General features: G+C 41.0%; 71 protein-coding genes and 5 tRNA genes. 56 read left to right on the top strand and 20 right to left on the bottom strand.

The genetic code is table 11. From position 1 onward, the window contains the following. Window positions 1–18: 18 nt before the first annotated feature. From H5162_RS03880 to H5162_RS03870, 3 genes are all read right to left on the bottom strand, one after another. Window positions 19–423: a hypothetical protein gene (locus H5162_RS03880; RefSeq protein WP_182759363.1), complete on the bottom strand. Its 405-nt coding sequence runs from the start codon at window positions 421–423 to the stop codon at window positions 19–21. Between the two features lies 1 nt (window position 424). Further along, window positions 425–1,339, bottom strand: coding sequence for a zinc dependent phospholipase C family protein (locus H5162_RS03875; protein WP_182777758.1), 915 nt, complete (start codon window positions 1,337–1,339; stop codon window positions 425–427). 108 nt (window positions 1,340–1,447) lie between these two features. After that, window positions 1,448–2,359 (bottom strand): LysR family transcriptional regulator, encoded by a 912-nt coding sequence (locus H5162_RS03870; protein WP_182759361.1) that lies wholly within the window; start codon window positions 2,357–2,359, stop codon window positions 1,448–1,450. Between the two features lie 104 nt (window positions 2,360–2,463). Here H5162_RS03870 and H5162_RS03865 point away from each other — a divergent pair, with 104 nt between their 5' ends. From H5162_RS03865 to H5162_RS03855, 3 genes are all read left to right on the top strand, one after another. Next, window positions 2,464–3,570, top strand: a complete 1,107-nt coding sequence (locus tag H5162_RS03865; protein ID WP_182777756.1) for an NADH:flavin oxidoreductase — start codon at window positions 2,464–2,466, stop codon at window positions 3,568–3,570. Next, window positions 3,567–4,187: a LysE family translocator gene (locus H5162_RS03860; protein WP_257326125.1), complete on the top strand. Its 621-nt coding sequence runs from the start codon at window positions 3,567–3,569 to the stop codon at window positions 4,185–4,187. The genes H5162_RS03865 and H5162_RS03860 overlap by 4 nt, the downstream gene beginning before the upstream one ends. Window positions 4,188–4,796: 609 nt before the next feature. After that, window positions 4,797–5,207 carry a LexA family transcriptional regulator gene (locus tag H5162_RS03855; protein ID WP_182777754.1) on the top strand — a complete coding sequence of 137 codons (411 nt, stop codon included), beginning with the start codon at window positions 4,797–4,799 and terminating at the stop codon, window positions 5,205–5,207. 53 nt (window positions 5,208–5,260) lie between these two features. On the opposite strand, the gene H5162_RS03850 is transcribed toward H5162_RS03855, so the two are convergent. Next, the gene (locus H5162_RS03850; RefSeq protein WP_182777752.1) at window positions 5,261–6,682 is read right to left on the bottom strand and encodes a PIN-like domain-containing protein; all 1,422 of its coding nucleotides are present in this window, start codon (window positions 6,680–6,682) and stop codon (window positions 5,261–5,263) included. A 356-nt stretch (window positions 6,683–7,038) separates the two neighbouring features. Here H5162_RS03850 and H5162_RS03845 point away from each other — a divergent pair, with 356 nt between their 5' ends. The 4 genes from H5162_RS03845 to H5162_RS03830 all read left to right on the top strand — a co-directional run bounded on the left by H5162_RS03845 (window position 7,039) and on the right by H5162_RS03830 (window position 9,394). Further along, window positions 7,039–7,935 (top strand): hypothetical protein, encoded by an 897-nt coding sequence (locus tag H5162_RS03845; protein WP_182777750.1) that lies wholly within the window; start codon window positions 7,039–7,041, stop codon window positions 7,933–7,935. Continuing rightward, window positions 7,928–8,173 (top strand): hypothetical protein, encoded by a 246-nt coding sequence (locus H5162_RS03840; protein WP_016899763.1) that lies wholly within the window; start codon window positions 7,928–7,930, stop codon window positions 8,171–8,173. The genes H5162_RS03845 and H5162_RS03840 overlap by 8 nt, the downstream gene beginning before the upstream one ends. A gap of 157 nt (window positions 8,174–8,330) precedes the next feature. After that, complete coding sequence (locus tag H5162_RS03835; protein WP_182777748.1) at window positions 8,331–8,516, top strand: hypothetical protein; 186 nt, start codon at window positions 8,331–8,333, stop codon at window positions 8,514–8,516. A 68-nt stretch (window positions 8,517–8,584) separates the two neighbouring features. Further along, window positions 8,585–9,394, top strand: coding sequence for a DUF4238 domain-containing protein (locus H5162_RS03830; RefSeq protein ID WP_182777746.1), 810 nt, complete (start codon window positions 8,585–8,587; stop codon window positions 9,392–9,394). Between the two features lie 47 nt (window positions 9,395–9,441). On the opposite strand, the gene H5162_RS03825 is transcribed toward H5162_RS03830, so the two are convergent. The 11 genes from H5162_RS03825 to H5162_RS03775 all read right to left on the bottom strand — a co-directional run bounded on the left by H5162_RS03825 (window position 9,442) and on the right by H5162_RS03775 (window position 13,956). Further along, window positions 9,442–9,969, bottom strand: coding sequence for a KilA-N domain-containing protein (locus H5162_RS03825; protein ID WP_182777744.1), 528 nt, complete (start codon window positions 9,967–9,969; stop codon window positions 9,442–9,444). 315 nt (window positions 9,970–10,284) lie between these two features. Further along, window positions 10,285–11,460 carry a recombinase gene (locus H5162_RS03820; protein WP_182777742.1) on the bottom strand — a complete coding sequence of 392 codons (1,176 nt, stop codon included), beginning with the start codon at window positions 11,458–11,460 and terminating at the stop codon, window positions 10,285–10,287. Window position 11,461: 1 nt separating this feature from the next. Then, entirely contained in the window at window positions 11,462–11,683 is a 222-nt protein-coding gene (locus tag H5162_RS03815) for a hypothetical protein (RefSeq protein ID WP_182777740.1), read from the bottom strand. After that, the gene (locus H5162_RS03810) at window positions 11,680–11,835 is read right to left on the bottom strand and encodes a hypothetical protein (RefSeq protein WP_182777738.1); all 156 of its coding nucleotides are present in this window, start codon (window positions 11,833–11,835) and stop codon (window positions 11,680–11,682) included. The genes H5162_RS03815 and H5162_RS03810 overlap by 4 nt, the downstream gene beginning before the upstream one ends. Before the next feature lie 9 nt (window positions 11,836–11,844). Next, complete coding sequence (locus H5162_RS03805) at window positions 11,845–12,117, bottom strand: hypothetical protein (RefSeq protein WP_220493500.1); 273 nt, start codon at window positions 12,115–12,117, stop codon at window positions 11,845–11,847. Further along, window positions 12,118–12,357, bottom strand: coding sequence for a hypothetical protein (locus H5162_RS03800; protein WP_182777736.1), 240 nt, complete (start codon window positions 12,355–12,357; stop codon window positions 12,118–12,120). Beyond that, window positions 12,344–12,631, bottom strand: coding sequence for a hypothetical protein (locus tag H5162_RS03795; RefSeq protein ID WP_182777734.1), 288 nt, complete (start codon window positions 12,629–12,631; stop codon window positions 12,344–12,346). The genes H5162_RS03800 and H5162_RS03795 overlap by 14 nt, the downstream gene beginning before the upstream one ends. Window positions 12,632–12,828: 197 nt before the next feature. Beyond that, window positions 12,829–12,999, bottom strand: coding sequence for a hypothetical protein (locus tag H5162_RS03790; protein ID WP_182777732.1), 171 nt, complete (start codon window positions 12,997–12,999; stop codon window positions 12,829–12,831). Continuing rightward, on the bottom strand, window positions 12,999–13,262 hold the full coding sequence (locus tag H5162_RS03785) for a hypothetical protein (RefSeq protein ID WP_182777730.1): 264 nt from the start codon (window positions 13,260–13,262) through the stop codon (window positions 12,999–13,001). The genes H5162_RS03790 and H5162_RS03785 overlap by 1 nt, the downstream gene beginning before the upstream one ends. A 105-nt stretch (window positions 13,263–13,367) precedes the next feature. Continuing rightward, the gene (locus H5162_RS03780; RefSeq protein WP_157586741.1) at window positions 13,368–13,532 is read right to left on the bottom strand and encodes a hypothetical protein; all 165 of its coding nucleotides are present in this window, start codon (window positions 13,530–13,532) and stop codon (window positions 13,368–13,370) included. Window positions 13,533–13,551: 19 nt separating this feature from the next. Beyond that, a complete protein-coding gene (locus tag H5162_RS03775; protein WP_182777728.1) occupies window positions 13,552–13,956 on the bottom strand; it encodes a LuxR C-terminal-related transcriptional regulator in 405 nt (134 codons plus the stop codon). 188 nt (window positions 13,957–14,144) lie between these two features. Between H5162_RS03775 and H5162_RS03770 the strand changes: the two genes are divergently transcribed. Continuing rightward, on the top strand, window positions 14,145–15,020 hold the full coding sequence (locus H5162_RS03770; protein WP_182777726.1) for an exonuclease domain-containing protein: 876 nt from the start codon (window positions 14,145–14,147) through the stop codon (window positions 15,018–15,020). Here the strand turns inward: H5162_RS03770 and H5162_RS03765 are convergent. Then, window positions 15,006–15,740 (bottom strand): S24 family peptidase, encoded by a 735-nt coding sequence (locus H5162_RS03765; protein ID WP_182777724.1) that lies wholly within the window; start codon window positions 15,738–15,740, stop codon window positions 15,006–15,008. The two genes, H5162_RS03770 and H5162_RS03765, sit on opposite strands and share 15 nt — an antisense overlap. A gap of 91 nt (window positions 15,741–15,831) precedes the next feature. Between H5162_RS03765 and H5162_RS03760 the strand changes: the two genes are divergently transcribed. The 4 genes from H5162_RS03760 to H5162_RS03745 all read left to right on the top strand — a co-directional run bounded on the left by H5162_RS03760 (window position 15,832) and on the right by H5162_RS03745 (window position 17,346). After that, window positions 15,832–16,080, top strand: a complete 249-nt coding sequence (locus tag H5162_RS03760; RefSeq protein ID WP_182777722.1) for a YdaS family helix-turn-helix protein — start codon at window positions 15,832–15,834, stop codon at window positions 16,078–16,080. Window positions 16,081–16,190: 110 nt separating this feature from the next. Then, window positions 16,191–16,523: a hypothetical protein gene (locus H5162_RS03755; protein ID WP_182777720.1), complete on the top strand. Its 333-nt coding sequence runs from the start codon at window positions 16,191–16,193 to the stop codon at window positions 16,521–16,523. Further along, window positions 16,520–16,918 carry a hypothetical protein gene (locus tag H5162_RS03750; RefSeq protein WP_182777718.1) on the top strand — a complete coding sequence of 133 codons (399 nt, stop codon included), beginning with the start codon at window positions 16,520–16,522 and terminating at the stop codon, window positions 16,916–16,918. The genes H5162_RS03755 and H5162_RS03750 overlap by 4 nt, the downstream gene beginning before the upstream one ends. A 185-nt stretch (window positions 16,919–17,103) precedes the next feature. After that, window positions 17,104–17,346, top strand: a complete 243-nt coding sequence (locus H5162_RS03745) for a hypothetical protein (protein ID WP_182777716.1) — start codon at window positions 17,104–17,106, stop codon at window positions 17,344–17,346. On the opposite strand, the gene H5162_RS03740 is transcribed toward H5162_RS03745, so the two are convergent. Continuing rightward, window positions 17,306–17,746 (bottom strand): hypothetical protein, encoded by a 441-nt coding sequence (locus H5162_RS03740; protein WP_182777714.1) that lies wholly within the window; start codon window positions 17,744–17,746, stop codon window positions 17,306–17,308. The genes H5162_RS03745 and H5162_RS03740 overlap by 41 nt on opposite strands. Window positions 17,747–17,917: 171 nt before the next feature. Here H5162_RS03740 and H5162_RS03735 point away from each other — a divergent pair, with 171 nt between their 5' ends. The 29 genes from H5162_RS03735 to H5162_RS03595 all read left to right on the top strand — a co-directional run bounded on the left by H5162_RS03735 (window position 17,918) and on the right by H5162_RS03595 (window position 40,451). Then, complete coding sequence (locus H5162_RS03735; protein WP_182777712.1) at window positions 17,918–18,982, top strand: PriCT-2 domain-containing protein; 1,065 nt, start codon at window positions 17,918–17,920, stop codon at window positions 18,980–18,982. Further along, window positions 18,982–20,349: a virulence-associated E family protein gene (locus H5162_RS03730; protein WP_182777710.1), complete on the top strand. Its 1,368-nt coding sequence runs from the start codon at window positions 18,982–18,984 to the stop codon at window positions 20,347–20,349. Before H5162_RS03735 ends, H5162_RS03730 begins: the two co-directional genes overlap by 1 nt. Then, complete coding sequence (locus tag H5162_RS03725; RefSeq protein ID WP_182777708.1) at window positions 20,339–20,659, top strand: hypothetical protein; 321 nt, start codon at window positions 20,339–20,341, stop codon at window positions 20,657–20,659. The genes H5162_RS03730 and H5162_RS03725 overlap by 11 nt, the downstream gene beginning before the upstream one ends. After that, window positions 20,656–21,003 (top strand): antiterminator Q family protein, encoded by a 348-nt coding sequence (locus H5162_RS03720; RefSeq protein WP_182777706.1) that lies wholly within the window; start codon window positions 20,656–20,658, stop codon window positions 21,001–21,003. The genes H5162_RS03725 and H5162_RS03720 overlap by 4 nt, the downstream gene beginning before the upstream one ends. Before the next feature lie 179 nt (window positions 21,004–21,182). Continuing rightward, on the top strand, window positions 21,183–21,656 hold the full coding sequence (locus H5162_RS03715; protein ID WP_182777704.1) for a lysozyme: 474 nt from the start codon (window positions 21,183–21,185) through the stop codon (window positions 21,654–21,656). Further along, complete coding sequence (locus H5162_RS03710; protein ID WP_182777702.1) at window positions 21,649–22,077, top strand: hypothetical protein; 429 nt, start codon at window positions 21,649–21,651, stop codon at window positions 22,075–22,077. The genes H5162_RS03715 and H5162_RS03710 overlap by 8 nt, the downstream gene beginning before the upstream one ends. Beyond that, window positions 22,067–22,252 (top strand): hypothetical protein, encoded by a 186-nt coding sequence (locus H5162_RS03705; protein ID WP_182777700.1) that lies wholly within the window; start codon window positions 22,067–22,069, stop codon window positions 22,250–22,252. The genes H5162_RS03710 and H5162_RS03705 overlap by 11 nt, the downstream gene beginning before the upstream one ends. Beyond that, window positions 22,236–22,532 (top strand): phage holin family protein, encoded by a 297-nt coding sequence (locus tag H5162_RS03700; RefSeq protein ID WP_182777699.1) that lies wholly within the window; start codon window positions 22,236–22,238, stop codon window positions 22,530–22,532. Before H5162_RS03705 ends, H5162_RS03700 begins: the two co-directional genes overlap by 17 nt. Next, window positions 22,522–22,899, top strand: coding sequence for an HNH endonuclease (locus H5162_RS03695; RefSeq protein WP_182777698.1), 378 nt, complete (start codon window positions 22,522–22,524; stop codon window positions 22,897–22,899). Before H5162_RS03700 ends, H5162_RS03695 begins: the two co-directional genes overlap by 11 nt. Window positions 22,900–22,991: 92 nt before the next feature. After that, window positions 22,992–23,453 carry a P27 family phage terminase small subunit gene (locus H5162_RS03690; protein WP_182777697.1) on the top strand — a complete coding sequence of 154 codons (462 nt, stop codon included), beginning with the start codon at window positions 22,992–22,994 and terminating at the stop codon, window positions 23,451–23,453. Between the two features lie 10 nt (window positions 23,454–23,463). Beyond that, window positions 23,464–25,179, top strand: a complete 1,716-nt coding sequence (locus H5162_RS03685) for a terminase large subunit (RefSeq protein ID WP_182777696.1) — start codon at window positions 23,464–23,466, stop codon at window positions 25,177–25,179. Then, window positions 25,179–26,417 (top strand): phage portal protein, encoded by a 1,239-nt coding sequence (locus H5162_RS03680; protein WP_182777695.1) that lies wholly within the window; start codon window positions 25,179–25,181, stop codon window positions 26,415–26,417. Before H5162_RS03685 ends, H5162_RS03680 begins: the two co-directional genes overlap by 1 nt. Continuing rightward, window positions 26,414–27,157, top strand: coding sequence for a head maturation protease, ClpP-related (locus tag H5162_RS03675; RefSeq protein ID WP_182777694.1), 744 nt, complete (start codon window positions 26,414–26,416; stop codon window positions 27,155–27,157). Before H5162_RS03680 ends, H5162_RS03675 begins: the two co-directional genes overlap by 4 nt. A 69-nt stretch (window positions 27,158–27,226) precedes the next feature. Beyond that, window positions 27,227–28,471: a phage major capsid protein gene (locus H5162_RS03670; protein ID WP_182777692.1), complete on the top strand. Its 1,245-nt coding sequence runs from the start codon at window positions 27,227–27,229 to the stop codon at window positions 28,469–28,471. A 54-nt stretch (window positions 28,472–28,525) separates the two neighbouring features. After that, the gene (locus H5162_RS03665; protein WP_182777691.1) at window positions 28,526–28,780 is read left to right on the top strand and encodes a hypothetical protein; all 255 of its coding nucleotides are present in this window, start codon (window positions 28,526–28,528) and stop codon (window positions 28,778–28,780) included. A 5-nt stretch (window positions 28,781–28,785) separates the two neighbouring features. Continuing rightward, entirely contained in the window at window positions 28,786–29,394 is a 609-nt protein-coding gene (locus H5162_RS03660; RefSeq protein WP_182777690.1) for a hypothetical protein, read from the top strand. Further along, complete coding sequence (locus H5162_RS03655) at window positions 29,391–29,720, top strand: phage head closure protein (RefSeq protein WP_182777689.1); 330 nt, start codon at window positions 29,391–29,393, stop codon at window positions 29,718–29,720. The genes H5162_RS03660 and H5162_RS03655 overlap by 4 nt, the downstream gene beginning before the upstream one ends. Then, window positions 29,713–30,219 carry an HK97-gp10 family putative phage morphogenesis protein gene (locus tag H5162_RS03650; RefSeq protein WP_182777688.1) on the top strand — a complete coding sequence of 169 codons (507 nt, stop codon included), beginning with the start codon at window positions 29,713–29,715 and terminating at the stop codon, window positions 30,217–30,219. Before H5162_RS03655 ends, H5162_RS03650 begins: the two co-directional genes overlap by 8 nt. Then, on the top strand, window positions 30,216–30,614 hold the full coding sequence (locus H5162_RS03645) for a hypothetical protein (protein WP_182777687.1): 399 nt from the start codon (window positions 30,216–30,218) through the stop codon (window positions 30,612–30,614). The genes H5162_RS03650 and H5162_RS03645 overlap by 4 nt, the downstream gene beginning before the upstream one ends. A 1-nt stretch (window position 30,615) precedes the next feature. Continuing rightward, complete coding sequence (locus tag H5162_RS03640) at window positions 30,616–31,074, top strand: hypothetical protein (RefSeq protein ID WP_135475258.1); 459 nt, start codon at window positions 30,616–30,618, stop codon at window positions 31,072–31,074. Window positions 31,075–31,082: 8 nt separating this feature from the next. Then, window positions 31,083–31,418: a hypothetical protein gene (locus tag H5162_RS03635; RefSeq protein WP_182777686.1), complete on the top strand. Its 336-nt coding sequence runs from the start codon at window positions 31,083–31,085 to the stop codon at window positions 31,416–31,418. A 44-nt stretch (window positions 31,419–31,462) separates the two neighbouring features. Continuing rightward, the gene (locus tag H5162_RS03630; protein ID WP_016899812.1) at window positions 31,463–31,657 is read left to right on the top strand and encodes a hypothetical protein; all 195 of its coding nucleotides are present in this window, start codon (window positions 31,463–31,465) and stop codon (window positions 31,655–31,657) included. A gap of 1 nt (window position 31,658) precedes the next feature. Further along, entirely contained in the window at window positions 31,659–33,782 is a 2,124-nt protein-coding gene (locus tag H5162_RS03625) for a hypothetical protein (protein ID WP_182777684.1), read from the top strand. Between the two features lie 2 nt (window positions 33,783–33,784). Next, a complete protein-coding gene (locus H5162_RS03620; RefSeq protein WP_182777682.1) occupies window positions 33,785–34,261 on the top strand; it encodes a hypothetical protein in 477 nt (158 codons plus the stop codon). Further along, on the top strand, window positions 34,254–36,332 hold the full coding sequence (locus H5162_RS03615; RefSeq protein WP_182777680.1) for a sialate O-acetylesterase: 2,079 nt from the start codon (window positions 34,254–34,256) through the stop codon (window positions 36,330–36,332). The genes H5162_RS03620 and H5162_RS03615 overlap by 8 nt, the downstream gene beginning before the upstream one ends. Before the next feature lies 1 nt (window position 36,333). Next, on the top strand, window positions 36,334–37,086 hold the full coding sequence (locus tag H5162_RS03610; RefSeq protein WP_182777678.1) for a hypothetical protein: 753 nt from the start codon (window positions 36,334–36,336) through the stop codon (window positions 37,084–37,086). Beyond that, a complete protein-coding gene (locus tag H5162_RS03605; protein ID WP_182777676.1) occupies window positions 37,086–37,577 on the top strand; it encodes a DUF1833 family protein in 492 nt (163 codons plus the stop codon). Before H5162_RS03610 ends, H5162_RS03605 begins: the two co-directional genes overlap by 1 nt. Window positions 37,578–37,636: 59 nt before the next feature. Beyond that, a complete protein-coding gene (locus tag H5162_RS03600) occupies window positions 37,637–37,978 on the top strand; it encodes a hypothetical protein (protein WP_182777675.1) in 342 nt (113 codons plus the stop codon). Further along, on the top strand, window positions 37,962–40,451 hold the full coding sequence (locus tag H5162_RS03595; protein WP_182777673.1) for a host specificity factor TipJ family phage tail protein: 2,490 nt from the start codon (window positions 37,962–37,964) through the stop codon (window positions 40,449–40,451). Before H5162_RS03600 ends, H5162_RS03595 begins: the two co-directional genes overlap by 17 nt. Here the strand turns inward: H5162_RS03595 and H5162_RS03590 are convergent. The 3 genes from H5162_RS03590 to H5162_RS03580 form a co-directional block, all read right to left on the bottom strand. Continuing rightward, window positions 40,448–40,858 (bottom strand): hypothetical protein, encoded by a 411-nt coding sequence (locus tag H5162_RS03590; RefSeq protein WP_182777671.1) that lies wholly within the window; start codon window positions 40,856–40,858, stop codon window positions 40,448–40,450. The two genes, H5162_RS03595 and H5162_RS03590, sit on opposite strands and share 4 nt — an antisense overlap. A 165-nt stretch (window positions 40,859–41,023) precedes the next feature. Then, a tRNA-Pro gene (locus H5162_RS03585) sits at window positions 41,024–41,100 on the bottom strand. Window positions 41,101–41,206: 106 nt separating this feature from the next. Then, the gene (locus H5162_RS03580; protein ID WP_182734296.1) at window positions 41,207–41,827 is read right to left on the bottom strand and encodes an arylesterase; all 621 of its coding nucleotides are present in this window, start codon (window positions 41,825–41,827) and stop codon (window positions 41,207–41,209) included. Here H5162_RS03580 and H5162_RS03575 point away from each other — a divergent pair, their 5' ends adjacent. From H5162_RS03575 to H5162_RS03505, 15 genes are all read left to right on the top strand, one after another. Beyond that, a complete protein-coding gene (locus tag H5162_RS03575) occupies window positions 41,828–42,541 on the top strand; it encodes an ABC transporter ATP-binding protein (protein ID WP_145233088.1) in 714 nt (237 codons plus the stop codon). Beyond that, window positions 42,531–45,032: an ABC transporter permease gene (locus H5162_RS03570; protein ID WP_182777669.1), complete on the top strand. Its 2,502-nt coding sequence runs from the start codon at window positions 42,531–42,533 to the stop codon at window positions 45,030–45,032. Before H5162_RS03575 ends, H5162_RS03570 begins: the two co-directional genes overlap by 11 nt. Before the next feature lie 121 nt (window positions 45,033–45,153). Then, entirely contained in the window at window positions 45,154–45,678 is a 525-nt protein-coding gene (gene ruvC / locus H5162_RS03565) for a crossover junction endodeoxyribonuclease RuvC (protein ID WP_145233090.1), read from the top strand. 1 nt (window position 45,679) lies between these two features. Beyond that, complete coding sequence (gene ruvA, locus H5162_RS03560; protein ID WP_145233091.1) at window positions 45,680–46,297, top strand: Holliday junction branch migration protein RuvA; 618 nt, start codon at window positions 45,680–45,682, stop codon at window positions 46,295–46,297. Between the two features lie 7 nt (window positions 46,298–46,304). Further along, on the top strand, window positions 46,305–47,312 hold the full coding sequence (gene ruvB, locus H5162_RS03555) for a Holliday junction branch migration DNA helicase RuvB (protein ID WP_145233092.1): 1,008 nt from the start codon (window positions 46,305–46,307) through the stop codon (window positions 47,310–47,312). 947 nt (window positions 47,313–48,259) lie between these two features. After that, complete coding sequence (gene tolQ, locus H5162_RS03550; protein ID WP_145233093.1) at window positions 48,260–48,964, top strand: protein TolQ; 705 nt, start codon at window positions 48,260–48,262, stop codon at window positions 48,962–48,964. Then, window positions 48,951–49,385, top strand: coding sequence for a protein TolR (gene tolR, locus H5162_RS03545; protein ID WP_145233094.1), 435 nt, complete (start codon window positions 48,951–48,953; stop codon window positions 49,383–49,385). The genes tolQ and tolR overlap by 14 nt, the downstream gene beginning before the upstream one ends. Before the next feature lies 1 nt (window position 49,386). Then, on the top strand, window positions 49,387–50,313 hold the full coding sequence (gene tolA / locus H5162_RS03540; RefSeq protein WP_145233095.1) for a cell envelope integrity protein TolA: 927 nt from the start codon (window positions 49,387–49,389) through the stop codon (window positions 50,311–50,313). Window positions 50,314–50,322: 9 nt separating this feature from the next. Then, window positions 50,323–51,681 (top strand): Tol-Pal system beta propeller repeat protein TolB, encoded by a 1,359-nt coding sequence (gene tolB / locus H5162_RS03535; RefSeq protein ID WP_145233096.1) that lies wholly within the window; start codon window positions 50,323–50,325, stop codon window positions 51,679–51,681. Window positions 51,682–51,716: 35 nt separating this feature from the next. Further along, window positions 51,717–52,259: a peptidoglycan-associated lipoprotein Pal gene (gene pal / locus H5162_RS03530; RefSeq protein ID WP_182759357.1), complete on the top strand. Its 543-nt coding sequence runs from the start codon at window positions 51,717–51,719 to the stop codon at window positions 52,257–52,259. A 12-nt stretch (window positions 52,260–52,271) separates the two neighbouring features. Beyond that, window positions 52,272–53,015 (top strand): tol-pal system protein YbgF, encoded by a 744-nt coding sequence (gene ybgF / locus H5162_RS03525; protein WP_182730648.1) that lies wholly within the window; start codon window positions 52,272–52,274, stop codon window positions 53,013–53,015. A gap of 168 nt (window positions 53,016–53,183) precedes the next feature. Next, window positions 53,184–53,259 (top strand) — tRNA-Lys (locus H5162_RS03520). Window positions 53,260–53,341: 82 nt separating this feature from the next. Continuing rightward, window positions 53,342–53,417 (top strand) — tRNA-Lys (locus tag H5162_RS03515). 71 nt (window positions 53,418–53,488) lie between these two features. Further along, window positions 53,489–53,564 (top strand) — tRNA-Lys (locus tag H5162_RS03510). Window positions 53,565–53,635: 71 nt separating this feature from the next. Next, a tRNA-Lys gene (locus tag H5162_RS03505) sits at window positions 53,636–53,711 on the top strand. Window positions 53,712–53,723: the final 12 nt, after the last annotated feature.

The following is a 53,723-nucleotide window of genomic DNA, read 5'->3' as shown; positions in this document are numbered from 1 at the left end:
AGAATAAATCGCAATTTTTTAACGCTTACAAATTTTGCTGGCGTTGATAGTAACTTTACAGGCTTGAGTGTCAATTGATTGCCAATGCTGGATATCGGATGGCGCAGTACAACCGGCATCTTCAATAAGTAAAATGTCATCCTCACAAAGTAATAAAACGGCATTTTTATCTTGAATGAAAACTTTTAACTGATAGCCCTCAAAAGGGATGAGGTTGTTTTTATTGCTGTTGATAGCAGCCATTAGTAATGCTTGCGGATCAGTATAGGTTTTGGTGCTGAACTTTAATGTGCCATCAACCGCGGCTGAAATATCTTTTAGTTGTGATGCAAGATCAGCCATCTTTTCTGGATCATGTGCATTAGCTAGGCTAGAGCAGCCCACAGATAAAACAATTACTAAGATTAGAGTTAAGTATTTCATTTTAAATATTCCAAGCGGTTAAGTTGCCATTTTCGTCTTTACCGTTGTCTAAATTCCAATTACAAATTTGCCAGCACTCTTCATCATTAAAAATAGCATTAGCAATAATCGATATAAAATACTGTATATTTTTAACCGCTAAATTAAAAATGTCGTCGTAGTGCATTGGGCCATTTGGAGTATTAAGCTGCTCAATGTAAGTGTAATTAATCTCATCTTGGCGAGGGTAGAGTAGCCCATTGTTTGCCGCAACATGCCTTGCCCATGGAAAAAGCCGATATCCTTCTTCAGCATGATCAACAACCAGTTGAAAGCCTGAATGCCACGCATCAAAGTCAGGAGCTGCTGATTGTGCGTAATCTGGGTGGATATGCGATAAAACATGCTGCCATAGTTGTTTAATATTTTCATCAAGGCAATTATTCTGGTTGGTACACGAGCCGATATTCAGCTCAACGCGTTCAGCAAGGCCAATTTCACCCAAGTTTAACTTTGGCCAAATGTAAGCGTCTTGATTCATTTCACAAGTGCGGTGATCAGTTTGGTTTTGCTCATACGGGCCCACTTTAAGCTCGACCACCGGATGAATGGTGATATCAGCTGCAACATGCGACATATAACCACACAGCCAAGCAAAGCATTTTTCTTGCGCTGATCCCTCTAGATTTTTGCAATACTTTACTGCTTCTTTAATTACATCACCTGTATTGTGATAATGCATTAAATCAGCCCATTTATTTTGCTCTGAATTACCCACAGCTAAATAAGGGTAGTCAGGCGATACACAGCCTAACTCAAGGTATTTTTGATTTTGACTTAATATCAGCTTTGCTTTGGTAGGAATATTCATTCCAATCAGGGCGTTATTCTCAGTAGCTAAGTTAGCCGCAGTGATGTGTGCAAAGGCACCAGGCATGAGTAAATCCTTCTACTTAGTAGTTTTTGTTAATATATTTGCTTTTCATACATAAAAAGTCAGCATAACTTAAAATAGAAAAATATTATGTAAGATACAACTCTACGGCTAATTTAGTTTTTCACCTAGTGATTGAGTAACATACTCTACAAAATGAGTCACTAAGGCTGACTCAGCGCGTCGCTGGGTATAAAGGGCGTAAAAACGTGCGCCCTTTGGGCGAAAGGCTGGTAATACTTCACGAACTGTTCCTTGTTCTAATTTGCTGGCGACTAGATAGCGAGGTAGCTGTGCTATTCCAACTCCCTGTAACATCGCAGCGTGGATTGCTTTTTTGTCACTAAAAGCCAATTCGCCGGCAACATTCACTATCAACTCTTTGCCATCATTTAATAAGATCCATTGCTCATAGCGTGAATATCCGTTACATCGAGTGATTAGACTATGCGCTTGTAAGTCCTCTGGATGACTGAGTGGTGGATTCTGTAACAGGTATGCGTCAGTTGCACACAATACCATTTCATCTTTTGCAATGAAGCGAGCGAGATAGGGTTCGTTGTTTAGCTCAGTGCTGCGAAATACCACATGGATATTGTCTCTATGTAGGTCAGATTTATGGTTGCTGAAGTCAGTTATTAAACGTACCTGAGGGTGTTCGGCGCGAAATTTAAGCAGTATAGGCGTGAGCATTATTTCACCCCACAAGGTAGGGGCTGAGATGCGAAGCTCGCCACTGAGTGCGTTGCGTCGATTGTGTAAACCATCAATTAACTGCTCATGCAATGTGATCATTTGTTCTGCTTGGCTAAAGGTCAGCTCACCTGCATCTGTGAGGTGAAGTTTTCGAGTGGTGCGGTTGAGTAATACGGTTCCTAAAGTGTGTTCTAAATATTTAATGTCTTTAGAGGCTTTACTTGGCGTTATGCCAAGATGCTCGGCCGCCAAGACGAACGAGTCGAATCGAACTATAGCGACCAACAGGCGCATAAGATAAAGAGTATCTGTTTTGTGATTATTCATTGTTATGTCCTGTTGGGCATTAATGTATTTCCTGGTGCTCTGATTATATCCTGTTTGGCATTGGTTACAATGTACTAAATATCATTTCATAACAGGTTAAAGACATGCAAAAAGATATAAATAATGCGTTTGAATTTCTTCAAGCAGGAGTGCAGCTTAAAAATCGTGCAGTACTTGCGCCTCTTACTCATAACATGAGTGCTGACAATGGCGATCCAAGTCAAGCTGAACTTGATTGGCTTGCAAATTGTATTCGTGGCGGGTTTGGTTTAATTATTGCCGCGGCAACTCAAGTGTTGCCTGGTGGTCGTTGCTGGTCAGGACAACCCGCACTTATGACGCTTTCGCAGCAGAATGCCTTTTCGCGTTTAGCTAAAATAGCGGATGAAAATGAAGCGCAGGTATTGGTACAGCTTCATCATGGTGGAGTAAGGGCTTTACCTGATTTGAATGAAGGTGCTCCTTCAGGGCCTAGCGCTGAGCAACCAGGCGACCGTTATGCTCTGGGGGTAACGGAACTGAAAGATAATGATATTCATGAGCTCATCGAGGCATTTGTTCGATCATCGCAACGAGCTTATGACGCAGGCTTACATGGTGTTGAATTGCACGCAGCACATAATTTTTTACTATGTAACTTCCTCAATCCCCAAGTTAATCGACGCACTGATCAGTGGGGAGGCAGTATACAAAATAGAGCTCGGTTTTTGATCGAAATAGTGCGAGGGATTCGTGCACGTATGCCACGTAAGTTCCTGATAGGCGTACGTCTATCGCCAGAAAGTTATGCCAATGTGGTTGGGATCGAACTAGAAAATCAGTTAGCTGTCACCCGTTTACTGGCAGCTGAGGAAATTGATTATGTGCATTATTCAATGGGCAATACTTTTAAATCAGTTAACGGCAAGGTTGGCACTGACTTGTTGACTGAGTTAAGTAAAGCTAATCCAGCCAATATTCCTATGATGGTAGCAGGAAAAATTCAAGATGAAAAAGACGCTAAGTTGGCATTGGCTGGTGGCGCAGATTTAGTGGCTATTGGTACTGCCGCATTAGGTAATCCAGACTGGGTAAAGCGAGTCAATGAGGGCGCTTCACTAATTTATCCGCCATTTAGCGAGTCATGGATAGCCGAGCAGGGGTTCAGTTTTGAGGCACTGAAGTACCTAAGGTCTATGACCGGTGTGCTTGAGCGAGTAAAAGAAGCATGATGTCTGATTGGGCGTTGTTGTTGATATTTATTCCGACCTTTTTCCTGATTTCAGTGTCACCAGGTTTGTCTATGATGCTTGCCCTGAGTTACGGTGCCAGCTTGGGCGTAAAAAGGGCAGTTTGGGTCATTTTTGGTGAGGTTTTTGGGGTATCACTTATTGCTCTAACAGCCCTACTGGGTTATACCAAAGTGCTGGTTGAATTTCCCGCAGCTATGCAATTGTTCAAATATGTTGGTGCTTTTTATCTTATATGGATGGGTATTAATGTTTGGCTGGATGCAAAAGTTAATGCAGCTACAGTGCAAGTTGACAGTGATAACATTGATTTAATGTTGCGCGGCTTCTTAGTTTCGATTTCAAACCCTAAGTCCTGGTTATTTCTAATGACATTGCTGCCACCTTTTATGAACTCAGCTTTGCCATCGGGTCTACAAACGTTACTTTTTACAGGCTTGATCGCACTAATTGAATGCTTAAATTTACTCATCTATGCTTATGGAGGCCAAAAAATTAACAGATTGCTACTAGCTCGAGGGCAAGGTCAATTATTAGGCAGGATTTCGGCGTTGATGATGATTAGTATTGCAATCTTTTGGCTTATTAGTAGTTATTGATAATTTTAAACTATGAGATTTAATCATCGTAAATGAGCAACTCATTTAATCCTACACCTAGAGCCTTGTGTTATCAATTGACGTTTTAAGTTTTACGATTAAGAGTTATGCTACACATTAGTGTGTTAGGGAAAAGATAGGGATGTTGTTACATATTAAAGTGATTTATCTAATAACTACACATATGAGCGAGCTGAATTAGCTGTAAGCAGTGAAGCTACTTATAATTTATTTAAATTATAAGTGTTTAATACTTAAATAAATTAAATGGTCGGTATGGAGAGATTCGAACTCTCGACCCCTGCCACCCCATGATGTGACGCTATAATGAGTTAAGTTATTGTAATTTATTAATTATAAATACAATTAACTGATTTTATATACAGTTTATTTTGCAATTTTTATCATTTTTACAATTCAATAAAATCAAGCGGTTAGGGCGCTTGTTACAAATCGAGTATTTAAGTTATCAGTAAAACTCAATATAAACAACTCATTAGAAAATCTTAATCAAAAGCTTCACTTTCCTTAGCAAGATACTTTACCTTTCCAAACTCGCTCACTAGGCTTATACTGTACAAATAAACAGTGTTTTATTTTGGTGTGTGTATGTTTGTTATTCCTATTTATATTGATGCGGGTATTACTGGTTTTGAATCGCCGGCAGCGCAATATAAAGAGCTGGGCTTAACTTTGGATGGATTACTTATCAAGCACCCAGATGCTACTTTTATAGGTGTAGCATCGGGGCAATCTATGCAGGGGGTAGGGATATTCGATGGCGACCTGTTAATTGTCGATCGCGCAGTTGATGTAAATACAGGTGATATTGTGGTTGCCACTTACAATGGCTGCTTTGTTTGTAAAATAATCCATAAAGAAAAGCGTTTGTTGATGTCGGCATCAGATGACTATGCACCAGTTTATATATCACCTGAAGATGGCTTTTGCTTAGAAGGAGTGGTTACAAGAAGTATTCGCTTGCACAAGCCTTGTGTGGAGTTTCTCAGTGCCAAATAAAAGACATCATACTAAATTTATATGTGCTTTTGAGAGTCAATGACCTTGTTTTATCAAAAATCCAATGGAAATCTTAAAGTTAGCGTAAAATAATTATCTTCGAAAGTCGAATCGGTCATCACGGCAAGACTTTCTAACTGGTCTACAATTGCTCTTAGCCCATGGCCTCGAGAAGGGTCTTTTTGACTATTTTCTTTTGTCAATGTTCCTGCTTTATCCTCCTCACTAGGAAAAATTTTAACCTTGTTTCGGAAAAAAATGTTTATGTGACTGCCAGATTTTAAAGATGCTGTTATTTGCAACACTTTATCACTGCTATGCTGACTAGCATTCCCAAAAATTTCACTTATTACTGAATATGAAACAAATTCAGGGATGGGTATAGGAGGCATCAATTCAACACTTGGATGAATATATACTTTTAGATCATTAAATTTATTACTTAAAAACTTAACTATCTCAATAAAGTCTACTAATCTATCTTGTTTACCATATAGATTAGTTTTTTTATTATCTATATGTATCAAGTTATTAGCTTGCTCTATCGTTTCTTCACTAATATCTAAATTTAGCTGTGACTTTGCACTTTTCAAAAAACTTGATGTGTCGTATAAATAAAAAGATTTTAGGTTCGGTAAACTAGAGTAGATCTCATTTAGTAGTTCTAGTCTGGCGTTTAAGTTTTTACCTCGTTTTTTGAGCCACCAATCTTCCTTCACATCCCCAGTAACTAAGACCAGATGTTCAATACCATCAGATTCAGCTTTTTTTATTATTTCTCTCCATAGCAACAAGTCACCATACTTTCTAATGAATTCTAGTTCACCAACAAAGTAAGAACCATCTTTTTTAAAATCTAGGTATCCAGGTGGGATTTTTTTTTGGTAGCGGTCATCGGCTGTTTTATAAATATCATTAAGCTCATCTTTAGTAAAAGCTTCACCTATTTTTCCTTCAAAAATATTGAGAACAACATCTTTGAATTTATCTTTTTGATGTACATCGGGATGTTTTTTTTCTAAATCGTTAAGTTCATTTATGAACTCTTCTAAAAAAACTTTACTTTTAGAAATCCTTTCATCAGTTATGAATTTATCAGGCTCTATGACTGAGTGCCTCTCGTTCAATTTAAGTTTGTCTAATGAGTTTTTTAAATCATTTATAGCAACATCGAATTTTGAGACTGCCTCATCAACTAACTTTTTAACTTCATTAAACCTTCCTTTTTGATCACCTATTGTAGAGTGTCTATTATTAAGAAACTCCAATATCACTTGAAAGCCAATCCAAACTCGTGGATTAAAATCTTTTGAGTTAAGTACCTTTATTAAGTCTGCACTTGCCGATTCAGGCAGTCTGTACAAATCTAGAAGTACATTTGAGTCGAATACAAATGTGCCCTCTTTCCAGATTACATCAAAATCTATTTCTTCTGAGTCTTGGTGTGTTTTTAGTAAATTATTAAAGGTGTTCATTTCTATCCATGAGAGTTTTTATGTAACTATTAATCATAGTAAAAATTTTTTAGTTGAAATACTAGTCAAATAAGCAAAGTACATCGTATTATTGGTTTGATGTGTATAAAGCTTAATGACGTTAAGGTTAATATTTCCTAGGTTGTTTGAAAAAGGTATTGCTTAGAATGTGTGATTACCAGAAGTATTAAGCTGCATAAACCTTGTGCTGAATTTGCACATAACGCATAGAGTGATCGCTTGTATTGCAGCATTAATAATTATATATTGTTCAAAAGTTATTACATACGGACGTGTAGTATTTAGTTATTTTTACTCTATAATGCCGCGTCTGTTTATCACCTTGAGGCGCAATTTTGGATAAGAATAATAATAAAACTAAGTATGTGTTTGAAATATCTTATGATACGTCAGAAACTAAAGACCACACCATTGACGCTGAAAAACTTGGCGCCGCAATTATCAGTACATCAAAAGCGCTTAAAAATGCCGACAAATCATTGAACGGTGAAGAGTCAGACTTAGAGCTGGATGTAAAAGCTCATTCTGAAGGGTCGTTTGTTGTTGAATTTGTAACGTATCTTAATGCAGCTGGCATAAACCCATTAACTCTTTTAGGTTTTGCAGGTGGTGCAACAATTAGTTCAATGACAGTACTAGGTGCAATTGCCCAGATTAAATCACGTACAATTAAGCTGACAGAAAAGACCGAATCAGGGAAAACAAAACTACATTTTAGTGATGATGAATCATTGGAATTAGACGATGATGTGGCTAAATTAGTATTAAATAGAGAGCTTCGCAAAGACTTAGATACAGTTATTAAAGCACCTTTGGAAGGCACCACAGACGCTAAATTTAAGATTACTGATCAAGATGGTAATGAATTGATTTATGAAAGTGATGACGTTCAAAATTTCAAAACGCCGGCTAAAACTGTAGTAGATGAGGTTACTGAAACAGAAGAAACTAAAGATATTCGATTTGTAAAAATTAACTTTGAAGGTTCGAGTGGTTGGCAAGTACGATTGCCTGACGGTGATGTCGTTACAGCTAAAATGTCAGATGAGGGATTTTTAGCTAGAATTAAAGGTAATGAACAGAATTTTGTAAAAGATGACTTATTCAGCGCCATTATTAAGACGACTAAAAAGCACAGAACAGGTAATAGCCCAATTTATAGCAAAGAAATAAAACGTATTTTACGTCACAGAACTAGACCAGAAGCGAAGATCATAAAAGATAATGAGTGAAACTGAAGCATATATACAATTAATCGCGATGGTGGGCATTTTACTATGTCTACCTTACTGCGGGTATGTGTTTTACAACATAGGTAGATGGTTAACAGCTAAACTTTTTCCTCCTAAGTATTTAACCATCGAAATAACAGATGAAAATGGCACTGTTCGATTTGAGCGGATAGATTTGAAAGATGATGAAGAGTTAGTAGAAAAGCTTTTATTAGCAAGGGGGGCTTCTGAAAGATAATACAAAAAAAATAGGAGCCTTTATTGCTGGCGCTAATACCGTTGCGTTAGCAATTTTTCAATATTGCTACTCAGAGTCAGATTTTTTAAATGTTTTAACAGTTTGTACTCCTTTAGTTATAACTGTAATTGTGTATATAGGCGACTGGGGGCTAGCGATGTTGAATATCCAAAGCCCTGCATTGATGCATGCGAACAATAAGTTAGACAAGCGAATTGGATATTTAACTAAAAGGCGTAAAGAGGCCGAAGACATGGGTATTTGCACTAAAAAAATTGATGCTGAATTCCAAAAAGCTGTTATCGCTCAATCTAATTTAATGGATGCTAAAGAAATTAAATAGTCTAGTCCCATTACATTCTCATATCTATATTATTCAAAATTAAATTCAAAAGAAGATTTAAGTAAGTTATGAGTAAACAAATTTCAAAAAAGCACCATTTTATTCCACAGTTTTATATAAAAGGATTCTCTGATCAGAATAGTGACGTATTTTTATTCAACAAAGAATATAAGACTATAGGAAAATCCCCTAAAAAACCTTCACAAATTTTTTATGAGCATGATCTTTATACGTTGAATCAATCTGGTGAAACTTCATTACTTATAGAAGACAGTTATGGACAATTAGAAAACATGTTTGCAAAAGTAGTTCTCAAGCTCGAAGAGTGCTCCAATGAATCGCTTTCTGAACTTTTGAATATGAAAGAGTTTTCTAATTTTTTAATTATGATGATGTCAGTTCAATATTGGCGAAACCCAAATCAGACTATTAAAGCTAATATATTAGCGGCAGATCTTGTCAATATTTATGAACAATCACTAGAAAAAAATAGGGAGGTTATTCCATTTACGCGTAAGGATATAAAGTTCTATAAAAAGAAGTGTAAGAATAAAGCCATGCAAAAATTTATACAGTTTTTCGTTCTTCCGGTTATAACTTTTAAATTCCATCCAGAGCAATTGAAAGGTTTTAGTTTCTTGGTATCAGAGCCTGGGAATGACTTTTTGTGTTCTGACAATCCAGTAATTATTGACTCAATTGATGCAGAGTTTAATTTTGAGGGCGGGGCTTTCTTTCCGATTAGTAAAACCTATGCATTATCAAATAAAAAGTTTCAAGGGATGGGTGAAGTTGATGAACTGTTATTACTTAACGCTAAAAAGAAAGTAATTGGCTCTTCAAAAGAGCGGCTTCAATCACTATTAAAACTTCTGTAGGACCTATTAATAAATAAAACCCGCTGATTAGCGGGTTTTTTTATGGGCTAGCGTTTGTGGATCATTCGGCTTAAGCGTTCGTTGGCCGCTTTAGCTATTTGGGCGAGTTGGTAGGGTTGTATTTTCATACTCTCGCGTAGGATGCCGGGGATTTTATCGAATGAGGTGACCATATCTTCAAGCGCGAGTGCTTGGGTATGGGTGGTTTGGCCATTCTCGATAGTGAGCATGATTCGCTGGTAATCCAGTGGAGCGGGTGCTTTGGTGATGGCCTGTTGTTGCTGGGCGTCAAATGCGCGGATCACTTGTAGATGAAACTTAGGGCTTATCCACATGGCGTAGGCGTAAACCAGTTCTTTGCATACCCAAGTTCCTATACCACGCTTAGTTTCAACGGGGTTGTCCATATCTGGACAAGTTGAGATTTCGTTTATTAAATCTTTAGTTTGTTCAAGTCTCAGAAATTTCACTGGTCGGTTTTTATCTAGGCCACCACTTACTTGGTGTAAATCATTGATTGAATAAAGCCCGTCATGCAAACGGATCTGTTTTGATAAGATAGATAGAGTAGTCATGTTAAAACCTTTTTGTTGATGTTTTAAAAACATCACCTAAGGCTGCGAATCCTAGTGGTGATGCTCTGAGCAAGGTTCGCAGTATCGGCCAAAAAGGAATCCGACCAGCCCGAAGGCTGCCTCACCCAGAGCACCATAATGATGGCGCGACTAGGCACCGCTCACAAAAAACACGCATAAGTGTATTGGCGTGTTGTGAGCGCCTTTTTGAACTTTCGAGCTGCGACCCTCGACACCAGATTTTGCTGGTGTGGGATAAGTATGGGCTGACTGTTATTTTTTGTCAATATCATGCTTTATTTTGCCGTTGGTGGTTTAGCTTAGGTTTACGGTTAAGTTGGGCACTTGCACCCATTCTATTTGCTTGCCGAATTCGGTGTAGACTTTGGTTGATTTGCTATCTGAATGGCCCATGCGTGTTTGTGGGTCCCAGCCCTGGGCTTTTATTAGTCGTGCTGAAAGGCCGCGTATTTCATGGTAGGTTGGGCGTTCTTCTGGTTTTAGGTTGCTGTATAGGCCTAGTTGGTCGCGTACGTTTGAAAATTCGCGGCTGATGTTTTTGCTGACTATTTGGGTGATGTGGTTTACCAATGCACTGGTTGGGTTTGAGTTCTTTTTAGGGAGCTTGTGCACGACGTATGGCGATACGGTGTTGTCGCGGCTGTTGTCGATAATGGCTTTTATTGTGTCGTTGATAGGTATGATCACATGCGACGCTTCACTTTTATAGGTTTTTTGGCGGTGTATTGCCAGTTCACCATAAATTTTACCGTATTGGTCTGTGAGTGGTTCTTTATACCAAATGCAACCACAGCGCCCTGGTTCTGCTTTTTTTAGTTTGTATTCTATGCGCGATACTTCGAGTACTGCGTGGGTGGTTTGCATGGTTAAGTCCATGGCTGTTTTTAGCCAGAGTGGGGCGGCGGCGCGTATTTTTTCAAATGCGTTTACGTCCAGGGCTTTGCGCTTTTTGGCTTCTTTTGGCTTTTTAATTTTAAGCGCTGCTGGGTTGGTGGTCATGTGGCCTGTGTCTTTGGCGTAGTCGAATACCAGTTCAAGGAAGCTTAATTTGCGATTGTATACATTGTTGCTGGCGCTTTGATGAAAGTGGTTCATGTAGTCGGTAACATCACTTAGGGTGATTTCTTCGCCTGGCATGGTGAAGTATGACTTAACGCGTTCGGCGTCGTTTAACCACGTAGATACAACACTGGTGCCGGGCTTTTTATCGGCGGTCATGCGCTCAATTATTTTATCTACTAAGCTGCTAAAACTGGTTTTTGACGCGGTATCGTTTATTAGGTCGTCTAGTAATGAGCCGCCGCGTTTTATGCGGTTGTACTCGTTGGCAATGATGATTGCTTCGGTACGGTTTTGGCTGATTATTTTACGCTTGCCGTTTACCAGTTTGAGTTGATAGCCGGCGTTTTTATCAAAGTATAAAAACGGCGGCAGGTCTCGGTTTTTATTAAGTCGTTTTCTTGGTGCCATTTTAGCTGTTCGCTGCTAGTTGCAATGCAATTTCTTTTGCTTTTGCATGCGTTCCTGGTTGTTGATCTTCGTAAATATACACTTGTTGCCCTGGGCCTACCAATTCACCTTGTACATAGCCGGTTGCTACCCAGTCACGAAGTGATTGATAGCTTGGGAGTGAGTCGTTGTGAAAGTGTTTTTTTGCCCAGCAGCGGGCTTTCATTAATTTAGGCTTTTTCATAAGTCACCTGTTTGCAGTTCGTCTAAGTTAGGTAGCGCATCAAGCGCTTGGTTTAGGTTTTCAAATTCATAGTTTGTTCGATCACCTGGCGTACGAATGTCAATAATTACGCCGTCGTCATCTTCTATTATGCTGATCACTTTTTTAGCCATGTTGGTTCCTTAAAATGCTAAGCGTTCTTGCCTTGGCTGTTTTGCTGTTGGCCTGTTATCAGCATCAACCACTTCTATAAATGGTTCTTGCTGATATTGGTTGCACAGCTCTGTTATGAATACTTGGGTGCCGTGGGTTTGGCAGTGGCCATAACGGGTTTTTGTTTTAGCTTGGCCGCGCCAGTCTTTATGCGGGCAGTGCGGATCGTCGGTTTTGCCAATGTGTTTATAGGCCTGACAGCTAATGCAGGCCTTTGGCATGGTTATTTTATTGATAAGCATTTAATTAAAATCACTTTGGTTTTCATGGATCACTTTTGTTATACACGCTAAAGCACAGCTCATAATTCCCATTTTTACTACGTAATTAAATGGAAAGTCGTCTACTTCGTTGATTTCAATTAGGGCATCACGCTCTATTTTTAAAACTTGTATTTGTTGTTTTTCACTGAGCTTCAAAAGTAGTTCGTCTGTTACGATAGGAGTTGTATCGTTGATATTTATTACGTTACCTGTTGCCATTGCTGCTCTCCTGAATAAGTATATTTGGGCGCTTAAATAACAATGCGGTGTTCTGTAATTGGTTGATGGTTACTGTACGGCCATCGATGGCGATTACTTTTACTTTTTTAACCGGGTGTTGTTCTTCAATTATGGTGTAGCGCTTATTCTTTCGTATGCTTCTTAAACATGCTTCACCATGTTTGAACGATTGGCCAAACTCGCGGGCTATTAGTAGCTCTGTGTAAAATAGCCCTGTTTCGAGCATTCTCTCAGCTGCTTGATGCGTATTCATTGGCGGCTCCTATGCGGCTTTTTTGGTTTGTGTTGGCTGTGCGCTTTGCACAGCGTGTTTACGTTGGTAAAACTGGCGAATGCGTGCTCGTTGATGGGCTACGCAGTTGCGTTTAAATTTGTGCATTGTTTTATCCTTCAGTTGGTAAAATTTTGTTTTATTAGCTACGGTCATCAATATTGCTAGTTTAGTAATGACTATTGCCAGGGCTTTAAACCGAGCTTTAAGCGCTGTTCGTTCCACTTTTTTACCAGTTCGCAGGCTTCTTTTTTGAGCTTTTTATTAGTTAGTAACTGTTTGATCTCGGCTTGGTCTTTGGCTTTAAAGCTGACCAAGGTTTCGAGCGTTGCTTGCTCAAAATCGGTCATTACGCTGCTAGTAATGCTTGCTGTGAACGGGTGTTTTCAATAAGACTTAAAAACGCTTTGGTGACACACAGGTCGCGCTTGGCGCTGGCGTTTAGTGCCCATGTGCCAAGTACGGTTTGTGTATTTAGATCGACAAATACGATGATGCAGTATTTGGTACCTGATTCGTAAATGCGTAGTTCTTCACCTTGCATACGCTGGTTCATAAAGTGAATGCGCTGCTTTAGTTGGTTGATGATGAGTGCTGTAAATATGTTTAGCATGATTGTTCGTCCTTTTTCCTGTTGTGTTGTTGGTTGCTTACGGCAACCACTCGGCTGGGCTAGTTGGGCAAGTGCGCGCCAGCAGGTTGTGACACTTTCCCTGAGTTACGCTGCGTGTGGTGGTGGCTCAGGGTATGGGCTATTAGCTGCTTTTTGCTCGGGTATGATCAATTGAAATGGGCATACCTTTTGCGCTTGTTTTAGCTTGTGAAGTAACGGGCCTGTTGCGGCGTTATTTCGGGCTGTTGGGAATAAAAATACTTTGGTCATTGCTATTCTCCTTGTGCCGTTAGGCTGCTAGTAAGTCGTTTTGTAGTTCACGCAAGCGGCGTAAACGGGTGGTGCGAACTGTTCGGGCTACCCGAATAGTTCTAAAGCTGCGTTCTAGGTCGTTATTTGCTGCGCTAATTAGGCAAAGCAGTATGCATACTGTGTAGCGCAATACGCCTTGCTTGATTGCTTGGTGTACTGTTTGACGCATGGAATGGGTGTTAAATTTAAAGCTGAGCTCGTTACATGCTTGGCGAACCGTGCACAGTTTTACGCCTAACTCATCGGCTATGCTTTTTTGCGGTAGGCCTTTAGCGACCAATAACAAGGTGCGCGCCTGCTGGGTTGGTAGGCGTGAATAGGGCTTGGCGTTAACGTGCATGCCGTCAAGCTGGTATCCAGTTTCTGTGCGTTGAGTGTTCATTTTTTGGCTCATTTATAACTAATGTTATAAATAATACCTTTTAAACTTATTTTGTAAATAACAAAAGTTATTAAAATTTACTGATTAAAGTTATATTTTTGATAATTATGAATTTTTATTTGTATTTATTTTGAACATTTAAAGAGATGGCGCTAATATTGTGAGGTTTTAGAATAAAAGGAATTCAAATGAAAGGACTTAATTTTATTGCTTTAGATGTTGAAACGGCTAATGAAGATCATAGTTCTATTTGCCAAATCGGGTTGGCACGGTTTAGGGATGGTGTTGTTGTTGAGTCCATTTCACAGCTGATAAACCCAAATCAGCCTTTTAGTTATGAAAACATTGAGGTTCATGGCATTACTGCCAGTGATGTTAAAAGTGCCCCAACAATGAATGATTTTATTGATGCGTTTTGGCACTTTGTGGGTGATGATCATATTGTTACTCATACGGCCTACGATAGAACGGCTTTGAATAAAGCGTCTATTCGATATAATTTACCGTTTAATGATAAACCTAAATGGCTTGATTCTGCGCGTGTTACTCGTCGTGCTTGGACTCAATTTTCAGAGCGTGGCTATGGGCTGGGTAATATTTGCCATCACTTGGGGATTGAATTTAAACACCATGATGCGCTTGAGGATGCGGTAGCGTGTGGCAAGGTGTTAATTGCAGCTTGTGAGGTTAGGGCTTGTACTTTAGATGATTGGTTTGATGAACTAAATAAAAAGCAGTTGTCTCGGTTTGAAAAGTTGCATATAGATGAACTCAAGGGCAACCCAGAAGGAAGTTTAGCCGGTAATATTATTGTGTTTACTGGTAATTTAACTTTATCACGAGCTGATGCTGCGGAACTTGCCGCTAAAGCTGGGTGTGATGTGGCGAAGGGTGTTACTAAAAAAACGACTATGCTTGTTGTGGGTGATCAAGACATGTCGGTACTTGCTGGGCACGATAAGAGCAGCAAGCACCGTAAAGCAGAGGATTTAATTGCTAAGGGCCAAGAAATACAAATTATGGCTGAATCTGATTTTATGGCTCAAGTATCATCTTATAACTGAGTACCAGAATACTCGGCCGATTACTCTAACCTGTTGTGCTTCTTCAAGTGTTAGGTTTTCGTCTGGGTATTCATCCATATTAAAACTGCGTATGCGCAGGCCACCACCTGGTCTACGTGTGAGAGTTTTAACAAACAACGCGCCCGCCCAATCTATGGCGAACATATCGCCATCTTTTATTGTTGTATTTGCTGTATCAATACCAACGGTTGCACCATCAGGTATAACAGGTTCCATTGAATTGCCAGACACTTTTACACAAGCGGCAGCATTATAATCAATACCATGTTTGCGCAACGACGACTTAGAAAATCGTAGTTTTGGGCCTGATGTTTCAAGTTGTATTGTTGAACCAATACCTGCTGATAATTCTACTTCTATATAAAACGGTACTTCTACTTCATCATCATTGAGTGGGGTTTTATTATCCCATGGGTCTAATTGTATCAAATGACTTACATTTGAGTTTGTTTTTCCTGAACCAAAACTAAAAGGCACTTCTTTTATATGGTTTTTATGTGCGTCACTGTCACCATGCAGTAACCAATCTACAGGAACACCAAGTACCCTAGCAAAATCGTTTATTTTGCGGGGGTCTTTAGTTTTGCCATTTTCAATTTTGACAATGCTAACTTGAGATACACCAACTAACTCACCAAGTTCGTCTTGGGTAAGTTTGGCCGCCTCTCTAGCTTGTTTGAATCTATCTTTTAATTTCATAATTCTATTATGCATAACAAATGTTATATATTGCAAATAACAAAAGTTATGATAACCTTGATAACTAATGTTATAAATTGAGGTGTAGATCATGAGTTGTATAGGTTTACAAAAAGCTATTGATCAATGCGGTGGACAATCGTCTTTAGCTTCTAAAATTGGAAAAAAACAAGCTCATGTATCCACTTGGCTTAACAGGGATAAAAAAGTCCCAGCCGAAATGGTTATTAAAATAGAGCTAGTCTCAGGGGTTCCACGCCACCAGTTGAGACCTGATATTTACCCGCCTGATGAATATGAAATGATTTGTGAGGCTATGCAAAATAAACACGCTGCTTAGGTTAGTAGTTTTCATGGGGTTATTCCTGTGTTGTTGTGCGGTTAATTTTAGTGCAATAACGCAATGTGGGGTAAACCTGCGCAATATATGTTTTTTTATACAGGTGATTTATGGCGGTTAAAGATTTGACGCTTAGTTTTACTGTTGATAGTTCGGCAGTAATGCCACTTTTTGATCGTTTGCGTTCTGCGCTTGAAAAGCTAGAAGTGCATGTGGCTAATTTGGTGCGCACTAATATTGAAGAGCTGATGGAAAAAGGTGATTTGGTTGTGGTGGTAACTCATTTTAATAAAGACGATATGAGTAGTGTTGTGTGTCTTTATCCAAGTGAGGGCTTATTACGTATTGCTAAAGCTGTGTTTGCTAAGCGTTATGAGGATTTATTGCCACCACAGCTGGGTAACCTTGCAGCGGTGTATGAAAAGCATAGGGGCTCAAAATGAGTGAGGCAGAGTTATTAGAAAAGTTACGCAATATCGATTCTGTTGCTTTGGCTAATTTGTTAAACCCTAATCCTGGCAAGGTACACGAACTTAGCATTTTTGTACCAAAACCTACTATGGAACAAAAGGTAAGGGCTGCTGCTTGGATTAGCGGTATGGGAATTCATCAGGCTGGTGTGGATACACAAGCCCGATTGATGTGGCCGCTAACGAAATTTAGTGAGTTAGACGTTTCAAGAGAGGCTGCTAGAACTTTAGGGAGTGTTCTAGTTGCTCTCGTAGGAGCTCTGCCTCCTCAGCAGATTGAGCAGATTTGGATAGATCAAGGCGAGCGCCTGTCTTTTGTTGATGAATTTGCGTCACTTGATGATAAAAGCCGTCATCGGGCTGAATAACATCGCCAACGTTTACAGGGGTGGTTGATGTGTATGTTTTTGAGTTCATATCTCCCTCTTGGCAAAGGTAGTAAAGGCGATATTTATACATGGTTTTGCTTCCTTATTTTGGTTTGTTGGTTTGGTTACTAAGCATACTAATTTAAGGGGGCGCTTTAATACAACACAGTAATAGGATGAAAAACATGACTGAGCACAATGAAGATTTATGTATTGGTGTTGCTACGTTTCAAATTGATGGTGAGACAAAGCAATTTGGCTTAACGAAAGATGATCTTGATTTTTTGAAGGAAAGAGAAGTAAAGCTTCAAGAGCGTATTGACCAAGCATCAAAGCACCTGAAGCATTTCAGTGAAGAGAGAGTAAAGCTAGAAAGACAGCTAGCCGTTATTCGTCAGCCTGAAGCCAGTTTTCAGGCAAAAGATTAATGGCAGGGCCGGTGCATTTGAGTTTAGTTCTTCCTAACTCTAGTTCGTTGTGTTCAAAGAAATATTCGCCATCTTTTTTTGTGGCTAGGTATTGCTTAAACCAAACTGGAGCTTGTTTAACTTTAAACTGTGCAGCGGCTAAGCCTTTTTCTGTAATTGAATATGAATCGTCATTATCAGTTGAACGACGAATGTACCTCTCATTATTTAGCCATTTAATTGTTGGAGTAAATACTTCATCCAGATTCTCTATGAGTCGGTTTATTCCATGCCCATATAAAAAAGACTTCATTTTTTCGTCTGTTAAAGAGACCTCAAATGGAAAGGCCTCGGCTGTGTGGTGCAAGACGAGCGAACTAATTAAAACAAATTTATTTTGTGGATCTAGTGGTATAGACATTTTTTGCTTCCTTATTTTGGTTTGTTGGCTTGGTCACTAAACATACTAATTTAAGGGGGCAACTTTTAACAGGAATTAAAGGGCTGAGCTGACCAAGGTTAAGACTTTGAAGGTTTAAAAAATAATATGTAAGTATCTAAAAACAAAGTAACGACAGGTTTGGATTAGTAGATGAAAACAATAGGAGCGGCTATGCAGCAAACGACTTTGCAGGATTTACATGATGCGTTGCAGTATCTTGACCCTAATTGCTCGCGTGATGAGTGGGTTAAGGTGGGTATGGGTATTAAAAATGAGTTTGGTGATGCGGGCTTTGATGCGTTTGATAGTTGGAGCGCAGGCAGTGAGCGCTATAAACCGAGCGATGTAAAAAGTGCCTGGCGTAGCATTAAGGCAGGCGGCGGTACTACGATTAAAACTGTTTTTAAAATGGCTATTGATAATGGGCTGACTTTTGAACGTGAGCCGATATCGCCAGAAGAGCAAGCTAGGCTTAATGCTGAATTTGCTCAACGTGCTAAGGAGCGCGAAGCGCAAGAGGCCGAAGATGAAGCCGCGCGCCAGCGTTGGCATGGGGTTGTTGCTGATTTTTCCAGAATACTTGTCGATCAATTTACTAAACCTGTTAACTCTAATAAATATTTGGCTACCAAGAAGGTGGCCAGTTTTGGTTTAAGTAGCTTTAAAAGTGCTGTGATAGTTATTTTTAGGCCTAATTTTACGGCTGAGACTGTGACAGGTGGTAAAGAGATTAAACAATTTTTTGCTGATTTACCCGATAAGGAGAGCCGCGATTTTAGCTTTTTGCATTTTAAGCGCGGTGATTTGGTAATGCCGTTAATTGATATTAATAAGGCGCTTTGGAATATTCAGGTTATTAATGAGCAGGGGACCAAACTGTTTTTAAAGCATGGCCGTAAGGCTGGGTTGTTCCACTTTATTGGTAAGGCGAGCAGTTGTAATATTTTGGCGGTTTGTGAGGGTTATGCCACTGGGGCGAGCATACACATGGCAACTAAGTGGCCGTGCGCTGTGGCGCTTGATGCGGGAAATTTGATGGCGGTGGCTACTGAGCTTAAACAAAAGCTTGTTGATAAATCATTTATATTTTGTGCTGATGACGATGCTAATACGAAGGGGAATCCGGGCGTAAGCATGGCTAATGATGCTGCAGCTGCGGTAGGTGGTTTTGTAGCGATACCTGACTTTTCTGCTGTTGTAGATAAGGCGGCATAATGGCTAAGAGTAGTTTAAACGATTGGAATGATTTACACGTTAATGCTGGCCTTGATGCGGTTAAAGCACAATTACTGAGTGTGGTTGATAAGCCTAGTGCTAATGATGGTAATAATGAAAATAACCCGCCGCCGCAAAACGCTGACGCGCGACAGCGTTCTCTGGGGGATGAGCAGTGGCAGCGCAATTTCCAAAGAACTAATTCGGGTAATCCTCAGGCGAGTATTAGCAATACAAAGTTGGTGCTTGAAAATGACCCTGCTTTTGATGGGGTGTTGGGTTATTGCGACTTTAGTTATCGCATTATTAAACGTAAGAAGCCGCCTTTTTTAAAGGGTAAGGTGGGTGAGTGGACTGACACTGACACTGAGCGCTTACGTATTTACCTTTCTGAAACTTATGGTTTTACGCCTAGGGCCAATGATGTGCTTGGGGCTATTTTGGTTCATTCAGAAGAGCATGCCTTTCACCCTGTTAAAGACTATTTAACCTCGGTTAAGTGGGATGGTACACCACGCGTGGCTGTGTGGTTGCATAGTTATTTAGGCGCTGAAGATACCGAATATGCGGCTATGGTTGGGACGTTCTTTTTGGTTTCGGCTGTGGCGCGGGTGATGTGCCCGCCTGTTAAGGTGGATTCGGTTTTGATTCTTGAGGGTTCGCAGGGCTTAGGTAAGTCGAGTATGTGTAACAATTTGTTTGGTGATTGGTTTACTGATACGCCTATGGCCCTTGGTGAAAAAGATACGTTTCAGCAAATGCAGGGGATGTGGGGTATTGAGCTTGCTGAGCTTGATTCGTTTAATAAGGCTGAAAATACGAAGGCTAAACAGTTCTTTGGTTCTAAGGTTGATAGGTACCGCCCGAGTTATGGCCGTATGGTGCAGGAGTTCCCTAGGCAATGTGTGTTTGTTGGTACTACAAACCAAGATAGGTATTTAAAGGATTCTACGGGTAACCGGCGTTACTGGCCTGTGATGTGTACGAAGATATGTCAGGATGCGATTGCTCGTGATAGAGACCAGCTTTGGGCGGAGGCTTTGCATTTGTTTAATGAGGGGATGCCTTGGTGGCCTACTGATGAGTATAAGCATTTGTTTGAAGAGCAGCAGGAAGATAGATTTGATTCTGATGTGTGGGAGGGCATGATTTATGAGTGGCTGCTTAAGAATATGCGCGGGGATTATTCGTTGGCAGATATTATGACGGAGGTGCTTGGTATGGATCCGCATGCTATGCGACCGCCTGAACAAAAGCGTGTTGGTCAGATAATGCACAGGCTTGGGTTTACTAAGAAGAAGAAGCGAGTTGACGGGAAGCGCCCTGCGTTTTACGTGGCGCCTGAGGGGTTTTGGAATGTTAAGTAGGTTGTTTACTGTGACCATGACCAGCAGTGGTGACCGCTGTAAGGTGCATGGTTGTTGGTGTGGTCATGGTGGTCACGGTGGTCACGGTGTTTTCGCGCACACATACGCGCGCGGGTGCGAGCGGACACGCGTATTTTGTACTTTCTATTTATATGTTTGTTCTTGTGTATGTAAAAACACTATGACCACCATGACCAGTATGACCAATAGAGTATTTGCAAGGGTTGTAGCGGTCACGGTAGATGGTCACGGTAAAAACAAGTGTGACCAAGGCGGTTTTAATTTGTTATTAGGCTTTGATGGGGAATGATGATGCAGTTAGTTACGACTATTGATGATTTGCTTAATGAATGGGGTGTGTGGTCTCAGGCTGGTTTAGGGCTCACGTTGAGCTCTGCATCGAATGATGTGATCACGTCTATTGATGATGATATGGGTTTGTTGATTGACCAAGCAGTGGCGATGCTAGGCCAGTACGCACCAAAAACTAAGATGGTGGTTATGATGAGCTATCGTTCTAAATTGAGCACTAGGCAAATAGCTAAGAATTTAGATATAGGTGAAACGAAAGCTAGGCAGTTGTTGTTAAGTGGTTCGGCTTGGCTTGAGGGCCATTTAATGGCGAAAGGGGTTTTAATTAAAACTGCTGCATAAATAGTTTGCAATTGCGCGCGCAATAACTATACTAATTCAGGTAAGCTTAGCAAAGCTGCATCATAAAGCCCGAGGTTAACACCTTGGGCTTTTTTGTGTCTGCTGATTAATCCTTACATCCTGTTGTTGTAACCCGCTTAGGTTTTGCCTTAGCGGGTTTTTTACGTTTGAGGCCTTAAATGAAAGTTAACAAACTATTAGCCGCTGGTGTTACGGGCGTTCTTGCTTTGGCTGGTGTGATGGTTGCTGAATTTGAGGGTGAAGTAAGAACAGGTTATGTGGATCCTGTTGGTGTGGTTACGGCCTGCTTTGGCCATACTCAAACAGCTGAACTTGGTAAGACTTACACTGAAAAAGAATGTTTAAACCTGTTTGCTATGGACTTAGGTGATCATAATGAGCAGTTATTGAGAACGGTGAATAGTTCGCTTACTACCAGTGAGCATGCGGCTTACTTGTCGTTTCACTATAACGTGGGCTCTGGGAACTTCCGTAGTAGTACGTTGCTTAAATACTTAAATAACGATGAGCGTGTTAAGGCATGTAATGAATTACCACGCTGGGTTTATGCTGATGGCCGTAAGCTTGCTGGCTTAGTTAAGCGCCGAGAGCTAGAACGAAAACTATGTTTGAGTGAGCTAACTGATGCTTAGTTTAAATAAGATTGTTTTTGCAGGCTTAGCAACGATGCTGGGCATTACCGTTATTAAGTATATGACCGTTGAGTCTGACTTAACGCAAGCGCTTGACGATAACAAACAGCTTAAAGCGTCTGTACTAAGTTATAGGAACCATGCCGAGTACTTAACTAATTCGTTGGCGGTTGCTGATCAGCAAAATAAGCAGCTGCTTAAAGAGCGTGACTTACTTGCTAAGTTAAGAGCTGATCATCAACAGCAGCTTACTTCTATTAAAACTCAACTCCATCACTCTACCTCGCAGCTTGATGCGTTAAGGCTTTCAACTAATGAGACAACTAAAACTTGGGCTAATGATTGCGTGCCTAGCGCTGTTATCGGCGTGTTCAAGTACGCCATCAGTGGAGCCTGCAGTAAAGACGATAGTGCAAACTAAGTATGAGTTTGTGCAGATGCCTAAAGAGTTTATACAACACTGTGATATTGATGATCATGTTGTTGGTGATAATGCATCACATAGCCAGTATACGGCTTATTTAGAGTCGGTTATTGATATGTGTAATGAGCAATTGTTAAAAGCAAGAAGTTGGAACAATGCGAATAGAGACTAGTGATATAGCTATGCAAAAAGCGGTAAGTGCAACGACTTACAGTGCAAGCTTAGGCGCAGCAGCTGGAGGGATTTTAAGCTTGAACGAATGGGCGATATTACTGGGCATAGTGTTTGCTGCGTTAACCTTCTTTGTTAACTGGCGGTTTCAACACAAACGCAATGAACGTGAAGCGCGTAAGCATGAAGATGATAGAGAGTTTCATCGTGCTCGTATGGAAGCATTACAAATGAGCGACCAAGCACAACTGCTTTGCCAGGATAAGTTAAATGGCAACTAAGCCTGGTACTTGGTGCACTAAGTGCAAAGCTGTTCACAGAGGTGAACCATGCCCTAAACGTGTACCGTTTGGCCGTAAGCGTAACGGAAACAAACAATCAGGTAGAGGTGGCCGTGTGTGGCAGCGAACAAGAGAGTTTATATTTCATCGTGATAACTTCTTGTGTCAGATATGCAAAGCTAAAGGTGTTCTAACATCTGTTGAGTTGCATGGTGCTTACCATGGCATATGTGATCACATAGTGCCTATCAGCCAAGGTGGTGACGATAAGATAGATAATCTTCAGACTATTTGTCAGTCTTGTGATAAAGAGAAAACAGCACTTGAGTCACGTCAAAGTCTTAACCCGGGGGTAGGCAAAGTTTAGCGCTACTCCACGTACACCGCCCCCTCAATTAGATTTTTATGCGGGGAAGAATTGAAATTGAAAAACCCACTTAAAGAGATTATTTGGTAATTATGGCAGGTAGATACCCAGCAGTAGCAGAGGACTCAACTAACAAGGTTGTTCAGTTCCCTAATTCTGCTGAAAACAAGGAAATTAGTGATAAGGACGCGAAAAAGATCGCGACCCAATCGCGTCCGCGTGGTATGTCAAAACCAGAACAGCAGGTATGGAATAGTGATATACCTGAGTATGTAAAGATTAACAGGTTTAAGCCTCACTATATTCGATTTTTTAAAGAGTACTGCATTGTAATTGCTCGCATGGAAGCGGCTCTTACATACTTAGATGAGAGCGGTTGGAAATATACAACCGAAGGTCGTAACGGTATTCAGCATAAAACAAGGCCAGAGGCTAGCCAGTACAATGACGACTGGCGCAAACTCAACAGCTTAATAAATCAGATAGGTGGTAGTCCTGCGACAGACCAACGATTTAATAATCTGCAACCTGGTTTATTTGATGATTTGTACTGAGTTCACCTAAATGCAAAACCGTAGTAATTACCCAACGTTTCAACGTGATCACTTAGCTGATATTGAAAAGTATGCATCTGATGTATTAAGCGGTAAGCGGCCATCTAACAAATATGAGATGTTAGCTGTAGAACGTGAAAGTCATGACCTAGCAAGAGCAGGCAGTGAGGACTTCCCTTATTATTTTGATCCTGAAGCAGCACTTAAAGTCATTTGGTTTTTAGAAACCTTCAGCCATGTAAAAGGCAAATGGGCCAGAGCAAAAGGGCATGAAGGCTTACTTAATTTAAGCGGCTGGCAAAAGTGGATAACAGCACAAGTTTACGGCTGGAAACATATAGAAACTTATCGTCGGCGTTTTCGTACAGCATTCACTTTAGTACCGCGCAAGAATGGTAAATCTACTTGGGTTGCTCCCATTGGTTTGTACATGCTAGCGAATGATGATGAACCAGGCGCTGAAGTTTACTGCGGTGCGACTACACAAAAGCAAGCTAACGAAGTGTTTAACCCAGCTAAAAAGATGGCTTTAAAACAGCCTATATTTAGACGCCGCTTTAATATTGAATTGTTTGCTCAGCAAATAGAAAAAACAACGGACGGCGGCAAGTTTGAACGCTTAATTGGTAATCCTGGCGATGGTGGTTCACCAAGTTGTTATTTATGTGATGAGTACCACGAACATGATGATGACGACCAACGCGATACGATGATCACCGGCATGGGTGCCCGAGAGCAGCCACTTGAATGGATCATATCAACAGCTGGTTCTAATTGGTTTGGGCCATGTGGCCAATTCCAAAAAGAGTGCCAAGAGATTCTTGAAGGAACCCGCACCGACGAAACTGTTTTCGCAATGATTTACACAATAGATAAAGATGATGATTGGCAAAGCGAAGAAGCACTGCGCAAGGCTAATCCTAACTTTGGTATATCTGTAGAAGTTGAGTTTCTTTTAAACCAGCTTTCAAAAGCAAGGCAATCGGCGCGTAAGCAAAACGCATTCAAAACTAAGCATCTTAATTTATGGGTAGGTGCTCGTGAGTCCTGGCTTAACCTTGAAGATTGGTTATCAGCTGCTGATAGCACCCTTACAATGGAGCAATTTACTGGCGAAGAATGCACCAAGGGCGTCGACCTTTCAGAGTCAGACGACTTAACAGCCGATGTAACGTGCTTTACTCGCGAGATAAACGGCAAATTACATTACTACTTCTTTGCTAAAACCTATGTAACAGAGGCAAAAGCAAACGAAATAGACATTTATCGCGACTGGGTAGACCAAGGCCACTTAATTGAGTGCGAAGGTACCAGCATAGATTACGACGAAGTAGAGCGCGCTATCGAAACTGATAACGAAAACTACCAAGTAACAGGCTTATTTTACGACCCTGCAGGTGCCGCGCCTATCGCACAGCGTGTACAAAACAGCACAGGCATAGAGCCAATTAAGGTGTCACAAAATTACACTAACTTTTCGCCGGCAATGCGTGAGTTTGAAAACTTACTCAGGCAAGGCCGTATACACCATAACGGTGATCCAGTTCTTACTTGGTGCCTTGGCAACGTAATCGCCAAAGAAACCATGGACGGCAAATATATCCGCCCAGTGAAAGAGCATAAAGATAACAAAATTGATACCGCAGTCGCTAAGTTACTGGCCTTCATCGGTTCATGGCAACCGGAAGAAGATGATGGTTCTAACCAAGAGTTTTTGGAATTCTAATGTTTAAAATCCCGTTTTTAAGTCGCAACACTACAAAAACAGTGAACAATACTGCTGATCAAAAAGATATTACAGTGCAGGATATAAATAGTTTATCTGATCTGTTTGGCGTTATGCCATCACTTGCAGGTCCTGCTGTAACGCCTAAAACATCAATGAAAGTATCAATAGTGTTTGCCTGTGTGCGCTTAATTTCTGGCGCAATAGCACAGATGCCCGTACATATATTTGAACGTGGTGATAACGGTGATAAAACACGCCTTGCAAACCACACATTAGCTAATCTTTTTAACCTACAACCAACCGCGGTTTGGAGTGCAGCAACGTTTTGGGAGTTCATAGTAGCAAGCGTTCTATTACACGGTGATGGTTACGCGGTGTTATTACGTGATCGCAATGGTGATATTGAAGAGATTTTACCAATCAGCCCTGTAGGTATGAACGTTGTTAACAACAATGGCCGGCTAAATTACTTTTTTACACTAGATGGCACCGCCCGCGGTTTAGACCAAGACGACATATTGCACTTTCCTGGCTTCGGTTTTAACGGCCTTAAATCAATGTCGGTTATTCAGTGGGGCGCATTTAATAGTATTGGGCTTGAGCTTGCCATGGAACAACACAGTGGTGAGTTCTTTAAATCGGGCTCAACGCAACGTGTAGCTGTTGTTAAAAAGGGTAAGTGGGACGAAGAACAAAAAGAAAAGTTCCGTACCGCATGGGTTAAGGCTTATGGCGGTGTAGAAAACTCAAAATTTCCACTTGTGCTTGATGAAAGCACGGATATTAAAGCATTGAGCTTATCAGCTAAAGACTCACAGCTGCTTGAGTCACGCGAATTTCAAATTACCGACATAGCGCGTGCGTTTGGTTTACCGAGCTTTATGGTAAACCAAGAGCAAAAATCAACATCGTGGGGCTCAGGTATAGGTGAAATTGGCCTTTCGTTCTTACGTTTTACACTTGGGCCACACTTAAACCGCTTCGAACAAGAGATAAACCGCAAACTGTTTTTAAACAAACCCATGTTTGCCGAGTTTATAGCCGCTAATTTAATGCGCTTAACGCTTAAAGACAGAAACGAAGCATACCGCCAAGCCATTGGTGGTTCACAAGGACCTGGCTGGATGAGCATAGACGAAGTTCGCAAGCTCGAAAACCTCCCCGAATTTGGCGGTAAATACGCTTTACCATACGACCCAATTGCAAATAATCAACCAATGGAAAACGAATCATGAATAACAGCCGCAAACTAATGCAGTTAGTTAAAAATAACTGCCAAAACCGTGACCAAGTTGGTTATCAAGTAAAGCAACAATCACCACTGGCCAACGCAGGCGAAAGCCGCCCAGCATTTTTAATTTACGATGTAATTGATCCATGGTGGGGTGTATCAGCCGAAATGATAAAGCGCGACCTGCTTAGTATCACTGATGCAACCGACATCGATGTTTATATTAACAGCCCAGGCGGTGACGTATTTGAAGCAACAGCCATTTACTCTAGTTTAAAAGCGCACTCTGCAAAAATTCATGTACATATAGACGGTATAGCAGCCAGTGCAGCAACACGTATTGCATTAGCAGGTGACACTATTGAAATAGCTGATTCAGGTTTTTACATGATCCACTACGCCTGGACACTTGCACTTGGTAACGCCGATGAAATACGCGACACAGCCGATATGCTTGATAAGGTCGACAACACCATAGTAAACGACTACGAAAAGCGTACTGAAGCAGGCGAAGAACAAGTACGCACCTGGATGAAAAACGAAACATGGTTTACCGCACAAGAAGCATTAGAACATGGCTTTGTAGACAGCATCATGCAAGATGGTACAAACGATAAAACCACCAATAAAGCGTGGGATTTAACGTCATATCAAAATGCACCTAAACCCCAGCAACCACAAGATAAATTTGTGCAGCGTGATCGGCTAGAGCGATTTGCCAACATGCTGTTAAAAACTGGCTAGCTCCGCTGGCACCACTACTAAAGCACCTAAGGGTGCTTTTTTTGTACTTAAAATTGAGGAAATTGAATTATGTCTATCCAACAAAAGCGTGAGCAGCGAAAAGAATTAGCTGTAACCCTAAACCAATTGGTAACGGATCACCCTAAAGATGAAGCGTGGGGTGATGACAAGCAAAAGAAATATGATGATCTCGTAAATAAAATTGATGCACTAGATGGTGATTTAGACCGCCAACAAAAAGTGCTCGACTTACAAGCTAAGTCAAAGCAAACCATTCAAGACCGCGCTGATAATAATGGTATTTCTACTGATGAGGCAGAGCACCAGTTACATCAAGAAAAAGCAGCGTATGCATCATGGTTGCGCGGGGGTATGTCGGCGCTTAATGAAGATCAACGAGCAGCTGTACAGGCACGTATCGACAGCCCAAAAAACACCATGAGCACAGGCACAGGCTCAGAAGGCGGTTATTTAACGGCTGACGAAATTGCCCCAGGCATTTCACAAGCGCTTAAAGCCTATGGCGGTATGCGTGAGCTGGCAACCGTAGTACCTACAGCAACCGGTTCTACAATTCCATGGCCTACCGCTAACGCAACCGCTGAGCAAGGTGAATGGTTAGCTGAAAATGGCACAGCAGATGATGAAGATACTTCATTCGGTGTTCGTAACATCGAAACTCACATGATCAGCTCTAAAGTGATTGCGGTGCCGTTCCAATTATTGCAAGACACTCAGTTTGACCTTGAGGGTTACATTAATGCGCAAATTGGTATGCGCATTGGCCGCACCTCGGAAGATAGCTTTATTAATGGTGATGGCACAGGCAAACCACACGGTATTTTAGCTGATACCACGGCGGGTAAAGTAGGCGCTTCAGGCCAAATTGCTACCGTTACGTATGATGACTTGGTTGATTTACAACACAGCGTAGACCCTGCGTATCGCCGTAGCATGCAATGCGGTTACATGATGAATGACGGCACAATCAAAGTAGTTAAAAAACTTAAAGACCTGCAAGGCCGCCCACTTTGGTTACCTGGTATGGAAGCTTCAGAGCCTAATACTATTTTAGGAAAACCGTATGCAACTAACCAACACATTCCAACCATGGCGGCTAATGCCAAGTCGGTTTTATTTGGTGACTTCTCTAAATACATTGTGCGCGATGTGTCGCAAATGTTGTTCTTCCGCTTCACTGACAGCGCATATAGCCGCAAGGGCCAAGTTGGTTTCTTAGCGTTTATGCGTACTGGTGGCCGCTGCATTGATGTAGGTGGTGCTGTTAAGTACTACCAAAATGCAGCCGCTTAATTGATGCTCCAATTGCCCCTGTAAAGGGGCTTTTTTTATTTAAGGAATTTGACCATGGCAGCTAAAAAGCTAATTACTGCACGTGTACTGGTTGCATGTGTAATTGCAGATCAATCTTTTGAGCCAAACGCACTTGTAAAAGGTGATGCCGAGTTACTTGAACCACTTATTAAAGTAGGTGAGTTATCAAGTGACAAAGCAGCGGTTGATTACTGTAGCAAAGAGCTAGAAGTAAAAGTTGTTGACCTTAATGCGACTGATGAAGACGCAGAAAGTGAAACCGACGAAAACACTGACGGCAAAGAGTAACAACAATGAAAATGCTCCGAAAGTTAATACAGGCGCCAAGTATTGAGCCATTCACTGTAGAAGAACTGGCAGCACATACCCATGCTGATGATGATCATCATGATTATTTGCAAAGTTTGGTACCGAGAGCGCGCAAACGTTTTGAACAACGTAGTGGCCGTTTATTAGTAGAACAAACATGGCAGTTTGCACTACCCAAGTTTTGCAAAGAAATACACCTGCCTTACGCGCCGCTTCGGAGCATCACATCAATTAAATATATTAATAACTTGGGGCAGCTCGTTACTATTGACCCAAGTGAATACCGTGTAATTGAACATGGATTAACGGCCACAATTACTCCTAAACTAGGTGGGCAATGGCCAGCGGTTGGTTTTAAAGTAGCAGATGCAGTGCAAATTGAATGCGTGTTTGGTCATGCTGCGGTTGATGACAATGCAATTGATGAAGTCACCATGCTAGACCAGGACAAATACGACCTAGCAAAACAAGCCATATTAGTACTTATTGGTGATTGGTTTCGTAACCGCGAAGACACAGCCCCCGTCAAACTTTACGACATGCCTAATGCATTCAAAGCTATTGCTGACGAACTGGCGGTTGAACTGCTATGAAATCGCTCCCAGCAGCTAACTACAACTGCAAAGCCAGCTTTGGTAAAGGCACAAAATCAAATGATGGCTATAACACTAACAGCCATCAACATGAGTTTTATAAATGGGTAAATATACAAACCGGTGCTGCAAAAGAGCTTGAACAAAGTGGCCAGTTAATCGGCGAAATCACCCATACAGTAACGTGCCGTTACAGCAGCAAAATAAAGCCAACACACCAAATTGCTTATAAACAGCGAGTCTTTGAAATCATTGGTACACCTATAAATCAAGATTTTGCAAACGTATTAACTATTATCGCGGTTAAGGAGATAACACATGCTTGATACAGGTATTGATATTTCTGGCCTTAAACAAATGGAAAAAGCACTGCTTGATATAGCTAAAGAAGTGGGGGCAAAAAAAGCCACCGGCATGATGACCAGCGCCATAAAAGAAGGCGCCATTAAATACCAGCAAGGTATGCAACGCAACGCACCCGAGTCAGACATAGTGAGGCTAGTTAAAACTAAGCAAGGGCAAAAGGTCGAGATTCGCCCAGGCTTTTTAAGATCGCGCATTCAAGTAAAGGCAAGTACTAACCGCCAAGGAAGAGAAACCCGCCGTTTTGGTAAAGGCGTTGTATCGCTTGTACGTGTGGGTGTGTTTAAAGTGCCTTACATAGTGCAAGTAGAATATGGCACAACCAACCAAAAAGCAGACCCATTTATTCGCCAAGCTTTTAAAAAGCGCACTAATCAAGTCATAGTTGTGATTAACCGTGGCTTAGCTAAGCGTATCAATCTGGCCCAGCGCCGCATTGCTAAAAAGAACAAACCAGCATGATAGAAAACAGCATACGCACAAAAGCACTCGCATCATCACCGCTTACCGCCTTAATTGGTGATGCACTGCATTTAACGACTAACCATAACTCAGACGATAACTATGTGCTGCTTAGTGTGATCAACGATGACACTCCAATCGAAATACATATGGAAGACAACCAAAGCGAAGCACTCATTCAATTTGATTGTTACAGCAAGCTACCCGCTAATGCCAAAGCAATAGCCAAAGAGCTTGCAAACATTTTTAACAAACAAGGGTTTGTTGATGATGAAGTAGACGTGCAACTAGCGCTAAAGCAAGGCCGTATACCCGACTTCGAAACCGGCTCGCACTTATACCGCGAGTCATACGAATACATTTTTAAGTACCACACCATAAATAACGAGGTTTAAAATGCCAATTACTCCAGTAACAACCCCAGCCGCAGATACGGTTGATTCACATAAGTCTACATTGCAATTTTGTACCACGGGTGTGGGCGAAGTTGACGCTATATTGCCAGGCCTAGATATCATCCCACAAATTAACTCTGGCAAAGTGTATGAAGACGATACTGATATTGCCGCGGATAGACGCTCTTACAGTGAGAAATGCCTACCCGAAGATCAAGATTGGGAGCTTAGTTTTCGCCATAAACCAGCCAATGTAGACCAAAAAGCGTTTTGCGATATGGTAAAGGCCGGCACACCTATCAGCATTAAAGTAACCCGCGCCAGCGGCGAAGTACAAGATGTTGAATTTTTACCACATGACTACTTTAGTGGCGAATCAGGTAAAGATTCAGGTAAACAAATGTTTGCTTGCATTGGCAAGCTGCAAGAAGTTGACTTCTCAACGCTACCAGCAGCTTAGGGGGTTAAATGATTACAGCAGCACAAATAATGGCGGGGAAGTTACCAACTTCCTCACGTGAGTTTGATATTGAAGGCGTGGGCAAAATTGTATTACACCGACTGCCGGCAATGGATGAAGTAAAAGCCCGGGAGTTATTTAGTGATAAAGACGCCGACCCTAAAAAGCTTGAGAAAATGGCGCAGCGCAATACTTACTACATGCTGCACGGCAAGTTTGACGATAAAGAAGCTGCCAAACTGCCTAACCTGTTGGACATGCAGCAGCTGGGTATGATCCACACCACTGGGTTATTTTTCACTAACCTTGCTCAAGAGAACCTTGAGGCGATTGAAAAAAACTAAAACAGCAACCTGAGTTACAAGCGCTCTGCAACCTAGCAGATAGCTTGGGTTGCTCACTCTATGACCTTCATAAACGCTTATCAGCTGACGAACTGGAACTGCGCTTAGTCCACCAAGGGCTAAAAATGGGCCTGACATTCGACAGAAGCGAACAACGAAAAATTGAATACGAGCAAAAACGCCGCGAAGCCGAAGCGTTTTTAAATACCTGTCCTTGGCGTAAACAAAAGAGAAATTAACATGGCATCAATTGCAACACTCACTATCGATTTAATCGGTAAAAGTGGGAAGCTGACTGCTGAGCTCAATAAAGCCAATAAAAAAACCTCATCGTGGGCAGATAAAACCCGCAAAATGGTAGGCAGTAGCGCTAAAGTTATGGCGGGGTTCGGCGCGGTAGGGGTAGCCGCGTATGCATCAATTTATGCCAAAAACGCGGAGTTTATTGATCAACAAGCTAAAACAGCAGACCGACTAGGTATTACCACGCAGGCTTTAGGTGGTTTGCAACATGCGGCTAATTTATATGGTGCTTCCAACGAAGAACTAAATAAATCACTGCAAACAATGCAAAAAAACCTAGGCCAAGTGGGGCAAACAGGTACCGGTGAAGCTAAATATGCGCTTGATGGTTTAGGTTTATCTGTTCAAGAGTTGCAAGGCCTGGCACCTGAAGAGCAATTTAAAGTAATTGCAGACAAGCTAAAAGGTGTTGAAGACCAAAGCCAGAAAGTTTACCTAGCACAAAGCTTAATGGGGAAATCGGGCGCTAAGATGATCAACGTGATGGACGCCGGCGCTGATGGCATAACCGCTATGATGCAAGAAGCTGACGCCCTGGGTATGACGTTCGACCGCATCGATGCTGCTAAAGTTGAAATGGCAAACGATGCATTCGATAAAGCACAAAAAACCACGCACAGTTTTGGTCAAACGCTAGCCATTGAAACAGCTCCTATTATCGGCGCTATTTCAGATATGTGGACAGAATCAGCAAAGGAAGCCGGTGGCTTTGGCTCAATAGCTCAGCAAGTGGTTACTAAAGTTGGTTCAGGTATTGGGTTTTTATCTGATATGGGGCGTGGTTTACAAGTAACTTTTTTACTTGTTCGCCAGGCGATGGCCGAACTCGTAAATGGCATAGTGCAAATAGGCACTGTAGCTTCAAAAGTCGGTGGCAAAATAGGGGATACTTTAGGGTTTGATACTGAAACGTTAGACGAAATTAACTTTTTTGCTGATTCAGTATCACAAACTACCGATAGCTTAGCCAAAGAGCTTAGTGATTTATCAATGGCGCCTATGCCATCAGAAAAAATCAAAACATGGATCACTGATGTACAAACTAAATTTGAAGCCGCAGCACAAGAGCAAGTAAACAATCCCAAAAAGAAAGACCTGAGCGATTTATTGGTAAATTCAGATCCTAAAGTGGCTGACGAAAAAGCACAAAAGCTAATTGAATCAGCCCGTAACCAATATCAACAAATATTTGATGCTCAGTTAGCGCAAGACGGCAAAGAAGTCGAGCTCGAGAACCGCCGCTTTGAACGTAAACAGCAAGAAATGGAACGTGAATTTCAGCTATTGCGTGACAAAAATCTAATCACCGCTGAGATAGAAGCCGAATACACCACAGCAAAAGAGCAAGCCTTAGCTCAGCATGAACAAAATATAAGCCTTATTAAGCAAGAGCAGCTAACCGTTCGCGAAGATAAAGAACGTGAACATCAAGAAAACCTTGCTCAAGTAGAGCAAGAGCGCCAGCAAATAATGGACGAAGGCTATAACAGCTTATTTAACACCATGGGCAGCTATTTTGATGGTATGGAAGGTAAAAACGCCAGTTATGCCAAATCAGCAATGACGATTGGCCAAACCATGCTTGATGAAGAAAAACGCAATTCACTGCAAAGCATTTGGACTAATACTTACGACACTGCAATGAAAGCGTATAACGCCCTTGCTGGTATTCCATATGTGGGGCCTGTGTTAGGTGCGGCAGCTGCTGGTGTGGTCATTGGCGCTGGTACTTTATATGCGGGCAAAGTGAGTGGTTTAGCCTCATTCGATGGCGGTGGTTATACCTGGGACGGACCACGCAGCGGCGGCCTAGATGGTAAAGGTGGTCAGTTGGCCATGCTTCACCCACAAGAAACCGTTGTTGATCACACAAAAGGTCAAAGCCTGGGCTCTAGTGTCACTGTAAATGTGATTGAAGATGCCAGCCGTGCAGGCTCGCAAAGTCGAAGCCAGCTTAATGGTGAAGATGTTATTAACATATTTGTGAGTAATATCCGCCAAGGCGGCGAGGCATCTACCGCATTAGAAAACACCTATAGCTTACAACGGCAGGGGGTATAAACGTGCTAGTAAAATACCCTACAGATTTAAAACTGCCACTCGTTTCAAGCCACCGGTTATCACAAAACTCTAATTTATTACGCACAGACATGGCAAGCGGCCGCGCTCGCCAACGAAAGCGTTTTCAGTCGGTACCCACCACCATGGGCGCAACCTGGAAACTCAATAAATACCAAGCGCAAATACTCGAAGGCTTTGTAACACACGGCGTTAACGATGCTGTGAATTGGTTTTTAATGCCAGTTCGCACACCAGAAGGGCTGATAGAGCACGAAGTTAGATTTAAACAAAGCCCGCTTGAATCCGTCAGCTTTAACGGCGGATTTTGGAACTACAGCGCCAATATCGAGATTAAAAAACGACAAGTGGTGAGTGAGGAAGGGATGGTTAATGTTGTACTAACCCCACTCACGGCAGAGACATTTGCTGTCTCAGTAACTAATTCAATGAACAAATATCTAGGAAATAACAATGTCTAATTATTTAACTTTAGTTGAGCAATTGAGCACAACGGTTGATCAATTAAACCAAGTTTTACAAGGCGACGAAAATACAACTGTAATGATTGATGGTGAAGAAAAACCTAGCGTGCAAAAAAAGGCATTAGATGAAGTTACAGCGCGAGTTCAACTAGTTTTAGATGCTGCAGCCGATATTGATGCAGTTAAATACCCAAGCACAGCAGCGGGTATTGCAGCCACTCCGGACGGTCAATTTTTTAGTGTGGTTAGTGCTAGTGAGAGTCGATATCTAGATCTTTATCAAAATGAAAATGGGGTTGCTGTTTTCAAAAAATCATACCCAAGTAATCAAGCTATCACAGAAGTTGCCAAGGAAGTGCTGGATATATCTGAGGGTTTTTCAGGTGAAGCTAAATACTTAGGCGTTGAAGATATAAAACCGCTCTTAACAGACAAGAATCTTAAAGTTTTACTAGGTTTTGACTCGATAAATGACAAGTTAATTGGTGCAGGCATTTTGGATGAAAAAGATGTGCTTGGACTTGTCTCTAACCCGATTAATGAAGCTGTTAAGCTTGAAACGATAAAAAATAGTGAAAATTTATCATCAGAAGCAACCTTTAAAGGCACGGGTGTAACTCCTTTAGTAACAGACAAAAACCTTAAAGTTATCTTAGGGTATGAAACCAAAACAGAATCAGTAATAGGGTCTGGGTTGATTACTGATGAAACTATGACTTCATTTGGCAGCGCTTTATTCAAAGGTAGTGACATTGTTCCTATGGTAACTGACTCCATTGGACGCTTAATTTTGGGTTATGATGTCGCAGAAGACAAATTAATTGGTGTTGGCTTTAGTGGGCAAAGCATTGAAAAAGTCATTTATAAGCAAAAAGTGCCACTTAAAGAAAAAATAATTTCAAAAGCTATAAATCATGTAATTGCATATGGGCAATCATTATCTGTGGGTGCAGCTGGTAAGCCTGTTATCAGTTTAAATCAGCCCTATAATAATTTAACGTTCAATGGTGGCCCTAGAGCGTTTAACGGCACAGAATATGACTTCTTACCGTTAAAACCTTTAGCAGAAGATGAAAATCCAGCTCCAGATGGTAGTTCTACGCGCGGTGAAACCGTTTGTTCTGGTTTTGCAAACCTAGCATCAACACTACTGGCCGAAGCTGGTTTAAATCCATTGGAGCATGTGATTTTGGCAAGCGCTGCTGGTCACGGTGGTTATCGAGTATCACAACTAGAAAAAGGCACAGCTTGGTATAACAATACATTTTTACAACATGTCACCCAAGGTTACACAGCAAACCCAGAACATGTAGTACCAGCCGTATTATGGTTGCAAGGTGAAAATGATGCGTCATATACGACTACATACTCTGAATACAAACAGGCATTAACTCAGCTTTCTGAAAACATTGATACTGATGTTAAAGCTATAAACTCACAAACTAGCCCCGCTTATATACTTGAGTATCAGACAGCATATTGGACACTTCAAAGACCTGACATTTCTCTAGCTCAACTAGATTTAGCTAAAGAAAACAACAATATTTTTATGGTTAGTCCTATTTATCATATGCCACATGCGCCTGACCGAATCCACTTAACAAGTGAGGGTTACAAGTGGTTAAGTGGTTATTTTGCAAAAGCATATAAATCACTATTAGATGGGTATGAGCCAGAGTTTATAAAACCAGTTTCAGCAACTTTGAAAGACACATCATTAACAGTAATGTTTGACGTTCCTTGTTTGCCACTTGTTCTTGATATAGAAAATTTAGCTTTAACACAAGACTATGGCTTTGCCGTTGAAGATGAAAATGGTCTTATTAATTTGCAATCGATTAATGTAGTTGGCCAATCGGTTGTCTTAGAGTTATCAAGAGAAATTGTAGGTGTCGCTGAAGTTCGTTACGCACTAGATTACCAAAGCAATTTAACAGACATGAATGAGGTTGGGACTGGTAATTTAAGAGATAGCGATCCTGAAACAATATCCGTATTAGGTGTTGAAAAACCTTTGTTCAATGTATCACCCCATTTTAAATTAAACATAGTAAGGCTCGGAGAGTAATATGAATATTTTCACAGTGCTTAATGTCACTAGTAATAACCCTGATATGCCTGTTATTTCTGCATCAGATGTTGAATATCTTTTCCCTTATGAAAAAGATTCATACGGTCACTGGGCATTTGGCAACATACAACCCTTAGTTAGTAAGGTTACTGATAAGCAATTAACTGAGCAAAGTGAGTCACCTGTTTACGCTGATAAATTTTTGACTCTTAGCGGAAATGGAAAAGCACTTTTGAGTGACTTCGCCGACAGTAATATTGATTGCACAGTTGCAACGGTATTCAGAGTAGATTCTTATGCTGATGTGCCTGTTATTTTTGGTTCATTATCATCTGCAGCTGCTGGAGGGGGGAGTGTTTATTTAATCACTAACAATGATGATCAAACTGCCTATTTGTATGCAAACTATCGAGGTACAAATATTGGTAATTCGCCCATTATGACAGGATTAAGTGCTAACACTTGGTATTTCTTGGCTGTTACCCGTGAAGTAATAGATGAAGCTGGCAATATTGGGGTAAAACTTAAACTAAATGAACTACCTGTAGTTGCCAGAAACCAAACAAGTGGAACGCCGTACGATGACAATGCTGTTATTGCCTGTGGCCAAGCTTATTATCCGACGAGCTTAGGAGCATCAACCGATTTTGCTGAATTTATTATTTTTGACAAAGTTCTAACTACAGACGAGCTAAATTCACTCTATTTCAGAAGTAAATCAAGAATGGCAAAGCTAGGTATTAATATCTAATGTCCCAAGTACTCCAACGCATCTACGCCAGTGCCCCTGTCGATGATCTGCCAATCCACACATTAGAACTTCAAGCTGATTCTTTATGGACATTAAGAATTTGCGAAGGCTTTGATGATGTAACGGCAGGGATTGAAGGGGGCGATATGGTCACCTTTTTAGCCAGCGGGATGGGGGTGTCACTCCCTGCCCGCGGGGTAAAAGGTCGGCAAGACTTACAATTTCAAATTGATAATGTCACGGGTGAAGCGTTAACTAAAATTAATCAGGCCATCGGTGCAGGTGTGCCAATTAAAGTTATTTACCGTGTTTATACGTTAAGTGACTTAACAGAACCTGCAGAGCCGGCGATTGAAATGAAAGCGGTTGATGTACAGGCCACCGCGCAAAGTTTAAATGTAGTTGCCTCATTTAACGATCTGGTTAATAAAGCCTGGCCTAAAAACCGCTATACCCCTTCCATCGCCCCAGGGCTTAAATACTTCAGCTAAATATGATTTATACAATTATTGACTATTTAAGTGTTCCCTACGTGAATGAGGGGCGAGATATGTCTGGATTTGACTGTTGGGGGCAAACTCGTCACCGGCAGCACTATGGTTATGGAAATCCGCTTTTTGAATCGTTTGGGCATATTAACCCAGACGATAAATATTCCCTCACTAATGCTTACTTCCAGATAGTTAATCAATTTGTTTTATGTGAACCAAAGCCAGGCGCTGTTGTATGCGGTTTTAAAATGGGTAACTTAATTCACATTGGGACAGTTGAACACATTGATGGCCAATTGGCCGTTTTACACACATCACGTAGAAAAGGTCCGTCAATTGTTAGCGTTGACGACTTTAAACGCTTATTTATTGAGGTTAAATTTTATGAATACGTGGGTTGATATAAAAGTTTACCCTAACAAGTTAGATCCTTCCGTCATGGAAATGTGTAAATGCGAACTTGGCCTAACATTACATGATTGGCTGACTACAAATGTACCTGCTTACTTTGAAAGTGATGAACCGCTTTTTACAGTAATAGTAAATAGTAAAATACTCGTCCCAGAAAACTGGAAAACCTATCAATTTTCACAGAATGACGATGTAAGTATTATTGTTGAACCAAAAGATCCAGCCACAATTGCCTATGCAGTCATTGCCATTATTGCAGTGGGTTATGCGGTTTACACTGCAAATCAGATCCCTGATAACTACAATTCAACAACCCCAGATGGTAGTAGTATTTATAATGTAAATGCACAGGGTAATAAGCCTAAACTCATGGGGATTATTCCCGAAGGAGCAGGTCGGCATTTAATTTACCCTGATTATTTAACAATGCCGCGCCGAGAATATATCGATAACGAGCAATGGCTTTATTTAATGCTATGTGTTGGTGTTGGTGATTATGAAATATTGCCTGAAGAAATATTTATTGCTGACACACCTGTAAGCAGATATACCGGTGATGTTGATTATCAGATTTTTAGGCCTAGCGAAAATGTAACGAGCCACGAAGCTTATCGCAATGTTTTTACATCAAGTGAAGTTGGCTCAACATCAGGAAGCACAGGTATTGAGCTTAAAGGTGCTGTTACAAGCTCTGGTGGTAACAATAGCACGTACTTTTATACATTTATAAACGACACGTTAGTTGTGTATGTGGCTGAATACGAGCCAGAGATAGGGCCTATTCGTTACAAAACAGTGCCGCCGTTTGATGTTGGTGAAATACTAACAATTACAGGATCTATAGAAGGGCAAAACGATGGCTACTATGAGCTATTAGCCAAAAGCTCAAATGGGAGCCAAGTAAATAAAGTCGACAGTCAATTTCAAGACGACCCCACATGGACTGAGTTTGTTACAGAATATGACTCTAGCGCAGCGGTGGATGCAGAGGAGCGTGGTGGAGATGGCCAGTTTAACGGTCCTTTTTTCGCGTGTCCTGATGGCGAGTTAACAGATAAGTTATGGTTAGATTTTTATTTACCTAAAGGTCTTGGTGAACTTGATGATGATGGTAATTTTTTAAGTCGTAGTGTTACTGTTCGAATTGAGTATAGGGCAGAAGGTGCGCAAAACTGGACAGCGTTACCTGATCAAGTATTTTCAAATTCAACTAATGACCAGTTAGGGAAAACAATACCGTTTACACTGCCATTGTTGATGCGCCCTGAAATACGCGTTAAGCGCGTAACAGCCGCCAGTGATGACACTCGCATTTATGATGATGTATTTTGGACAGCATTAAAAGCTGAGTTGCAAAGCGCCACAAGCTACGATGGCCTAACTACTATTGCAGTAAAAATTCGTGGTACCAATGCATTAGCCGGCTCTGCGGAGAATAAATTCAAAGTAATTGGCACCCGAATTTTACCTGTATACGAAAACGGCGTGTGGAGCTCTCCAAGGCCAACAAGAGATATAGCGCCTTTTTTTGCGCATGTAATACGCAGTTCAGGGCATAGCGATAGTAAAATAGGACTCCAAGCACTCGAAGCATTACACCCTATTTGGCACAACCGTAATGATGAGTTTAATGCGGTGTTTGATAGTGAAAGCACCATGTTTGAAGTATTAAAACGTGTGCTCGCCGTAGGTTTTGCTGAACCAACCATAGATTATGGGCAAATCACTCCTGTACGTGATCAAAAGAGAAGAATATACAGGCACATGTATCAGCCTGATAACTATGTAGGTATGTTAAAACGCTCTATAAAATTGATTGATGACGATGAACCAGACGGCATTGAAGTCGAGTACTTCGACCCAACCACATGGAAGTCAGAAACAATCATGTGTTTATTACCTGGTGATTTAGGCTTAAACCCTGAAAAGGTCAGAGCGTTTGGTGTCACAAACCGCGATAAAGCCTATCAAATTGGTATGCGTAAACGCCGAATTCGCCGCTATAGACGCACTCGCTTTGACTTCAAAACAGAAATGGACGCACTCAATTCACGTTACCTAGATTTCTGTGCACTGGCAGACGATATACCCGGTTATGAACAAAGCGGTATTCTAGTGGGGGTTTCTGGACGTTCAATTTATGTTGATCATATAGGTTTAGAGTGGCAATCAGGACAATCACACATCCTGGCATTAAGAAAACCAGACGGCACTTTATCCGGCCCATACAACGCGACACCAGGGGATGCCGATAATGAGGTAAGAATCGATGCAGACTTAGATTTTACCCCAGTACTGGACGGTTCAATAGAACCACCACTGTACATGTTTGGTATTAAAGAACGTTGGTGCAACGGCGTACTGATCCGCGACATAAAACCATCATCAACTGAGCAAGTAAGCGTAACAGCCGAGTTAGACGATGATAGAGTTTATCTTGATGATGACAGCCTAGCTGTTTAGCTTTTTTGTTTTACTAAGTTGGTTTGACCTTGAATGATTCCCTCAATTAACATTTTATTTATGAAGCTTGGTCCATCACCAGTAAGTTGGCTATTGTCTTCTGAATCTAAGCCTGTTTCATATCCACTGAAGACAGGATGTTCTGTTGTCTCTTTAAAGAAGAGCAAACATTGGCGTCCTATTCCTAAGCCTGTATAGCCTCCAATAAGATCGAGAAACATGTTTGTTAATTTATAAAATTTATTTTTGCCATCTTCAATGAAATCAAAATCAAAAGAGCCTAGTTCATCAGAAGTCTCAAATAAACTAACCCTGATACTTAATCTATTCCGAGCATCTAAGACAATATGCTCGCCATTTTTGAGTCTAAACTTTTTCTCACTTAAACTTTGAGAGATCAATATCATAAAACCAAACATTTTGAAGTGTGATAAGTAATACTAATGATAAAAATGGGAACTTGAAAGTGTTTAAAAAATAATAATACAAAGATAATACAAATCTAGTACAAATGGTTTTTTAGAAGTTAGCTTTAAATTTAATGTAAGTGCAGGATATTAAAGGGGAAGTAATGGTCGGTATGGAGAGATTCGAACTCTCGACCCCTGCCACCCCATGACAGTGCGCTACCAAGCTGCGCTACATACCGACGTTGCAAGCAATAGTACGTATATTTTTTCAAAAATCAATAAGCTTTTGTTTGTTTGAACATTTATTGCACGTACTGAGTGAAATAAATCATTTTATGAGGATGTTTAGTTATTTATCCAGTCATTGATCGATTTATACATCACATCTCGTAGTATAGGTTGAGCAGTTTTGTTAGGGTGTATGTTGTCGTTTTGCATCAGGCTATTATCAGCAGCGACATTCAAGATAAAAAATGGCATTAAATGGCTGTTTGTGGCACCGGCAATCTCAGCAAAACTAGCGGTAAATAATCCGGTATAACGTGGCCCATAGTTAGGCGGGATGTGTATTTCCATAATCGCTACTTTGGCATCAGCTTGTTTGCTCTTGCTCACTAAACTGGCTAGGTTTTCTTTTAGGCGTTTAATTGGAAAGCCACGCAGCCCGTCGTTACCACCAAGCTCTATAAGTACATGGCTCGGTTGAAACTCATTAAGTAGGGCGTCTAAACGACGCAGTGCGCCACCGGTGGTTTCGCCACTGATACTGGCATTGATAAGTTGGATTGGTGCTTGCTCGTTGTCGTACTTATCTTGTAACAGTTTAACCCAGCCTTGCTCTTGTTTTAAGCCGTAGGCGGCGCTTAAACTATCACCTAAAATTAAAATTGTGTTGTCAGCTGCCGCACTAAGTGGTTTGATTACTAATAGTAAAACGAAAATAAAACGTAGGATTGAATACATCATATGTCAGCGCTATCTCAATTAAATATCATTCAGGTTAAAGGTCTTTCTAAAACGGTTAATACCCTTGAAGGGGATTTGCCCATCCTCAGTGACATCACCTTTAATGTCAAGTCTGGAGACTCAGTTGCTGTAGTTGGTACCTCAGGTTCAGGTAAATCAACTTTATTAAGTTTGCTCGCAGGGTTGGATCAATCGACTCAGGGATCAATTTATTTAGATGGTGAGCCACTGCATGAACTTGATGAAGAAGCGCGTGCGGCATTAAGAGCTGCAAAAGTCGGTTTTGTATTTCAATCATTTATGTTGGTACAGAGTTTAACAGCACTTGAGAATGTGATGTTACCGGCAGAGCTCGCTGGTGAAAAAAATGCCAAGCAACAAGCACTCGATCTACTGGAAAAAGTAGGTTTAAGTCATCGAATTGAGCATTATCCGTCGCAATTGTCTGGTGGTGAGCAGCAGCGTGTAGCGATTGCTCGCGCATTTATTGGCACACCAAAGATTTTATTCGCCGATGAGCCATCAGCAAATCTTGATAGCAAAAATGGTAAGTTAATTGAGTCACTGTTATTCGAGCTTAATCAGCTTCATGGCACGACGTTGATTTTAGTCACACATGACGAGGCGTTAGCAGCAAAGTGCCAGCATGTGTTACAAATTGAAGCGGGTCAATTAGTTAAAAATACCAATGAGGCTGTGGCGAATGTGGGTTAAATTAGCATTAAAATTATTTAGCCGTGAATTTCGCCGTGGTGAACTCACGGTGATTTGTTCGGCCATAGCGTTGGCAGTATTAACAGTACTAACGCTTTCTATGGTGACTGATCGCATAGGGCAAAGCATTGCACAAAAAAGCAGTGCCTTTATTGCCGCTGATCGCGTGCTGGCAAGCAACCATGAATTACCGGGTGAATATTTAACAACAGCAGGCGAATACAACTTACAAACCGCACAGCTCACTTACTTTGATACTATGTTGTTTGCTAATGACGAAATGCAATTAAGCTCAGTAAAAGCGGTGTCTGAGCATTACCCACTTAAGGGCGAACTAAAAGTTAAAAGCAGCTTAACCGGCGAGGTTGAAGTGGCTACGCAAGGGCCAACTGTTGGTAATGTGTGGTTTAGTGAATCGGTATTTTATGCACTAAATGTAAAAGTAGGTGATACGGTTGAGCTTGGCGCTGCGCAATTTAATATTGAAAAAGTATTGGTGGAAGAGCCAGATGCGCCATTTAATATTTTTTCAAGTAGTCGTCGTGTGTTGTTAAATAACCAAGATGTAGACAAAACTGAAGTGATCCAGCCGGGCAGCCGTGTTTTTTACCGTCAGTTGTATGCAGGGGATGAGAGTAACCTTACTGACTTTTATAGCTGGCTAAAACCACAAATGAAAGAAAATCAGCAATGGTATGGTGTTAAAGACAGACAGTCGCCGATTGCAAATAGCTTAAACCGCGCTGAAAGCTTTCTATTATTAGCGGGATTATTGGGCATTATTTTAGCGGCGGTGGCGATTGCCGTGTCTGCAAAGCGTTATTGCGAACGCCAATATGACCCAGTTGCGATGATGAAAACCTTAGGTGGTAGCCGATCGACAATTCGCAAAATTTACTTACTGCATTTATCACTGGTGTGTGCTTTGTCGGTCATACTTGGCTTAGCCATTGGCTATGGTTTACAAGAGATAGCTACTAGTTATTTAGCTAAATCAATGAACAATACTCTTCCTGCTGCGGGTATAAAACCGTGGTTTGTGGCGATTAGTACTGGCGTTATCTGTGCGGTGATGTTTTCAATCAAGCCGTTATTAGATTTATTTGATATTCCACCGCTTAGGGTATTACGCCGTAACTTAGGCGATAAGCTATTAGTAAGTAAAGTGCATTTAGCGATGTCGGGCTTAACAGTCTTTTTATTAATGTGGTTGTTTAGTAATAACCTTAAAATTACCGCTATTTTGTTTGTCTCCACTTTAATTTTGATTGCAATACTATTTGTATTATCGCGGTTAATCTTTGGCAGCGGACGTAAACTAGGATTGCGCCCGGGGAATAGTTGGTCATTAGCGATTGCTTCGTTGCAAAAACGTGCCAATGCTAATGCGGTACAGTTGATCAGTTTTTCGTTGGCAATAAAGCTATTGTTATTTTTAGTGGTGCTGAAAAACGATATGATCGCAGATTGGCAATCGCAACTTCCAAGCGACGCGCCGAATGCTTTTTTAGTCAATATAACCGAAACTGAATTGCCAGACGTAACAAGCTTTTTAGAGCAAAAAAATATTCAAGTATCTGAGTTCTATCCGACTATTCGTGGTCGCGTAAACGCTGTTAACGGTGAATTAGTTGCTCGCGAAGTCTCATTGCAAGACAACGAGAAGAAAGACGAAGAAGCACGCGCAGGTATTGGCCGTGAGCTAAATCTTACATGGTTAGAGCAAGTCCCTGTGCAAAATGAGATCATAGACGGGCAGTGGTTTGGCGACAATGCCACCGCTGAGGTATCCATCGAAGAATCTATGCTAGAACGTTTAGATGTGAAACTGGGTGATACGCTAACATTTTTGATTGGCGCCCAGTCATTTGATGCCAAAATCACCAGTGTTCGTAAAGTTAATTGGGCTACTTTAAAGCCTAATTTCTTTATTATATTAAGCCCTGATGTACTGGCTGATTTTCCTGCGACGTATATTTCATCAGTGCGTATCGAAGCCGAGCAAAAACGCGATTTTAGTGAGCTACTACGTGCCTACCCGACAATCAACGCCATCGACGTTGACAGCTTTGTCAAACAAATACGTTCTACTATTTCGCAAGTATCGCTGGCAATTGGATTTGTACTGGCGATAGTGGTGATGTGTGGTGGCTTGGTTTTAATTTCGCAAGTGCAAGCAAGCCTTGGTGAACGGATGCAGGAAATTGTCATATTGCGTACCTTAGGCGCCAAAGGGCGGCTAATAAAAAATGCCACTTTATATGAGTTTTTATTGCTGGGCAGCGCTGCTGGTTTTGTCGCTGCGTTGGTCAGTGATGTGGCTTTATTAATAGTGCAACGTGAGATGTTTGACTTAGCAGGTAAGCTGCACCCGCATATTTGGCTTATTGGACCATTAGTGGGTGGTGTGTTTGTGGCATCACTGGGCTACTTTATGATAGCTAGAACCATGCGTAAAAATACCCAAGGGTTACTACGCTCTTTAGCCTAAAAGGTTAGCAAGTAAACAAGCCCGTTTTTACGGGCTTTTTTATGCCAATAATGCACTGGTAATTTATACAGTGCTCTGGCATTATTAGCGTACTTAACTATTTACACTGATTGGGCAAGTATTGGCTATTATTTTAGGGATTGATCCTGGCTCACGATTAACCGGTTATGGGGTGATTGCCCATCAAGGTGCTAAATTTACTTATTTAGGCAGCGGTTGTATAAAACTGGCCGATCACGAGTTTCCTATTCGATTAAAAATGATTTATCAGGGGATCAGTCAACTAATCGAACAATTCTCTCCCGATCATTTTGCCATTGAAAAAGTATTTATGGCGCATAATCCTGATTCAGCTCTTAAATTAGGCCAAGCCAGAGGAGCTGCAATTGTTGGTGCGGCAATGGCTGAGTTACCGGTGTTTGAATACTCGGCGCGGCAAATTAAACAAGCGGTGGTAGGGCACGGTGGTGCCGATAAATCGCAAGTGCAGCATATGGTTAAAAATATTTTAAAATTGCCAGGCACACCGCAAGCGGATGCAGCCGATGCATTAGCCATTGCGATATGCCATGCTCATTCCGATCAAAATTTAATAAAACTAGCGGGCAGTGCCAGTAAAACCGTTAGAGGACGATTAAGGAAATAACATGATAGGTCGCTTAAATGGCATCTTAGTAGAAAAACAACCGCCAGAAATTTTGCTTGAAGTAAGCGGTGTTGGTTACGAAGTTAACATGCCGATGACGTGTTTTTATGATTTACCAAACATTGGCGAAAATGCCATTGTGTATACTCATTTTGTAGTAAGAGAAGACGCCCAGTTATTATTTGGCTTTAATAATAAAATTGAGCGAGCATTATTTAGAGAGCTATTAAAAGCCAATGGCGTTGGGCCAAAGCTCGGATTAGCAATACTTTCAGGGATGTCGGCTAAGCAATTTGTTAGCTGTGTGAATAACGAAGATGCCACCAGTTTAGTGAAACTGCCAGGTGTGGGTAAAAAAACCGCAGAGCGCCTGGTACTTGAAATGAAAGACCGATTAAAAGATTGGGGTAATGACTTATTCACGCCATTTAGTGATAATGCAGTTATAGAGCCCGCCTCTGACGCACTTATTGCTAATAATGCGGCAGATGATGCAATCTCTGCGTTAGTGTCATTAGGTTATAAATTGGCGCAAGCACAAAAAACAGTAAAATCAGTGGCCAAGCCTGGTATGTCTACAGAGGTTCTGATCAAAGAATCTCTAAAATCAATGTTGTGAGTAAACCATGATTGAAGCGGATCGTTTAATAGATGCGACTGAACAAAGTAATGAAGATGTAGTCGATCGCGCGATTAGACCAAAACTATTAGCCGATTATACTGGTCAGCCCCATGTTAAACAGCAAATGGAAATATTTATAGAAGCTGCACGTAGTCGGGGTGAAGCGCTTGATCATTTATTAATATTTGGTCCGCCGGGTTTGGGGAAAACCACACTAGCAAACATTGTTGCCAATGAGCTAAATGTCAGTATTAAAACAACCTCGGGCCCAGTGCTTGAAAAAGCCGGTGATTTAGCCGCACTACTGACCAATTTAGAAGAAGGCGATGTACTTTTTATTGATGAAATACATAGGCTAAGCCCGCAAGTTGAAGAAATACTCTATCCTGCAATGGAAGATTATCAACTCGATTTAATGATTGGTGAAGGGCCTGCAGCTCGTTCCATTAAGCTCGATTTACCCGCTTTTACCTTAATTGGCGCAACCACTCGCGCAGGCTCGTTAACTTCACCACTTAGAGACCGTTTTGGTATTGTGCAGCGTTTAGAGTTTTATTCGGTGGCAGATTTATCGACTATAGTGGGGCGTTCTGCTCATTATTTAAATTTAGCCATGTGTGATGAAGGTGCCATTGAAATTGCTAAACGCTCTCGTGGTACGCCACGTATCGCTAATCGATTATTACGCCGGGTACGAGATTACACGCAAGTTAAATCAGACGGTACTGTAAATGCCGAAGTGGCAGAGCTGGCACTTAATATGATTGATGTCGATAAAAGCGGCTTTGATTATATGGACCGTAAATATTTACTCGCGATCATTGAAAAGTTTATGGGGGGTCCGGTAGGGTTAGACAACTTAGCCGCCGCTATCGGTGAAGAAAAAGAAACCATTGAAGATGTGATCGAGCCTTACCTCATCCAGCAAGGATTTATCCAACGTACGCCAAGAGGGCGTATTGTGTCTGATAACGCCTATCATCACTTTGGCTTATTACCCAAACAAGAATAAAGTACATTTATTGTAGCTGTATGCGTGCGTATGGCTGCAAACTCACCTCTCACATCTTCTATACTGTTCTTTTAGCCACTATTCAAATGTCTATTTTGCTGTGTTTAAGTTAATCGCGTGATTAGCATATTACTTAAAGTTTAGATTATTTAGTTATTTGGGCTAATACAATTCACATGCTGTTAAGTTTGTAAACGATATTGTATGCGCCATAGCGAGGTAGTGCTGTGCGTGATTTGCAGACAAAAAAAAGCCCGCATAAAATGCGGGCAAACAACAAGTTGAAGGAAGTAATCTAAGTAACACTGCTTAAATTCATCAAGTTTTATCAAGAAGACTTTAAGCATAGCAATACGAAAAATCAGAATCATATTGCAAAGAACTGGGCTGAATGAAGTATTCATTGCTGCGCTAGCTCGGTATGGGAGAATAATACGCAATAGTTGGTTTTTGTTCAAACTAGAAAAATTTAATTTTCAGATAAAAAAAACTAATAGCAAGATTTTTATGAACGCTTTATTTTTGTTCATAAAGTTCACGGTAATATATTAATTTGTTGAATTTGTGATGTTTTATTTGTTTGAGTGTTTTTTTTATAGATTAGTTAAACTGTTGCATTGACCATGCTTACAGTCAATTATGCTTGTTTATTCATTAAGAGTGAATAAACGGGGTGTTTTACACAGTTTTTGTTTATAAATAAGCACCGCAGCATGTATTTACCTTAACAGCCCAGTCTTAAATAGTTGCGTTAAGATTGACTAATAAGGTTATAAAAATGGTGTCAGCCTGCTCTTCAACGTTTTTTGTTGCTAATTCACAGCAATAGCGTTGTCAGTACTGAGCTGAATCGATACACTAGTTGCAACTTTTGGCCATTTTTTCGGTCATATACCTAGCGTATAATGAAATGTTATTTATACAAGAAATCTTATTAGGAGTTTAATGTGGGTTCAGGGCTTAATTTTTTAGATTTAATTCTAGAAGCAAGTTTTCTTGTGCAATTAGTTATGCTGGCATTAGTAGGTATGTCAGTGATGTCATGGGCAATTATTTTTCAGCGCAAAAAAGCAATTTCAGATGCATTATCCAATACTAAGCGATTTGAGCAAAAATTTTGGTCAGGCATTGATTTAAGTAAACTCTACAATGAGATCTCATCGCGTAGCGGTAGCTCAACCGGCGTTGAAGCATTATTTATAGCAGGCTTTAAAGAGTTTGCTCGCCATAAGAAAAACTCTTTTCAAAGTGCTAGCATTGTAATGGAAGGGACGCATCGTTCAATGCGAGTTGCGTTATCTCGTGAAATCGAAAAATTAGAATCAAGTTTATCGTTTTTAGCAACAGTGGGGTCTATCAGTCCTTACATTGGTTTGTTTGGGACTGTGTGGGGCATTATGAATGCCTTTATCGCGTTAGGCGAAGTTAAGCAAGCAACCTTGCAAATGGTTGCCCCAGGTATAGCTGAAGCGCTTATTGCAACAGCTATGGGGTTATTCGCAGCTATTCCTGCGGTTATTGCATACAACCGTTTTGCTAATAGAGTTGAAAAGCTAGAATCTAACTACATTAACTTTATGGAAGAGTTTGCAAATATTTTACACCGTCAAGCAGCTACCCAAATAGAGGCAAAAGCGAATGTATCAGCGTAAGAAGCGTCGTCCTGTTGCAGAGATAAACGTAGTTCCTTACATTGATGTAATGCTGGTGCTACTGATTATTTTTATGGCTACTGCGCCTTTGATCACTCATGGTGTTAAAGTTGATTTGCCAAAAATGGAAGAATCAGATTTAGTCGATACTAAAGATACGCCACCGATCATTGCTTCAATTGATGCACAAGGTAAGTACTATGTCAGTATTGGTACTGATCCAGAAGAACCGATGGAAGCATTAGATGTTGCCGCTGTTATTAAGTTGCAACTGATGAAAAACCCAGAAACTCCAGTGATGATCAAAGGCTCAGGTAAAGTATCGTATCAAGAAGTATTATTATTGATGGATTTCTTAAAAAATGCCGGTGTACCTTCAGTTGGATTAATGACTGAGTCGTTTGAAGGGAATAAAAACTAATATGGGTGCTTCAGTATTAAAATCAGTGTTATTGCACCTCGCTATAATAGGCGTTCTGGTAGGAACCGCGAGTTTTCATACTTCACCGCCTAAAGTAATGGAAGTCACCTTGAACAAGGCTATGCCTGATGCTGAAAATGCTGTTTCAGCAGTGACTGTTGACCAGAAAATGGTTGAACAAAAAATTGCTGAGTTGAAACGCAAAGAAGATGATAAAAAACGTGCTGAAGATAAACGCATTCGTGATTTAGAGCGCCGAGCATCTGATGCACGTAAACAACGTGAAGCTGAAGATCGTCGAATTAAGAAGCTAGAGCAAGAGCGCCGAGCAAAAGAGAAAGAAACGGCACAAGCGCAAGCACAGGCTAAAAAAGCGCGTGAAATAGAGCAAAAAGAACGTGAAAAAGCGCAGCAGGCTGAAAAGCAAAAAGAAGCGTCTGAGTTAGCTGCAAAAGCTGCAGCTGAGAAACGTAAACAGGCAGAAGAGGCATTAAAAAAAGCCGAAGACGACCGTAAACGTGAAGAGTTAGCCGCTAAAAAACGCGCAGAAGCTGCTGAAGAGGCGCGTCAAAAAGCATTACAAGAGCAAATGCTGCAAGAGCAGTTAGCCACAGAGCAAGCCGCGCGAAATAAATTGCGTCAGCAACAGGTCGGCACTGAGGTTGATAAATACAAAGCATTAATTATGGCGCGTATTCAGCAAAATTTATTAATTGATGAAAAAATGAAAAACCAACAATGCCGTGTGAATATTCGCTTAGGTTTTAATGGTCTGGTCACACAAGTGAAATCTTTAGGTGGTGATAAGTTAGTATGCGAAGCGGCGCTAAGGGCGGTTCGTATGGCTGAAACACTGCCGGTATCTAAAGATCAAGACGTGTTTGAGCAATTAAAAAATATTAACTTAACGATCAAGCCACAATTTTAAAGGAATTATATGTTCAATCAGTTGAAAACAGTTTGTTTAATTTTAGTTCTTGGCTTTACCAGTGTTGCAAATGCTGCGCTTGAAATAGTCATAACAGAAGGAGTTGATAGTGCACGCCCTATAGCCATCATCCCTTTTAAATATAAAGGTGTTGGGCCAATTCCACAAAAGCTCAGTGATGTTATTGCTGCCGATTTGATGCGCAGTGGTAAATTTAAACCAATTAGTGTTGACGAAATGCCACAGCTGCCCAGCAAAAATGCAGATATAGATTATGGTGCGTGGGTAAATAAGGGTGTTGAAGCAATTTTAGTTGGTGAAGTTGAACAGCAAACAGATGGCCGTTATTTGGTACGTTATGAACTAGTTGATGTTATCCGCGGCCAAATCACCGGCGGTGAAACGCAAATGATGAGCAATGGTAAATTAGTTAAAAATCAAGATCACGTTCAAGAAGCACGCGAAAGTGTGATAAGCGAATCTGGGTTTAGACGCTACGCTCATCGTATTAGTGATGTTATTTATGAAAAACTTACCGGTGAGCGCGGTGCCTTTTTAACAAAAATTGCTTACGTCATTGTGCGTGATGACGAACCAAAACCTTATCAGCTTGTTGTTGCTGATTACGATGGGTTTAATGAACAAGTTTTATTACGCTCACAAGAGCCGTTAATGTCTCCAGCATGGTCACCTGATGGTACTAAATTAGCTTATGTGACGTTTGAAAATCGTCAAAGCCAAATCTATATGCAAGATTTATACACTGGTAAGCGTGAAATCATTACCAGCCATCAAGGTATCAATGGTGCGCCACAGTTTTCACCTGACGGTAAAAAACTATTATTAGTACTGTCAAAAGACAGAAACGGTGCCACAGAAGTGTATATGTTAGATTTAGCTACACGTAAAGAAACACGCCTTACTCGCCACCGTAGTATAGATACTGAACCGTCTTGGCATCCGAATGGTCAAGATATCGTGTTTACCTCGGAAAGGGGTGGTAATGCTCAGATTTATAAGTTAAATTTACAAACAGGTAGGTCACAACGAATGACCTTTGATGGTGATATGAATCTAGCAGGTTCTATTACCCCTGATGGCAAAGAATTAGTGATGGTTAACCGTACTAACGGGCAGTACCATCTTGCTAAGAAAGAGCTGGCTACTGGAGCGTTTCAAGTATTAACTCGAACGCGTCTAGATGAATCACCGAGTATCGCACCTAATGGCTCGATGATTATTTATAGCACGCTACATAATAATAAGCAGGTACTAGCGCTGGTATCAATGGACGGTCGTTTTAAAGCACGTTTACCTGTGCTAAATGGACAAGTAAAGGCACCCGCGTGGTCGCCTTATTTACAGTAATATTTGCTGGTTTACTCAATATAGGAATCTACTCAATGCAACTTAATAAAATACTTAAAGGCCTGCTAATTGCTGTGCCTGTTATGACTCTAGCAGCTTGTAGCTCATCTTCAGATATCGACGAAGGTGCAGCAAATCAATCAAATCAAGCGACAGTTGAGCAAACAGCTAATAATGACACTGTTGAAGTGGCAACATTAACACCTGATCAAAAAGCACAAGAAGAACTCACTCAAAAATACGAAGCATTACGTCAAGAGCAAGTAATTTACTTTGATTTTGATAAAGCGACGATTCAAGGTCAGTACGGTGAATTACTTCGAGCTCATGCTGAGTTTTTAGTAAAGAATCCATCAGTTAAAGTACTAATTGAAGGTCATGCAGATGAGCGTGGTACACCTGAGTACAATATCGCATTGGGTGAGCATCGTGGCCAAGCAGTTGAAAAATACCTTCAAAGTTTAGGTGTTTCTGCAAGCCAAATGTCAGTAGTGAGCTACGGTGAAGAAAAGCCGATGGTTAAATCACGCACTGAATCTGCTTTCGCTAAAAACCGCCGTGCGGTACTAGTTTACTAAATTAGAGACATTATGAAGCCGAAAATTATTTTGGCAGCCATGATATTGAGCGGGAGCACCCAAGTTTGGGCTGCTCCCGCTCCTGTTTCAGAAGCTGCGAGTTCACAATCGAGTATAGAAAAACGCCTTGCTGCCCTTGAAAGTATGATGCAGTCGAGAAATTTATTACAAGTTGAGTTACAGCAACAGCTAAATATGCTGCAAGATGAAGTGAGTCAAGTTCGCGGGATCACCGAAGAACAGACCTATAAGCTTGAGAAAGTACTGCAACGCCAACGTGAGCTGTATCAAGAAATTGAAAATCGCGTGAGCCAAGCTTACTCGCAACCCAGTACAGAGCAATATGCAGAGCCTGTTGCATCGCAAGCTATTAGTTCGGATCTGTCTGAGAATGAGGCTTACGAGCGTGCAGTGGCATTAATTATGAAGGACAAGCGCTACGATCAGGCAATTCCAGAGTTTCAAACGTTTTTAACAACGTATCCAAATTCTGTTTATGCGTCCAACGCTCATTATTGGTTAGGGCAATTGCTGACAATTAAAAATGATGCAGTAAAAGCATCGGAACATTTTAAAGTTGTTGTAAATGAATTTCCAAATTCAAATAAGCGTCCAGATGCAATGTTAAAGCTTGGAACTTTATTGCAAGAGCAAGGTTTAGCCGATCAAGCATCAAAAACCTTTCAGGATCTGCTTAACCAATACCCAAGTACAACTGCTGCAAAATTGGCCACTGATCGCCTTTCAAAAATGTAGAATCAGCTTGATTAGACTGCTTTTTGTCATAAGCGGTCTAAAATTGGTCAGCTAGACATAAAAACTTAAAAAAAGAGACATTTTCTGTTGCACTCATTTTTTAAATAAGTATTATAAGCGCCCGCAGCAAACGAATGGTTCAACCACTCAAATTGCGGCAAAAAGAGCGGGTCATTAGCTCAGTTGGTAGAGCAGTGGACTTTTAATCCATTGGTCGATGGTTCAAGTCCATCATGACCCACCATTCATTAGTAAGTTATAGAATGGTCTTTTATCGGCGGATTTACGTATTAGTGTTTGGTTGCATTTAGTTGCAACAGCAGAGCGGGTCATTAGCTCAGTTGGTAGAGCAGTGGACTTTTAATCCATTGGTCGATGGTTCAAGTCCATCATGACCCACCATTCTTTATTCGTAGAATAGTAGAGTGGTTATAATCGGCGGATTTACGCAGCGTGCTTAGGCACATCAGAGCGGGTCATTAGCTCAGTTGGTAGAGCAGTGGACTTTTAATCCATTGGTCGATGGTTCAAGTCCATCATGACCCACCATTCTTTATTCGTAGAATAGTAGAGTGGTTATAATCGGCGGATCTACGCAGCGTGCTTAGGCACATCAGAGCGGGTCATTAGCTCAGTTGGTAGAGCAGTGGACTTTTAATCCATTGGTCGATGGTTCAAGTCCATCATGACCCACCATTCTTTATTCGT

It is taken from the genome of Pseudoalteromonas sp. SR41-8, assembly GCF_014163915.1.
Classification (GTDB): Bacteria; Pseudomonadota; Gammaproteobacteria; order Enterobacterales; family Alteromonadaceae; genus Pseudoalteromonas; species Pseudoalteromonas rhizosphaerae.
This window is presented reverse-complemented; position numbering and strand designations above follow the sequence as displayed.

What these genes read in the sequence shown, in the direction of transcription:
- ybgF (WP_182730648.1), top strand. Translation starts at nt 52,272, where the DNA reads ATGAAGCCGAAAATTATTTTGGCAGCCATGATATTGAGCGGGAGCACC.
- H5162_RS03590 (WP_182777671.1), bottom strand. Translation starts at nt 40,858, where the DNA reads ATGATATTGATCTCTCAAAGTTTAAGTGAGAAAAAGTTTAGACTCAAA.
- H5162_RS03735 (WP_182777712.1), top strand. Translation starts at nt 17,918, where the DNA reads ATGAAAACAATAGGAGCGGCTATGCAGCAAACGACTTTGCAGGATTTA.
- H5162_RS03655 (WP_182777689.1), top strand. Translation starts at nt 29,391, where the DNA reads ATGAAATCGCTCCCAGCAGCTAACTACAACTGCAAAGCCAGCTTTGGT.
- H5162_RS03715 (WP_182777704.1), top strand. Translation starts at nt 21,183, where the DNA reads ATGAAAGTTAACAAACTATTAGCCGCTGGTGTTACGGGCGTTCTTGCT.
- H5162_RS03785 (WP_182777730.1), bottom strand. Translation starts at nt 13,262, where the DNA reads ATGCTAAACATATTTACAGCACTCATCATCAACCAACTAAAGCAGCGC.
- ruvB (WP_145233092.1), top strand. Translation starts at nt 46,305, where the DNA reads ATGATTGAAGCGGATCGTTTAATAGATGCGACTGAACAAAGTAATGAA.
- H5162_RS03710 (WP_182777702.1), top strand. Translation starts at nt 21,649, where the DNA reads ATGCTTAGTTTAAATAAGATTGTTTTTGCAGGCTTAGCAACGATGCTG.
- H5162_RS03720 (WP_182777706.1), top strand. Translation starts at nt 20,656, where the DNA reads ATGATGATGCAGTTAGTTACGACTATTGATGATTTGCTTAATGAATGG.
- H5162_RS03780 (WP_157586741.1), bottom strand. Translation starts at nt 13,532, where the DNA reads ATGACCAAAGTATTTTTATTCCCAACAGCCCGAAATAACGCCGCAACA.
- H5162_RS03755 (WP_182777720.1), top strand. Translation starts at nt 16,191, where the DNA reads ATGGCGGTTAAAGATTTGACGCTTAGTTTTACTGTTGATAGTTCGGCA.
- H5162_RS03855 (WP_182777754.1), top strand. Translation starts at nt 4,797, where the DNA reads ATGTTTGTTATTCCTATTTATATTGATGCGGGTATTACTGGTTTTGAA.
- H5162_RS03570 (WP_182777669.1), top strand. Translation starts at nt 42,531, where the DNA reads ATGTGGGTTAAATTAGCATTAAAATTATTTAGCCGTGAATTTCGCCGT.
- H5162_RS03790 (WP_182777732.1), bottom strand. Translation starts at nt 12,999, where the DNA reads ATGACCGATTTTGAGCAAGCAACGCTCGAAACCTTGGTCAGCTTTAAA.
- H5162_RS03625 (WP_182777684.1), top strand. Translation starts at nt 31,659, where the DNA reads ATGGCATCAATTGCAACACTCACTATCGATTTAATCGGTAAAAGTGGG.
- H5162_RS03610 (WP_182777678.1), top strand. Translation starts at nt 36,334, where the DNA reads ATGAATATTTTCACAGTGCTTAATGTCACTAGTAATAACCCTGATATG.
- H5162_RS03835 (WP_182777748.1), top strand. Translation starts at nt 8,331, where the DNA reads ATGTTGAATATCCAAAGCCCTGCATTGATGCATGCGAACAATAAGTTA.
- H5162_RS03605 (WP_182777676.1), top strand. Translation starts at nt 37,086, where the DNA reads ATGTCCCAAGTACTCCAACGCATCTACGCCAGTGCCCCTGTCGATGAT.
- H5162_RS03685 (WP_182777696.1), top strand. Translation starts at nt 23,464, where the DNA reads ATGCAAAACCGTAGTAATTACCCAACGTTTCAACGTGATCACTTAGCT.
- H5162_RS03695 (WP_182777698.1), top strand. Translation starts at nt 22,522, where the DNA reads ATGGCAACTAAGCCTGGTACTTGGTGCACTAAGTGCAAAGCTGTTCAC.
- H5162_RS03675 (WP_182777694.1), top strand. Translation starts at nt 26,414, where the DNA reads ATGAATAACAGCCGCAAACTAATGCAGTTAGTTAAAAATAACTGCCAA.
- ruvA (WP_145233091.1), top strand. Translation starts at nt 45,680, where the DNA reads ATGATAGGTCGCTTAAATGGCATCTTAGTAGAAAAACAACCGCCAGAA.
- H5162_RS03650 (WP_182777688.1), top strand. Translation starts at nt 29,713, where the DNA reads ATGCTTGATACAGGTATTGATATTTCTGGCCTTAAACAAATGGAAAAA.
- H5162_RS03750 (WP_182777718.1), top strand. Translation starts at nt 16,520, where the DNA reads ATGAGTGAGGCAGAGTTATTAGAAAAGTTACGCAATATCGATTCTGTT.
- H5162_RS03665 (WP_182777691.1), top strand. Translation starts at nt 28,526, where the DNA reads ATGGCAGCTAAAAAGCTAATTACTGCACGTGTACTGGTTGCATGTGTA.
- H5162_RS03730 (WP_182777710.1), top strand. Translation starts at nt 18,982, where the DNA reads ATGGCTAAGAGTAGTTTAAACGATTGGAATGATTTACACGTTAATGCT.
- pal (WP_182759357.1), top strand. Translation starts at nt 51,717, where the DNA reads ATGCAACTTAATAAAATACTTAAAGGCCTGCTAATTGCTGTGCCTGTT.
- H5162_RS03805 (WP_220493500.1), bottom strand. Translation starts at nt 12,117, where the DNA reads ATGCTTATCAATAAAATAACCATGCCAAAGGCCTGCATTAGCTGTCAG.
- H5162_RS03725 (WP_182777708.1), top strand. Translation starts at nt 20,339, where the DNA reads ATGTTAAGTAGGTTGTTTACTGTGACCATGACCAGCAGTGGTGACCGC.
- tolA (WP_145233095.1), top strand. Translation starts at nt 49,387, where the DNA reads ATGGGTGCTTCAGTATTAAAATCAGTGTTATTGCACCTCGCTATAATA.
- H5162_RS03820 (WP_182777742.1), bottom strand. Translation starts at nt 11,460, where the DNA reads ATGGCACCAAGAAAACGACTTAATAAAAACCGAGACCTGCCGCCGTTT.
- H5162_RS03770 (WP_182777726.1), top strand. Translation starts at nt 14,145, where the DNA reads ATGAAAGGACTTAATTTTATTGCTTTAGATGTTGAAACGGCTAATGAA.
- H5162_RS03640 (WP_135475258.1), top strand. Translation starts at nt 30,616, where the DNA reads ATGCCAATTACTCCAGTAACAACCCCAGCCGCAGATACGGTTGATTCA.
- tolR (WP_145233094.1), top strand. Translation starts at nt 48,951, where the DNA reads ATGTATCAGCGTAAGAAGCGTCGTCCTGTTGCAGAGATAAACGTAGTT.
- H5162_RS03825 (WP_182777744.1), bottom strand. Translation starts at nt 9,969, where the DNA reads ATGACTACTCTATCTATCTTATCAAAACAGATCCGTTTGCATGACGGG.
- H5162_RS03875 (WP_182777758.1), bottom strand. Translation starts at nt 1,339, where the DNA reads ATGCCTGGTGCCTTTGCACACATCACTGCGGCTAACTTAGCTACTGAG.
- H5162_RS03740 (WP_182777714.1), bottom strand. Translation starts at nt 17,746, where the DNA reads ATGTCTATACCACTAGATCCACAAAATAAATTTGTTTTAATTAGTTCG.
- H5162_RS03815 (WP_182777740.1), bottom strand. Translation starts at nt 11,683, where the DNA reads ATGAAAAAGCCTAAATTAATGAAAGCCCGCTGCTGGGCAAAAAAACAC.
- H5162_RS03615 (WP_182777680.1), top strand. Translation starts at nt 34,254, where the DNA reads ATGTCTAATTATTTAACTTTAGTTGAGCAATTGAGCACAACGGTTGAT.
- H5162_RS03810 (WP_182777738.1), bottom strand. Translation starts at nt 11,835, where the DNA reads ATGGCTAAAAAAGTGATCAGCATAATAGAAGATGACGACGGCGTAATT.
- H5162_RS03660 (WP_182777690.1), top strand. Translation starts at nt 28,786, where the DNA reads ATGAAAATGCTCCGAAAGTTAATACAGGCGCCAAGTATTGAGCCATTC.
- H5162_RS03880 (WP_182759363.1), bottom strand. Translation starts at nt 423, where the DNA reads ATGAAATACTTAACTCTAATCTTAGTAATTGTTTTATCTGTGGGCTGC.
- tolB (WP_145233096.1), top strand. Translation starts at nt 50,323, where the DNA reads ATGTTCAATCAGTTGAAAACAGTTTGTTTAATTTTAGTTCTTGGCTTT.
- H5162_RS03800 (WP_182777736.1), bottom strand. Translation starts at nt 12,357, where the DNA reads ATGGCAACAGGTAACGTAATAAATATCAACGATACAACTCCTATCGTA.
- H5162_RS03850 (WP_182777752.1), bottom strand. Translation starts at nt 6,682, where the DNA reads ATGAACACCTTTAATAATTTACTAAAAACACACCAAGACTCAGAAGAA.
- H5162_RS03870 (WP_182759361.1), bottom strand. Translation starts at nt 2,359, where the DNA reads ATGAATAATCACAAAACAGATACTCTTTATCTTATGCGCCTGTTGGTC.
- H5162_RS03760 (WP_182777722.1), top strand. Translation starts at nt 15,832, where the DNA reads ATGAGTTGTATAGGTTTACAAAAAGCTATTGATCAATGCGGTGGACAA.
- H5162_RS03745 (WP_182777716.1), top strand. Translation starts at nt 17,104, where the DNA reads ATGACTGAGCACAATGAAGATTTATGTATTGGTGTTGCTACGTTTCAA.
- H5162_RS03635 (WP_182777686.1), top strand. Translation starts at nt 31,083, where the DNA reads ATGATTACAGCAGCACAAATAATGGCGGGGAAGTTACCAACTTCCTCA.
- H5162_RS03645 (WP_182777687.1), top strand. Translation starts at nt 30,216, where the DNA reads ATGATAGAAAACAGCATACGCACAAAAGCACTCGCATCATCACCGCTT.
- H5162_RS03830 (WP_182777746.1), top strand. Translation starts at nt 8,585, where the DNA reads ATGAGTAAACAAATTTCAAAAAAGCACCATTTTATTCCACAGTTTTAT.
- H5162_RS03840 (WP_016899763.1), top strand. Translation starts at nt 7,928, where the DNA reads ATGAGTGAAACTGAAGCATATATACAATTAATCGCGATGGTGGGCATT.
- H5162_RS03600 (WP_182777675.1), top strand. Translation starts at nt 37,637, where the DNA reads ATGTCTGGATTTGACTGTTGGGGGCAAACTCGTCACCGGCAGCACTAT.
- H5162_RS03680 (WP_182777695.1), top strand. Translation starts at nt 25,179, where the DNA reads ATGTTTAAAATCCCGTTTTTAAGTCGCAACACTACAAAAACAGTGAAC.
- H5162_RS03580 (WP_182734296.1), bottom strand. Translation starts at nt 41,827, where the DNA reads ATGATGTATTCAATCCTACGTTTTATTTTCGTTTTACTATTAGTAATC.
- H5162_RS03860 (WP_257326125.1), top strand. Translation starts at nt 3,567, where the DNA reads ATGATGTCTGATTGGGCGTTGTTGTTGATATTTATTCCGACCTTTTTC.
- H5162_RS03765 (WP_182777724.1), bottom strand. Translation starts at nt 15,740, where the DNA reads ATGAAATTAAAAGATAGATTCAAACAAGCTAGAGAGGCGGCCAAACTT.
- H5162_RS03595 (WP_182777673.1), top strand. Translation starts at nt 37,962, where the DNA reads ATGAATACGTGGGTTGATATAAAAGTTTACCCTAACAAGTTAGATCCT.
- H5162_RS03575 (WP_145233088.1), top strand. Translation starts at nt 41,828, where the DNA reads ATGTCAGCGCTATCTCAATTAAATATCATTCAGGTTAAAGGTCTTTCT.
- H5162_RS03795 (WP_182777734.1), bottom strand. Translation starts at nt 12,631, where the DNA reads ATGAATACGCATCAAGCAGCTGAGAGAATGCTCGAAACAGGGCTATTT.
- H5162_RS03670 (WP_182777692.1), top strand. Translation starts at nt 27,227, where the DNA reads ATGTCTATCCAACAAAAGCGTGAGCAGCGAAAAGAATTAGCTGTAACC.
- H5162_RS03690 (WP_182777697.1), top strand. Translation starts at nt 22,992, where the DNA reads ATGGCAGGTAGATACCCAGCAGTAGCAGAGGACTCAACTAACAAGGTT.
- H5162_RS03700 (WP_182777699.1), top strand. Translation starts at nt 22,236, where the DNA reads ATGCGAATAGAGACTAGTGATATAGCTATGCAAAAAGCGGTAAGTGCA.
- H5162_RS03865 (WP_182777756.1), top strand. Translation starts at nt 2,464, where the DNA reads ATGCAAAAAGATATAAATAATGCGTTTGAATTTCTTCAAGCAGGAGTG.
- H5162_RS03775 (WP_182777728.1), bottom strand. Translation starts at nt 13,956, where the DNA reads ATGAACACTCAACGCACAGAAACTGGATACCAGCTTGACGGCATGCAC.